Source organism: Streptomyces angustmyceticus, assembly GCF_040701845.1.
GTDB lineage: Bacteria > Actinomycetota > Actinomycetes > Streptomycetales > Streptomycetaceae > Streptomyces > Streptomyces angustmyceticus_A.
Genome location: NZ_JBFBHQ010000008.1, coordinates 1 through 57,671, shown reverse-complemented (window position 1 = coordinate 57,671; position 57,671 = coordinate 1). Strand labels below are relative to the sequence as shown.

At 71.1% G+C, this 57,671-nt stretch carries 45 protein-coding genes (1 of these 45 running past the window's edge); 33 read left to right on the top strand and 12 right to left on the bottom strand.

Features of this window, described 5'->3' with window-relative positions:
• The 4 genes from ispG to AB0411_RS19675 all read left to right on the top strand — a co-directional run.
• Positions 1-655, top strand: the 3' portion of a protein-coding gene (ispG, locus tag AB0411_RS19690; protein WP_366418570.1) for a flavodoxin-dependent (E)-4-hydroxy-3-methylbut-2-enyl-diphosphate synthase. It extends 503 nt beyond the left edge of the window; 655 of the gene's 1,158 nt are visible here — the last part of the coding sequence; its start codon lies off the left edge, out of view; it ends in the stop codon at positions 653-655.
• Between the two features lie 172 nt (positions 656-827).
• Positions 828-1,673: a GNAT family N-acetyltransferase gene (locus AB0411_RS19685; RefSeq protein ID WP_366418569.1), complete on the top strand. Its 846-nt coding sequence runs from the start codon at positions 828-830 to the stop codon at positions 1,671-1,673.
• Between the two features lie 24 nt (positions 1,674-1,697).
• The gene (locus AB0411_RS19680) at positions 1,698-2,234 is read left to right on the top strand and encodes a GNAT family N-acetyltransferase (protein WP_366418568.1); all 537 of its coding nucleotides are present in this window, start codon (positions 1,698-1,700) and stop codon (positions 2,232-2,234) included.
• Positions 2,235-2,446: 212 nt separating this feature from the next.
• Positions 2,447-4,156: a proline--tRNA ligase gene (locus AB0411_RS19675; protein WP_366418567.1), complete on the top strand. Its 1,710-nt coding sequence runs from the start codon at positions 2,447-2,449 to the stop codon at positions 4,154-4,156.
• Between the two features lie 65 nt (positions 4,157-4,221).
• On the opposite strand, the gene AB0411_RS19670 is transcribed toward AB0411_RS19675, so the two are convergent.
• Genes AB0411_RS19670 through AB0411_RS19660 form a run of 3 tightly spaced genes read right to left on the bottom strand, consistent with a single transcriptional unit; the run spans position 4,222 to position 6,302 of the window.
• Positions 4,222-5,133, bottom strand: a complete 912-nt coding sequence (locus tag AB0411_RS19670; protein ID WP_366418566.1) for an aminoglycoside phosphotransferase family protein — start codon at positions 5,131-5,133, stop codon at positions 4,222-4,224.
• Positions 5,134-5,182: 49 nt separating this feature from the next.
• The gene (locus AB0411_RS19665) at positions 5,183-5,704 is read right to left on the bottom strand and encodes a ferritin-like domain-containing protein (protein ID WP_366418565.1); all 522 of its coding nucleotides are present in this window, start codon (positions 5,702-5,704) and stop codon (positions 5,183-5,185) included.
• 49 nt (positions 5,705-5,753) lie between these two features.
• The gene (locus AB0411_RS19660) at positions 5,754-6,302 is read right to left on the bottom strand and encodes a hypothetical protein (protein WP_366418722.1); all 549 of its coding nucleotides are present in this window, start codon (positions 6,300-6,302) and stop codon (positions 5,754-5,756) included.
• A gap of 160 nt (positions 6,303-6,462) precedes the next feature.
• Between AB0411_RS19660 and rimP the strand changes: the two genes are divergently transcribed.
• From rimP to AB0411_RS19615, 9 genes are all read left to right on the top strand, one after another.
• Positions 6,463-7,005, top strand: coding sequence for a ribosome maturation factor RimP (gene rimP / locus AB0411_RS19655; protein WP_366418564.1), 543 nt, complete (start codon positions 6,463-6,465; stop codon positions 7,003-7,005).
• Between the two features lie 2 nt (positions 7,006-7,007).
• Positions 7,008-8,000, top strand: a complete 993-nt coding sequence (nusA, locus tag AB0411_RS19650) for a transcription termination factor NusA (protein WP_086720826.1) — start codon at positions 7,008-7,010, stop codon at positions 7,998-8,000.
• A gap of 135 nt (positions 8,001-8,135) precedes the next feature.
• Entirely contained in the window at positions 8,136-8,432 is a 297-nt protein-coding gene (locus AB0411_RS19645; RefSeq protein ID WP_366418563.1) for a YlxR family protein, read from the top strand.
• Positions 8,433-8,595: 163 nt separating this feature from the next.
• Positions 8,596-11,703: a translation initiation factor IF-2 gene (gene infB, locus AB0411_RS19640; protein ID WP_366418562.1), complete on the top strand. Its 3,108-nt coding sequence runs from the start codon at positions 8,596-8,598 to the stop codon at positions 11,701-11,703.
• A 176-nt stretch (positions 11,704-11,879) separates the two neighbouring features.
• Positions 11,880-12,173: a DUF503 domain-containing protein gene (locus tag AB0411_RS19635; protein ID WP_033269483.1), complete on the top strand. Its 294-nt coding sequence runs from the start codon at positions 11,880-11,882 to the stop codon at positions 12,171-12,173.
• 63 nt (positions 12,174-12,236) lie between these two features.
• Positions 12,237-12,689 carry a 30S ribosome-binding factor RbfA gene (gene rbfA, locus AB0411_RS19630; protein ID WP_366418561.1) on the top strand — a complete coding sequence of 151 codons (453 nt, stop codon included), beginning with the start codon at positions 12,237-12,239 and terminating at the stop codon, positions 12,687-12,689.
• A complete protein-coding gene (gene truB / locus AB0411_RS19625) occupies positions 12,686-13,669 on the top strand; it encodes a tRNA pseudouridine(55) synthase TruB (protein WP_366418560.1) in 984 nt (327 codons plus the stop codon). The genes rbfA and truB overlap by 4 nt, the downstream gene beginning before the upstream one ends.
• A 335-nt stretch (positions 13,670-14,004) precedes the next feature.
• A complete protein-coding gene (locus tag AB0411_RS19620; protein ID WP_366418559.1) occupies positions 14,005-18,126 on the top strand; it encodes a hypothetical protein in 4,122 nt (1,373 codons plus the stop codon).
• Between the two features lie 383 nt (positions 18,127-18,509).
• A complete protein-coding gene (locus AB0411_RS19615; protein ID WP_366418558.1) occupies positions 18,510-19,457 on the top strand; it encodes a bifunctional riboflavin kinase/FAD synthetase in 948 nt (315 codons plus the stop codon).
• A 332-nt stretch (positions 19,458-19,789) separates the two neighbouring features.
• Here the strand turns inward: AB0411_RS19615 and AB0411_RS19610 are convergent, their stop codons facing one another.
• The 3 genes from AB0411_RS19610 to eccE form a co-directional block, all read right to left on the bottom strand.
• Positions 19,790-22,555, bottom strand: a complete 2,766-nt coding sequence (locus AB0411_RS19610; RefSeq protein ID WP_366418557.1) for an SCO5717 family growth-regulating ATPase — start codon at positions 22,553-22,555, stop codon at positions 19,790-19,792.
• Positions 22,556-22,888: 333 nt separating this feature from the next.
• Entirely contained in the window at positions 22,889-23,731 is an 843-nt protein-coding gene (locus AB0411_RS19605) for a hypothetical protein (protein ID WP_366418556.1), read from the bottom strand.
• Positions 23,731-24,957 (bottom strand): type VII secretion protein EccE, encoded by a 1,227-nt coding sequence (gene eccE / locus AB0411_RS19600; RefSeq protein WP_366418555.1) that lies wholly within the window; start codon positions 24,955-24,957, stop codon positions 23,731-23,733. Before eccE ends, AB0411_RS19605 begins: the two co-directional genes overlap by 1 nt.
• 346 nt (positions 24,958-25,303) lie before the next feature.
• Here eccE and eccB point away from each other — a divergent pair, with 346 nt between their 5' ends.
• From eccB to AB0411_RS19555, 9 genes are all read left to right on the top strand, one after another.
• The gene (gene eccB, locus AB0411_RS19595) at positions 25,304-26,941 is read left to right on the top strand and encodes a type VII secretion protein EccB (protein ID WP_366418554.1); all 1,638 of its coding nucleotides are present in this window, start codon (positions 25,304-25,306) and stop codon (positions 26,939-26,941) included.
• A 361-nt stretch (positions 26,942-27,302) separates the two neighbouring features.
• Positions 27,303-27,626, top strand: coding sequence for a WXG100 family type VII secretion target (locus tag AB0411_RS19590; RefSeq protein WP_006602761.1), 324 nt, complete (start codon positions 27,303-27,305; stop codon positions 27,624-27,626).
• Positions 27,627-27,748: 122 nt separating this feature from the next.
• Positions 27,749-28,042 (top strand): WXG100 family type VII secretion target, encoded by a 294-nt coding sequence (locus AB0411_RS19585; RefSeq protein WP_006602760.1) that lies wholly within the window; start codon positions 27,749-27,751, stop codon positions 28,040-28,042.
• A 301-nt stretch (positions 28,043-28,343) separates the two neighbouring features.
• A complete protein-coding gene (gene mycP, locus AB0411_RS19580) occupies positions 28,344-29,483 on the top strand; it encodes a type VII secretion-associated serine protease mycosin (protein ID WP_366418553.1) in 1,140 nt (379 codons plus the stop codon).
• Positions 29,484-29,485: 2 nt separating this feature from the next.
• Complete coding sequence (locus tag AB0411_RS19575) at positions 29,486-29,803, top strand: hypothetical protein (protein WP_260635517.1); 318 nt, start codon at positions 29,486-29,488, stop codon at positions 29,801-29,803.
• A gap of 61 nt (positions 29,804-29,864) precedes the next feature.
• Positions 29,865-31,499 (top strand): WXG100 family type VII secretion target, encoded by a 1,635-nt coding sequence (locus AB0411_RS19570; protein WP_366418552.1) that lies wholly within the window; start codon positions 29,865-29,867, stop codon positions 31,497-31,499.
• A 96-nt stretch (positions 31,500-31,595) separates the two neighbouring features.
• Positions 31,596-32,945, top strand: a complete 1,350-nt coding sequence (locus AB0411_RS19565; protein WP_366418551.1) for a S8 family serine peptidase — start codon at positions 31,596-31,598, stop codon at positions 32,943-32,945.
• A 183-nt stretch (positions 32,946-33,128) separates the two neighbouring features.
• Complete coding sequence (locus AB0411_RS19560; protein WP_366418550.1) at positions 33,129-34,538, top strand: S8 family serine peptidase; 1,410 nt, start codon at positions 33,129-33,131, stop codon at positions 34,536-34,538.
• Between the two features lie 170 nt (positions 34,539-34,708).
• Positions 34,709-35,008, top strand: a complete 300-nt coding sequence (locus tag AB0411_RS19555; RefSeq protein ID WP_366418549.1) for a hypothetical protein — start codon at positions 34,709-34,711, stop codon at positions 35,006-35,008.
• A gap of 442 nt (positions 35,009-35,450) precedes the next feature.
• On the opposite strand, the gene AB0411_RS19550 is transcribed toward AB0411_RS19555, so the two are convergent.
• From AB0411_RS19550 to AB0411_RS19540, 3 genes are all read right to left on the bottom strand, one after another.
• Complete coding sequence (locus tag AB0411_RS19550) at positions 35,451-36,776, bottom strand: SUKH-4 family immunity protein (RefSeq protein ID WP_366418548.1); 1,326 nt, start codon at positions 36,774-36,776, stop codon at positions 35,451-35,453.
• Positions 36,773-39,037 carry an ATP-binding protein gene (locus AB0411_RS19545; RefSeq protein WP_437042612.1) on the bottom strand — a complete coding sequence of 755 codons (2,265 nt, stop codon included), beginning with the start codon at positions 39,035-39,037 and terminating at the stop codon, positions 36,773-36,775. Before AB0411_RS19545 ends, AB0411_RS19550 begins: the two co-directional genes overlap by 4 nt.
• A gap of 323 nt (positions 39,038-39,360) precedes the next feature.
• Complete coding sequence (locus AB0411_RS19540) at positions 39,361-39,768, bottom strand: hypothetical protein (protein ID WP_152104832.1); 408 nt, start codon at positions 39,766-39,768, stop codon at positions 39,361-39,363.
• A gap of 238 nt (positions 39,769-40,006) precedes the next feature.
• On the opposite strand from AB0411_RS19540, the gene AB0411_RS19535 reads away from it, so the two are divergent.
• Both AB0411_RS19535 and AB0411_RS19530 read left to right on the top strand, forming a co-directional pair.
• Complete coding sequence (locus AB0411_RS19535; protein WP_366418546.1) at positions 40,007-40,315, top strand: hypothetical protein; 309 nt, start codon at positions 40,007-40,009, stop codon at positions 40,313-40,315.
• A complete protein-coding gene (locus AB0411_RS19530; protein ID WP_366418545.1) occupies positions 40,312-41,079 on the top strand; it encodes a WXG100 family type VII secretion target in 768 nt (255 codons plus the stop codon). Before AB0411_RS19535 ends, AB0411_RS19530 begins: the two co-directional genes overlap by 4 nt.
• 108 nt (positions 41,080-41,187) lie before the next feature.
• Here AB0411_RS19530 and eccCa read toward each other — a convergent pair whose 3' ends face one another.
• Positions 41,188-45,144, bottom strand: a complete 3,957-nt coding sequence (eccCa, locus tag AB0411_RS19525) for a type VII secretion protein EccCa (protein WP_366418544.1) — start codon at positions 45,142-45,144, stop codon at positions 41,188-41,190.
• Between the two features lie 254 nt (positions 45,145-45,398).
• Here eccCa and eccD point away from each other — a divergent pair, with 254 nt between their 5' ends.
• From eccD to AB0411_RS19495, 6 genes are all read left to right on the top strand, one after another.
• Positions 45,399-46,862 (top strand): type VII secretion integral membrane protein EccD, encoded by a 1,464-nt coding sequence (eccD, locus tag AB0411_RS19520; protein ID WP_366418543.1) that lies wholly within the window; start codon positions 45,399-45,401, stop codon positions 46,860-46,862.
• Positions 46,863-47,018: 156 nt separating this feature from the next.
• Entirely contained in the window at positions 47,019-47,306 is a 288-nt protein-coding gene (gene rpsO, locus AB0411_RS19515) for a 30S ribosomal protein S15 (RefSeq protein ID WP_006602744.1), read from the top strand.
• Positions 47,307-47,599: 293 nt separating this feature from the next.
• Positions 47,600-49,819 carry a polyribonucleotide nucleotidyltransferase gene (locus AB0411_RS19510; protein WP_366418542.1) on the top strand — a complete coding sequence of 740 codons (2,220 nt, stop codon included), beginning with the start codon at positions 47,600-47,602 and terminating at the stop codon, positions 49,817-49,819.
• The gene (locus tag AB0411_RS19505; protein ID WP_366418541.1) at positions 49,816-51,195 is read left to right on the top strand and encodes a M16 family metallopeptidase; all 1,380 of its coding nucleotides are present in this window, start codon (positions 49,816-49,818) and stop codon (positions 51,193-51,195) included. Before AB0411_RS19510 ends, AB0411_RS19505 begins: the two co-directional genes overlap by 4 nt.
• Positions 51,196-51,231: 36 nt before the next feature.
• A complete protein-coding gene (gene dapB / locus AB0411_RS19500) occupies positions 51,232-51,984 on the top strand; it encodes a 4-hydroxy-tetrahydrodipicolinate reductase (protein ID WP_366418540.1) in 753 nt (250 codons plus the stop codon).
• A gap of 11 nt (positions 51,985-51,995) precedes the next feature.
• Positions 51,996-52,457 carry a hypothetical protein gene (locus AB0411_RS19495; RefSeq protein WP_366418539.1) on the top strand — a complete coding sequence of 154 codons (462 nt, stop codon included), beginning with the start codon at positions 51,996-51,998 and terminating at the stop codon, positions 52,455-52,457.
• 79 nt (positions 52,458-52,536) lie between these two features.
• On the opposite strand, the gene AB0411_RS19490 is transcribed toward AB0411_RS19495, so the two are convergent.
• Positions 52,537-53,094, bottom strand: a complete 558-nt coding sequence (locus tag AB0411_RS19490) for a PH domain-containing protein (protein WP_366418538.1) — start codon at positions 53,092-53,094, stop codon at positions 52,537-52,539.
• 101 nt (positions 53,095-53,195) lie between these two features.
• Positions 53,196-53,435: a hypothetical protein gene (locus tag AB0411_RS19485; RefSeq protein WP_086719166.1), complete on the bottom strand. Its 240-nt coding sequence runs from the start codon at positions 53,433-53,435 to the stop codon at positions 53,196-53,198.
• 233 nt (positions 53,436-53,668) lie between these two features.
• Here AB0411_RS19485 and thyX point away from each other — a divergent pair, with 233 nt between their 5' ends.
• From thyX to AB0411_RS19470, 3 genes are all read left to right on the top strand, one after another.
• Entirely contained in the window at positions 53,669-54,427 is a 759-nt protein-coding gene (gene thyX, locus AB0411_RS19480; RefSeq protein ID WP_366418537.1) for an FAD-dependent thymidylate synthase, read from the top strand.
• A gap of 196 nt (positions 54,428-54,623) precedes the next feature.
• A complete protein-coding gene (gene dapA / locus AB0411_RS19475) occupies positions 54,624-55,523 on the top strand; it encodes a 4-hydroxy-tetrahydrodipicolinate synthase (protein ID WP_366418536.1) in 900 nt (299 codons plus the stop codon).
• 114 nt (positions 55,524-55,637) lie between these two features.
• Positions 55,638-57,323 (top strand): ribonuclease J, encoded by a 1,686-nt coding sequence (locus AB0411_RS19470; RefSeq protein ID WP_366418535.1) that lies wholly within the window; start codon positions 55,638-55,640, stop codon positions 57,321-57,323.
• Positions 57,324-57,671: the final 348 nt, after the last annotated feature.

Genomic DNA, 57,671 nt, shown 5'->3' with positions numbered 1-57,671 from the left:
CGAGTCCGCGCTGTGGGAGGCGTCCCTCTTCGAGGAGCACGGCTTCCGCGACATCAAGATCTCGGTCAAGCACAACGACCCGGTCGTGATGGTCAACGCCTACCGCCAGCTCGCCGCCCAGAGCGACTACCCGCTCCACCTCGGCGTCACCGAGGCCGGCCCCGCCTTCCAGGGCACCATCAAGTCCGCGGTCGCCTTCGGCGCCCTGCTCAGCGAGGGCATCGGCGACACCATCCGCGTCTCGCTCTCGGCGCCGCCCGCCGAGGAGGTCAAGGTCGGCATCTCCATCCTGGAGTCGCTCAACCTCCGCCAGCGCCGCCTGGAGATCGTCTCCTGCCCGTCCTGCGGCCGCGCCCAGGTCGACGTCTACAAGCTCGCCGACGAGGTCACCGCGGGCCTGGAGGGCATGGAGGTGCCGCTCCGCGTCGCCGTCATGGGCTGCGTCGTCAACGGCCCCGGCGAGGCCCGCGAGGCCGACCTCGGCGTCGCCTCCGGCAACGGCAAGGGCCAGATCTTCGTCAAGGGCGAGGTCATCAAGACCGTCCCCGAGTCGAAGATCGTCGAGACCCTCATCGAAGAGGCCCTGAAGATCGCCGCGCAGATGGAGGCGGACGGCGTCGCCTCCGGCAGCCCCGTCGTCTCCGCCGCGGGCTGACCGCCGGCCCCGCAGCACCCGAGCCCCGCCGCCCGCACCGGGCCGCGGGGCTCGCCCCTGTCCGAGGCCGGCCGCTCCCGGCCGCGGGGTGCTCGCGCGCGGGGGGAGGTAAAGTGCCAAGACCTGCTCCCGCCTGGCCTCCCAGGCCCGTAACGGTGAGGCATTCCGAGACGTGCTGACGACCCCCACCATCAAGGTCCTCGAGCCCGGGGACCTCGACGATGCGCTCGCGGTCCTCGACCGCGACCCGGTCGCCAACGCCTTCGTCGCCGCCCGCGTCCAGGTCGCCGGCCTCGACCCGTGGCGGCTGGGCGGCGAGATGTGGGGCTGGTACGCCGGCGGCCGCCTGGAGTCGCTCTGTTACGCCGGCGCCAACCTCGTCCCCGTCTGCGCCACCCCCGAGGCCGTCCGCGCCTTCGCCGAGCGCGCCCGCCGCCAGGGCCGCCGCTGCTCGTCCATCGTGGGTCCCGCCGGGTCCACCGCCGAGCTGTGGTCGCTCCTGGAGCCCTCTTGGGGACCGGCCCGCGAGATCCGCGCCCACCAGCCCCTGATGGTCACCACCGCGCCGGCCGCCGAGATCGCCCCCGACCCGTTCGTCCGGCGGATCCGCAAGAACGAGATGGACCTGATCATGCCCGCGTGCGTGGCCATGTTCACCGAAGAGGTCGGCATCTCCCCGATGGCCGGCGACGGCGGGCTCCTCTACCAGGCCCGGGTCGCCGAACTCGTCGGCGCGGGACGCTCGTTCGCCCGGATCGAGAACGGCCAGGTCATCTTCAAGGCCGAGATCGGCGCCGCCACCCAGCGGGCCTGTCAGATCCAGGGTGTGTGGGTCGATCCCGCCTACCGCGGCAAGGGCCTGTCCGAGACCGGTATGGCCGCCGTGCTGCGCTACGCCCTCAACGACGTCGCCCCCGTCGTCAGCCTCTACGTCAACGACTTCAACACCGCCGCCCGCGCCTCCTACCGGCGGGTGGGCTTCGAGGAAGTCGGCGCGTTCATGAGCGTACTTTTCTGACCCGCCGCCTTGTACGCTCCGAGCATGGATCCCGTCGCGGTCGGCCCGCTCGATCTCGCTGCCCGCGTGGACGACGCGCTGGCCGTCCAGGCAGTCGCGTTCGGCCTCAGCGACGAGGAGATCGCCGTCCGCCGGCACATCGTGCTGCGCCACCTCGCCTGCCCCGGCGCCCGCGCCCTCGGCGCCACCACCCCCGCGGGCCGGCTGGTCGGCTTCGTCTACGGCATGCCCAACGACCGCGTCCACTGGTGGTCCACCGTCGTCGAGCCCTACCTGCGCAGCGAGGGCCTCGACCACTGGCTCGACCACTCCTTCACCATCACCGAGCTGCACGTCCACCCCGCCTACCAGCACCGCGGCATCGGCCGGACGCTGATCACCCGGATCACCGACACGGCCGGCGAACCACGCTCCATCCTCTCGGCCATCGACACCGAGAGCCCCGCCCGCCGCCTCTACCGCTCCCTCGGCTACCAGGACCTGGCCCGCCGCGTCCTCTTCCCCAGCGCCCCCACCCCGTATGCCGTCATGGGCGCCCCGCTCCCCCTGATCCGCCCCTGAACAACGAGCCGGGCGAGAACACCAGGGCCCGCAGGCCCGTCACCGCGCCCACAGCCCCGCGCAGCGGGCGGCAAACGGCGAGATGCCCCCGGGGCGGGAAGCCGACCACGCGGGAAGGCCGAACAGACGCGGCAGACGGTATCCATTTCCGTGCGCCACACCCCTACGGCTAACCTCCAGGGAGTCACCTTTCTTACGCAGGAGAAACTCCCATGGCCCACGCCGCACAGGTCCAGCGCATGTCCCGCTTGATGATCAAGACACTGCGCGACGACCCGGCCGACGCCGAGACCGCCAGCCACAAGCTGCTCGTCCGCGCCGGCTACGTCCGCCGCTCCTCCGCCGGCATCTGGACGTGGCTGCCGCTGGGCAAGAAGGTCCTGGAGAACGTCTCCCGCATCGTGCGCGAGGAGATGGACGCCATCGGCGGCCAGGAGGTCCTGCTGCCGGCCCTGCTGCCCAAGGAGCCCTACGAGGCCAGCGGCCGCTGGGAGGAGTACGGCGACCTGCTCTTCCGCCTCAAGGACCGCAAGGGTGCCGACTACCTCCTCGGCCCCACCCACGAGGAGATCTTCACCCTCACGGTCAAGGACCAGTGCACGTCCTACAAGGACCTGCCGGTGATCCTCTACCAGATCCAGACCAAGTACCGCGACGAGGCCCGCCCCCGCTCCGGTGTGCTGCGCGGCCGCGAGTTCCAGATGAAGGACTCGTACAGCTTCGACACCACCGACGAGGGCCTGGAGCAGTCCTACGCCCTGCACCGCGCGGCCTACCAGAAGATCTTCCAGCGGCTCGGCCTGGACTACCGCATCGTCTCCGCCGTCTCCGGCGCGATGGGCGGCTCCGCCTCCGAGGAGTTCCTGGCCCCCGCCGCGGCCGGTGAGGACACCTTCGTCGACTGCCCGAAGTGCGACTACGCCGCCAACACCGAGGCCGTGACCGTCAGGGTCGAGCCGGCCGACGGCTCCGCGCACGGCCCCGTCGAGGAGCTGGACACCCCCGACACCCCGACCATCGAGACCCTCGCCGAGCACCTCGGCGTACCGGCCTCCGCGACCCTGAAGAACCTCCTGGTCAAGGTCGACGGCGAGATCGTCGCGGTGGGCGTCCCGGGCAACCGCGAGGTCGACCTCGGCAAGCTCGGCGAGCACCTCGCGCCGGCCACCGTCGAGCTGGTCACCGCCGAGGACTTCGTCGGCCGCCCCGAGCTGGTCCGCGGCTACGTCGGCCCGCAGGGCCTGGCCGGCAAGGCGTTCCGCTACATCGCCGACCCGCGTATCGCCCCCGGCACCTCCTGGATCACCGGTGCCAACAAGGAGGGCAAGCACGCCAAGAACGTCGTGGCGGGCCGGGACTTCGAGGTCGACGACCACCTCGACGTGGTCGTCGTCGAGCCCGGCGACCCCTGCCCGGAGTGCGGCACCGGCCTGAAGATCGACCGCGCCATCGAGATCGGCCACATCTTCCAGCTCGGCCGCAAGTACGCGGACGCCTTCGAGCTCGATGTGCTCGGCCAGAACGGCAAGCCCTCCCGGGTCACCATGGGTTCGTACGGCATCGGCGTTTCCCGCGCGGTGGCCGCCCTCGCCGAGCAGACCCACGACGAGTCCGGCCTGTGCTGGCCCCGCGAGGTCGCCCCGGCCGATGTGCATGTCGTCGCGGCCGGCAAGGCCAAGCAGACCGAGCTCGCCCTGGAGGTCGGTGAGCAGCTCGGCGCCGCGGGCCTGCGGGTCCTCGTCGACGACCGGGCCGGTGTCTCCCCGGGCGTGAAGTTCACCGACGCCGAGCTGCTGGGCGTGCCGACCATCGTCGTCGCCGGCCGCCGCGCCGCCGAGGGCGTCGTCGAGGTCAAGGACCGCCGCACCGGCGAGCGCGAGGAGCTGACGGTCGAGGAGGCCGTCGCCCGCCTCGGCGCGTAACCCCCGCACGGCCGACGGGCCGGCCACCGGGTGCACACCCGGCGGCCGGCCCGTTCGTCCGTCCCCTACAGCCAGACCGCGAACTCCAGCAGCAGTTCGCCGCGCTGCCGGTCGCCCACCGCCGCCTCCCGCACCCCGAGGTCCACGGCCCGGTACAGCGTCCAGTCGCGCAGCCGGTCCCGGTCCACCTCCAGGGAGTCGGCCAGCTTGGCCACCCGGCGGCGGGCCGCGGCGGCCGCGCCCGACCCGGCCGCCAGGTCCTCGAACCGGTCCAGCACCAGCGCCGCCAGGTCGTACGCCCGCTCGCCCACCACCGGCGCCGGGCCGACCGCCAGCCAGGGCGCCCGCTCACCGGCCAGCACCTTGCCCTGCCGGAACGCGCCGTGCAGCAGGAACCGCTCGTCGGACCCGTCGGGAAGCTCGCGCCGCAGCTCCAGCGCCCGGTCCACCAGCGGCCCGGCCGCCGGCGTCAGCGCCCCCGCCGTCCGCAGCGCCTCCACGGCCTCCTCGGTGCGCCCGGCCAGCGTCTCGAAGGGGTGCTCCGGCTCCGCCGGCACCCACAGCCGCCGCACCGTCCCGGCCGCCTCCAGCAGCGCCTTGGCCTCCGGCAGCGACCGCAGCGACACACCGCCCTGCAGCCGCTCCAGCAGCAGCGCACCGCTGGTGTCGTCGGACCGCAGCAGCCGTACCGCGCCCCAGCCGTCCCACGCCTCCAGCGCCGTCCCCTCGTGCGCGGGCACCCGACCGGGCACCGGGAACTTCAGCGCCGCCGCCGTCCGGTCCTGCTGCCGTACGAGGCAGAGCAGACTGCTGCGACCACCGGGGGCCTGCACCCGCTCCAGCGTCAGATCCCAGGCGTCCAGCTGCTGCTGAACCAGCGTCGGCAGCGCGTCGAGCCACTCCCGTACGGGACTTTCCGGATCGCCGCTCAGCGAACTCACCAACCGCTGCGGCGGTTCGATGGGTGCCGTTGCCATGCTTGAGCTGTCCCCTTCCTGGGGCCGTGACCGCACCGCGGCCGGTCGTTCAGAGCGCGCCCGCGGAGGCGCTCGCGGCGCCGGACGGAGTGGCGGCCGCGGCCCGCTCCACGAGCCCAGGGAAGGCTACGCCGCTGCCGCGCCAGCGCACCGCCCGCACCGCTGCCTCGCGCAGCGCGGCCGCCGCCTCCCTGCGCCGGGCCGTGCCGCCGGCCCGTACGAGATCCGCGTAGACGGCGGCCAGCCGGTCCTCCAGCTCCGCCGCCAGCCGAAGGGCCGCGGCCGCGTCGGGGACGGGGAAGGGCAGTTCGTAGGCGGCGGCCGCGGCATGCGGGGTGCCGCCCAGGTCGCGCACCACGCGGCGCAGCGCATCGCGGCGCGCGCGGTGCCCGTCGTACGCCGCCTGTGCCTCCTTGCGCCGGTCCCCGGCGATCCGTCCGCCGACCACGCCGTAGCCGTAGACCGCCGCATGCTCGGCCGCGAGCGCGGCCTGTACCGCCGTCAGCTCGTCGTGCCCGCCCTCCGCGTCCTCGCGGCGGCTCTTCTTGCCGTGAACTCCCGTGGCCCTCATGCGCACGCCCCTTCGCCGGTCCTTGCCCCGAGTGGTGCCGCCCCGCCCGTCATCCGGCCGGCTCCGCCAGCAGATACGCATGCGCCGCACCGGCCGCCGCGACCGAGGCCAGCAGCCGGGCCAACTCCGGGGGCGCGCCGGTCAGCGCCTTGGCGCGGACGTCGGAGAGCTTGCGCTCCGCGTCGGCCAGGGCCGTGCGGGCGGCCCGTTCGTCCCGGGGGACCCGAGGGTCGGACGGGCGCCGGGAGCCCTGCGGCGCGGGACCGGACGCGGGCGCACCGGCGTCGTGCGCCGGGCCGTCGGAGGCGTCAGCGCCGGGGGAGGGGGCGGCCCGGTCCTTGCCGAATGCCTCGGCGTGCCGGGCGACTTCGGAGCGCAGCGGGTTCAGCCGCGGCTCCAGGGCCGGATGCGCGGCCAGCGTCGCGTCATAGCGCGCCAGCAGGGCCGTGCTGTCGCGGGCGGAGCGCGCGCGCAGCCGCTCGGCGGCGGAGGAGTGTTCGCTCCGGTCGGGGCCGGAGTCCTCGGAGCAGCCCGTCAGCAGCGCCGCGCCCCCGAGGGCGGCGCCGGCCAGCAGGGTCCTTCTGCGTGTGAGCGCCACATTCGGCACGTTGCACTTCCCGGGGTCTTTCGTCGTGATCACCGCAGGCGAGAGTATCCGTGACCACCCACCGAATCGTCAGTACCCCGCCGGAACCGATAGGCTTTGACCCGACACGCGACCCACCCACAACAGCACACGCGGCCGAGGAGTCACCCGGATGAGCACCACCCAGAGCGAGAGGCTGCGCGGATTGCTTGAACCGCTCGTCGCCGCGCGAGACCTGGATCTGGAAGAGATCGAGGTGACACCGGCGGGAAAGCGGCGGGTGCTGAGGATCGTGGTCGATTCCGACGAGGGCGTCCAGCTGGACGAGTGCGCCGCGCTGAGCCGCGAGGCCTCCCAGGTCCTGGACGACTCCGACGCGATGGGCGGCGCCCCGTACACCCTTGAGGTGACCTCTCCCGGCGCCGACCGCCCGCTGACCGAGCTGCGGCACTACCGCCGCGCCGTCGGCCGCCTCATCAAGGCCCAACTGACCGCCGAGGCAGGCTCCGGCGAGCTGGTGGCACGGATCACCGCCGTCGACGAGTCCGGACTGGACCTGGAGGTCCCGGGGGTCAAGGGCCGCAAGCCGACCACCCGTCGGGTCTCCTTCGACGAGATCGCCAAGGCGCGTGTCGAGCTGGAGTTCAACCCCAAGTCCGGCAAGCGTGACGCGCAGGACGACGAGAAGATCGACGAGAACAAGGAGGAGGCGTAGCCGTGGATATCGACATGAGTGCCCTGCGGGGTCTGGTGCGGGAGAAGGAGATCTCGTTCGACCTGCTGGTCGAGGCGATCGAGTCGGCCCTCCTCATCGCATACCACCGCACCGAGGGCAGCCGCCGTCGGGCGCGGGTCGAGCTGGACCGCAACACCGGTCATGTGACGGTGTGGGCGAAGGAGGATCCGGAGGACCTGGAGGAGGGCGCCGAGCCCCGCGACTTCGACGACACCCCCTCCGGTTTCGGGCGGATCGCGGCGACCACCGCCAAGCAGGTCATCCTGCAGCGGCTGCGGGACGCCGAGGAGGAGATCACCTTCGGCGAGTTCGCCGGGCGCGAGGGCGACGTCATCACCGGTGTCGTCCAGCAGGGCAAGGACCCCAAGAACGTGCTGGTGGACGTCGGCCCGATGGAGGCCATGCTGCCGGTGCAGGAGCAGGTCCCCGGTGAGGACTACGCGCACGGCACCCGGCTGCGCTCGTACGTCGTCCGGGTGACCAAGGGCGTCCGCGGCCCGTCGGTGACGCTGTCGCGCACCCACCCCAATCTGGTCAAGAAGCTCTTCGCCATGGAGGTCCCGGAGATCGCGGACGGCTCGGTGGAGATCTCCGCCATCGCCCGCGAGGCCGGCCACCGCACCAAGATCGCCGTACGGTCCACCCGCTCCGGCCTGAACGCGAAGGGCGCCTGCATCGGCCCGATGGGCGGCCGGGTGCGCGCCGTGATGGCCGAGCTGCACGGCGAGAAGATCGACATCGTGGACTGGTCGGACGACCCGGCCGAGCTGGTGGCCAACGCGCTGTCGCCGGCCCGGGTCAGCAAGGTCGAGGTCGTGGACCTGGCGGCCCGCTCCGCGCGGGTCACCGTCCCCGATTACCAGCTGTCACTGGCCATCGGCAAGGAGGGGCAGAACGCCCGGCTCGCCGCCCGTCTCACGGGCTGGCGGATCGACATCCGCCCGGACACCGAGCAGCCCGCACCGCAGGACTGAGGCCGTCCCGCAGGGACGGCGGCGCCGCGGCACCCGAAAATCGGTGGTGCCGCGGCGCTCCGACCGGAATTCTGAGCAGCCGTTCCGCCTTTACCCCATCGGGGTCGGGCCGGCGCGGGGAGGTAGACTTAAGCAGTGTCTGGCCGGACGCATGCCCGCGCATGCCCTGAGCGCACCTGTCTGGGATGCCGGGAGCGAGCGGCCAAGGGCGATTTGCTGCGCATCGTGGAGATCGAGGGTGAGTGTGTCCCCGATCCTCGCGGTACGCTGCCCGGCCGGGGTGCTTACGTGCACCCGACACTGGTCTGCCTCGACCTGGCGGTTCGCCGCCGGGCGTTCAACCGGGCCTACCGGGCCCGGGGACCGTTCGACGCGACGGCGCTGCGCCGGTTCATCGAGCGGACGCCCGTCGAGCAGCCGCCGTTGCAATAACGCACAGCAGCAAGAAACGCACAGCGCACGGAAAACCGTGCGGTCAGGTACCTCGCGAGTCGGAAGTAGGTCGAGATTGCGATGAGCACTCGATGAGTACGCGATGAGTACGCCCATGAAGTAGCGACGGTCCGGTGGACAACCCGGACCTAGAAGGAGCGAAGTGGCTAAGGTCCGGGTATACGAACTCGCCAAGGAGTTCGGCGTTGAGAGCAAGGTCGTCATGGCCAAGCTCCAAGAACTTGGTGAATTCGTCCGTTCGGCGTCCTCGACGATCGAGGCGCCGGTTGTTCGCAAGCTGACCGACGCTTTCCAGGCAGGCAGCGGCAATGGCCGCGCCGCCGGCAAGCCCGCGGCGCCGCGCAAGTCGGCCCCCGCGAAGCCGTCCGCGCCGTCCCCGGCGCAGGCGGCACGTCCTGCTGCCCCGAAGCCGGGCGCCCCCAAGCCGGGCCCCGCGGCTCCGGCAGCCCCCGAGGCACCGAAGGCCCCCGAGGCCCCGGTGGCTCCCAAGAGCACTCCCGCCGCCGGCCCCACCCCGGGCCCGCGCCCCACCCCGGCGCGCCCCGCGGCACCCAAGCCCGCTCCGGCCGCCCCCGCGCAGCCCGAGTTCCAGGCTCCGCCGTCCGCGCCGGCCGCTCCCGCCGCCGGCCAGTCGGCTCCCCGTCCCGGTACTCCCGGTCCGCGTCCGGCCCGTCCGGCATCCGGCCAGGGCGGTCAGGGCGGTCAGGGCGGTCAGGGCCGCGGTAACGCTCCGCGTCCCGGTGGCGAGCGTCCGGCCCCGCGTCCCGGCGGCCGTCCCTCGGGCCCCCGTCCGGGCAACAACCCCTTCACGTCCGGCGGCTCCACGGGCATGGCCCGTCCGCAGGCCCCCCGTCCCGGCGGCGCCCCGCGTCCCGGCGGCCAGGGTGGCCCCGGCGGTCCGCGTCCGCAGGGCGGCGGCCAGGGCGGTCCCCGTCCCCAGGGCCAGGGCGGCGCGCGTCCCACCCCCGGTGGCATGCCCCGTCCGCAGGGTGCCGCTCCCGGTGGCGCCCCGCGTCCCGGCGGTGGCGGCGGTAACCGCCCGAACCCGGGCATGATGCCGCAGCGTCCCGCTGCCGGCCCGCGTCCGGGCCCCGGCGGTGGCGGCGGCCGCGGACCCGGCGGTGCCGGTCGTCCCGGTGGCGGCGGCGGTCGTCCGGGTGGCGGCGGCGGCTTCGCCGGTCGTCCCGGTGGCGGTGGCGGTCGTCCGGGTGGCGGCGGCGGTTTCGCCGGTCGTCCCGGTGGCGGCGGTCCCGGTGGTGGCGGCGGCTTCGGCGGTCGTCCCGGCTTCGGTGGTCGTCCCGGCGGCCCCGGTGGCCGTGGTGGCACGCAGGGTGCGTTCGGCCGTCCCGGCGGTCCGGCGCGTCGTGGCCGCAAGTCGAAGCGGCAGAGGCGTCAGGAGTACGAGGCCATGCAGGCCCCGTCGGTGGGCGGCATCATGCTGCCCCGCGGCAACGGCGCGACGGTTCGCCTGTCGCGCGGTGCCTCGCTGACGGACTTCGCCGAGAAGATCAACGCCAACCCGGCGTCGCTGGTCCAGGTCATGCTGAACCTCGGTGAGATGGTCACGGCGACCCAGTCGGTCTCCGACGAGACGCTGCAGCTGCTCGCCGAAGAGATGAACTACGTCGTCGAGATCGTCAGCCCGGAGGAGGAGGACCGCGAGCTGCTCGAGTCCTTCGACATCGACTTCGGCGAGAACGAGGGCGGCGAGGACATGCTCGTCGCGCGTCCGCCGGTGGTGACCGTCATGGGTCACGTCGACCACGGTAAGACCCGGCTGCTCGACGCGATCCGCAAGACGAACGTCATCGCGGGCGAGGCCGGCGGCATCACCCAGCACATCGGTGCCTACCAGGTCGCGACCGAGGTCAACGACGAAGAGCGGCGCATCACCTTCATCGACACCCCCGGTCACGAGGCGTTCACCGCCATGCGTGCCCGTGGTGCCAAGTCGACCGACATCGCGATCCTCGTGGTGGCGGCCAACGACGGTGTCATGCCGCAGACGATCGAGGCCCTGAACCACGCCAAGGCGGCCGAGGTGCCGATCGTGGTCGCGGTCAACAAGATCGACGTCGAGGGCGCCGACCCGACCAAGGTGCGCGGCCAGCTCACCGAGTTCGGTCTGGTGGCCGAGGAGTACGGCGGCGACACCATGTTCGTCGACATCTCCGCCCGTGAGGGTCTGAACATCGAGCAGCTGCTCGAGGCCGTGGTCCTGACCGCGGACGCCTCGCTCGACCTGCGCGCCAACGCGGAGCAGGACGCGCAGGGCATCGCGATCGAGGCCCACCTCGACCGTGGCCGCGGCGCCGTGGCGACCGTCCTGGTCCAGCGCGGCACGCTGCGCGTCGGCGAGACGATGGTGGTCGGCGACGCGTACGGCCGCGTCCGTGCGATGTTCGACGACAAGGGCAACAACGTCGAGGAAGCGGGTCCGTCGACCCCCGTCCTGGTCCTGGGGCTGACCAACGTCCCGGGCGCCGGCGACAACTTCCTGGTCGTCGACGAGGACCGTACGGCCCGTCAGATCGCCGAGAAGCGCGCGGCGCGCGAGCGCAACGCCGCCTTCGCCAAGCGCACCCGCCGGGTGTCCCTCGAGGACCTGGACAAGGTGCTCAAGGCCGGCGAGGTCCAGCAGCTCAACCTCATCATCAAGGGTGACGCTTCTGGTTCCGTCGAGGCCCTGGAGTCCTCGCTGCTCCAGCTCGACGTCGGCGAAGAGGTCGACATCCGGGTGCTGCACCGCGGCGTCGGTGCGGTCACCGAGACCGACATCAACCTGGCGTCCGGCTCCGACGCGATCGTCATCGGCTTCAACGTGCGCGCCGAAGGCCGCGCGACGCAGATGGCCGAGCGCGAGGGCGTCGACGTCCGGTACTACTCGGTCATCTACCAGGCGATCGAGGAGATCGAGGCGGCCCTCAAGGGCATGCTCAAGCCGGAGTACGAGGAGGTCGAGCTCGGTACCGCGGAGATCCGCGAGATCTTCCGCTCGTCCAAGCTCGGCAACATCGCGGGTGTGCTCATCCGCTCCGGCGAGGTCAAGCGCAACACCAAGGCGCGCCTCATCCGCGACGGCAAGGTGGTCGCGGAGGACCTCAACATCCAGGGTCTGCGCCGGTTCAAGGACGACGTCACCGAGATCCGCGAAGGCTTCGAGGGCGGTATCAACCTCGGAAACTTCAACGACATCAAGATCGACGACGTCATCGCGACGTACGAGATGCGCGAGAAGCCGCGCGGCTGATCGTGCAGCAGCCCGTGCGTAGCGCGGTCCACCCCGGTGGTGGCCGCGCGACGGGCGGGCGGCCGGCCGGGGCCGGTCGGCGGAAGGTATTTCCGTCGATCGGCCCCGGCCGTTCCGTGTACGGTTCGAAATGACACGGACGTCTAAGGCCCCACGGGTGGCTTGACCCGTCTTGCATGTACGTAGGGACGCTGTCCTTCGACCTGCTTCTCGGCGACGTACGGTCGCTGAAGGAGAAGCGCTCCGTCGTCCGCCCGATCGTCGCCGAGCTGCACCGCAAATTCGCGGTGAGCGTCGCGGAGGTCGGGGACCAGGATCTGCACCGCAGGGCCACCATCGGCCTGGCGGTGGTCTCCGGGGACACGGGGCATCTCACCGATGTCATGGACCGCTGCGAGCGCCTGGTCGCCGCACGGCCCGAAGTGGAGCTGCTGTCGGTACGCCGGCGGCTGCACGGCGACGACGACTGACCCGGACCGGGCAGGCCGCCGCCGGTGGAAGCACAATTGTGGAAGAAAGAAGGAGACGGACCAGTGGCCGACAATGCGCGGGCGAAGAAGCTGGCGGACCTCATCCGGGAGGTGGTCGCCCAGAAGCTGCAGCGCGGTATCAAGGACCCGCGGCTCGGTTCACACGTGACCATCACGGACACCCGGGTCACCGGCGACCTGCGGGAGGCTACGGTCTTCTACACGGTCTACGGCGATGACGAGGAGCGGGCCAGTGCCGCCGCCGGGCTGGAGAGCGCCAAGGGCATTCTGCGCTCCGCGGTCGGGGCCGCGGCGGGGACGAAGTTCACGCCGACCCTGACCTTCGTGCCGGACGCCCTGCCGGAGAACGCCAAGACGATCGACGACCTGCTCGACAAGGCCCGGGCGTCGGACGCCAAGGTGCGCGAGGTCTCCTCGGGCGCCCAGTACGCCGGCGAGGCCGACCCCTACCGCAAGCCGGGCGAGGACGACGACGAGGGCACCGCGGCAGAATGAAGCGTGAGAGCAACAAGCCGCACGAGGGGGGCGGGCGCGCAGCGCTCTCCGGCAAGGGCGGTGGTGGGCGACGGGCGGGCCTCGTCATCGTCGACAAGCCGTCCGGCTTCACTTCGCACGACGTGGTGGCGAAGATGCGCGGAATGGCGCGCACCCGCCGGGTCGGGCACGCCGGCACGCTCGACCCGATGGCGACGGGCGTGCTCGTCCTGGGCATCGAGCGGGCCACCAAGCTGCTCGGCCACCTCGCGCTGACGGAGAAGGAGTACGTCGGCACGATCCGGCTCGGCCAGACGACGATCACCGATGACGCCGAGGGCGAGATCACCGCGTCGAAGGCGGCGCACGGCCTCGCCCGCGAGGACATCGACGCGGGCGTCGGCAGGCTGTCCGGCGCGATCATGCAGGTCCCGTCGAAGGTCAGCGCCATCAAGATCAACGGCAAGCGGTCGTACTCGCGGGTCCGCGACGGCGAGGACGTGGAGATCCCGGCCCGGCCGGTCACCGTCTCCTCGTTCGTGGTGCACTCCGCGCACGAGGCCGAGGCCGAGGACGGCACCCCGGTGACCGATCTGCTGGTCTCCGTCGAGTGCTCGTCCGGCACGTACATCCGCGCCCTCGCCCGTGACCTGGGGGAGGGGCTCGGGGTCGGCGGCCATCTGACGGCGCTGCGCCGCACCCGCGTCGGCCCGTACAAGCTGGACCGGGCGCGCACGCTCGACCAGCTCCAGGCCGCCGTGGACGACCCGGAGGGGGAGGGCCTGCCGGTCATGCCGCTCGGGGACGCGGCGGCCGCCGCGTTCACCCGCTGGGACGTGCCCGAGGCACAGGCAAGGCTGCTGCTCAACGGCGCCCGGATCCCGATGCCGTGCTTCGAGGGCAGCGGCCCGGTCGCGGCGTTCGGACCGGACGGCCGGTTCCTCGCGCTGGTGGAGAACCAGGGCGGGAAGGCGAAGAGCCTGGCGGTGTTCGCGGTCTGAGGACCGTTGGCGGTCAACCGCCCCCCCCGCAGGGCCGGGCCCCCAGGCGCGACAGGCGCCCCGGGCCCGGCCCTTTCGCGTGCCCGTACGCGCCGCCGGCGGCCGCCCCGGAGGGCGACCGGACCCTCGACCACCACGACGGACAGGTGATGCGGACCCGTGCCGCCGCCTCCCCGCCCGCCGTCCGTCTCCGCTGCGGTCCGGCCATTCACTCATTCGGTGAGGCGCTCGAAGTGAAGCAAGGCGTGGAGGGGGGCGCGTTGGAAGGCACCCCTGTCGAGACGATCACCGCCTGCTTACCGTTCGGGGGACAAGAGCGGGCGAGAGGACCGGCGATGGCATTGCTGGATGCCGATGCGGACACGGCACTGGTGCGGATCCGAGATCTGGCAGGTCGGACGCGTGGCACGGGGGTTCTCGCGGACCACGACGGCACCGTGATCACCAGCCACGAAGCGGTGGACGGGGCGGCGCAACTGGTGCTGCAACCCATGACGGACGGCGCGACGGGCGGCGCGGCCGGGGGCGGCGGATGGACGTGCGTAGTGGCAGCCGATGCCCTCACGCCCCTCCCGGAGGCCGGGCTCGCCCTCGTACGGACCGGCGGCTTCGGGCCGCACCGGCTCACACCGCTGCCGATCGCCGCGGGCCGGCCGGCCCCGGGCACCGCGGCCCGGCTCTGGGCCGGCGGCTGGCTCGACGGCACGGTCGTCGGGCCGGGCGCCGGAGTGATGTACACCGCCGCCGCGCGCGTCCATCTCCTCGACGAAACCCTGGAGCTCGGGCTGTGCGCCGGGGGCCGGGAGGCGCTGCGGCTGGGCGGCCCCGCGGTCGGCGGGCCGGTGCTCGACGCCCGGACCGGCGCGGTGCTCGGTGTCCTCGGCACCGCACTGCACCCCCAGGCGCCCGGCCGGCCCCGGGCCGGGGAGCCCTTCGGGCGCCGCGCGGGCGGCTTCGCGATTCCTCTGCGCGCGGCCGCCGAGGCCGCACCCCGGGGCGCACTGGCCGCACTGCTGGAGCGCAACGCGGCGACCGTCCCCGCCTACGGCAGCGAAGTGAACCCGGCAGGCGCGCGGCACCTCGCCGAGCTGACCAGGGGCTCCGCCGAGCGGCCGCGGGTGTGGAGGGAACCTGTCGAACGGCCGGAGCCGGCCGCGGAGTTCACCCGCTTCGAGGAGCGCCACGGGGCGGCAGGGGCGTGTGTGCTGGGCCTGGTGGGGGAGCCGGGGTCCGGGCGGAGCACCGAACTGGCCGGTCTCGCGGCACGCCGGGCACAGGGCCCGGACCCCGCCGCGACCGTCTGGCTGCGCGGCGCGGAGTTGCGGCCCGGCGACGAGGGGCTGCACACGGCCGTCGAGCGCGCCCTGCGGTCCGCCGGCCGGACCGTCGCCGGGGCGGGCCGTACGGCCGGTGACCCCGCGGACACCACTCTCCAGGGCGTGGCACGGGCGGCTTCCGCGGCCGGACGTCCGCTGCTGGTGCTCCTCGACGGGCCGGAGGAGATGCCGGCGGCCCTGGCGCAGGGCGAGCGGCTCGCCGAGTGGACCGCGGCGACCGCCGACTGGCTGCGCAGCACCCGGGCGCTGCTGGTGATCGCCTGCCGCCCCGCGTACTGGGAGCGGGCCGGGGCGCTCTTCCCGCCCGGCCTGCTGCACCGGCCGCTGCGCCCGGCCCCCGCCCTGCCCGCCTGCGTGGAGCTCGGCGACCTCCCCGAGGAGGCGGCGGAGCGCGCCCGGGCCCGCTACGGCCTGCCGCCCGGCGCACTGGCCGCGCCCGACGCCCGCCATCCGCTGGCCCTGCGCCTGCTCGCGGAGGTCGCTGCGGCGCTCCCCAAGGGGGACGCGGCCGGCGGACGCGCCGACGAGCCGGCCGGCCTCGCCACCCCCGACCGCCACCAGATCTTCGACGCCTACCTGGACCTGGTGTGCCTGCGCATCGCCGTACGGCTCGCGGGCGCCCAGCGGCCCGCACCGCGCGGCACCGCCGTCCGCCGGCTGGCCGCCCAGGTCGCCGGCCAGGTGCACGAGGCGGCCCGCCGCTGCCTGGGCCCCGGGCCGGGCGCGCTGGACCGCACGACCTTCGAGGAGGTGTTTCCGCGGGAGCCCGGCTGGGCGGCCGCCGTGCTCGCCGAGGGGCTGCTGGTCCCGGCCGGTACCGGATTCCGCTTCGCCCACGAGGAGTTCGCGGAGTGGCTGCAGGGCGCCCACGTCGACCTCGACCTGCTGCACGTCCCCGGACACCGCGTCGGACCGGCCGTCCAGGCGCTGCTGCTGCTCGGCAGGCGCGAGGGCACGGTGCAACTGACCTTCCGGCTCGCGGAGTTGGTGCCGATGGCGACCGCCCCCGCGGCCGGCTCCTTGGCCGGCCCACCCGCCGGGCACGCCCTCGACGGCCGCTGGTGGGCCGCTCATCTGCTGTCCGGAGTGCTGCGCCGGGTCCCCGACGCGAGGCCGTACACGGGCGTACTGCGGCTGCTGGCGGACCGGATCACCGAACGGTCCCTGCGGGCGGGCGGCTTCGCCCACACGGGCCTGGAGGCGTTCGGACCGTGGTTCTGGGAGCGGCTGGCCCTCACCGACGAGGACCGGATGGACCTGCTGCGCCGCCTGCTGCCGGCCGACGGGCCGCCGCCGGGCGGGCTGGTTCGCGGGGCGGGCGGAGTACGGGGGTGTGCGGGGGTGGCGTCGTCCGGTCCTGCGGCGACGCCCGGCCGGTCGTCGTGGTCCGCAGGGGCGGCGGCGTCGGGACCGTCGTCGCCGCCGCCCCGCCGGCCGATGCCGTCCGGTGCGGCCGTGTCGTCCGACCGGCCGACGCCGTACGGTCCCGCCGCGTCCTGCGGTCCCTCGGCGCCGTCCGGTTCAGGCGCGCCGTCCGACCTCTCGGCGCCGCTCGGTCCATCAGCGCCGTCCGACCGCTCGACGCCGTCCGGCCCCGGGCCCGGCGGCCGGTCGTCGGCCGTCGTGCCCGCCGGCGCGCCGCACGCCGGTGGTCGCTTCGCGCCGCCGCCCCGCGTACGCGTCCACCCCGCCGACGACCCGGCGTCCGACGGGGACGGCGACGGCTGGGCGGTCGCCGCGCGGGGGCCCGGCACCTCAGCCGTGGCGGACACCGGTGGCAGCGCGTCCCAGGCGGTCGCCGCATCCGGGCCCGTCGCGGGACACCCGCCACGGTTCCTCGACGCCGCCGCGGAGTTGCTGCGCGCGGATCCGGAACGGATGCAGCCGCTGCTGTGCGCCTGGTTCGACGACACCCGCCCGCTGCAGCGCCCCGGCGCGGAGGACGGCGGCCCGGACGGCCCCGCGGGCGCTGCGCCCGGCGAGATCACCGTGGCCGGCGCCGCGCAGGCGCTGCTGCACACCCATCGCCACCGGGCGCTCGACGCGCTCACGGAAGCGCTGGTCCGGGCCGCGCACCCCAAGGGCGACGAGCTGATGGACGCGCTCGCCGAGGACGAGCCGGCGGCGGTGTGCCGGGCCGTGGACCGCTGGGCGCACGACGAGCGCCCCGAGCGCCGGGCCGCCGCCGTCTCGTACGGCCTGCGGGCCGCCCGGCATGCGACCGCCGGGGCCGACCGGGCCCTGCTGCGCTACGCGGCCCTCTGCCTGCTCGCCCGGAGCGCCGACAGCGCCCACCACGGCTCCGCCCTGGCCCTGCTGATGGGCGACCCGGCCACCCGCTCCCGCTTCCTGGACCGCGCGCTGGCCCGCTTCGTCGCGGGGGATCCGCAGCTGCCGCCCACGGCGTTCACGGCCGCCCTGGCCGAGCAGCCGGGGCCGGTGCTGAACGCCTTCCGGGCCCGGCTGGTCGGCGGCGAGGGCCCGCCGGTGGCGGCCGCACTGCTGCGCATGCTCGCCCGCGCCGATGCGCCGGACCTCGTCGCCCGTGTCGCCGACCTCGTCCGTGACTGTGCGCGGCACAGCCCGGACCGCGCCGCGGCGCCGGTCGCGGAGTTCGTCGTCCGGCGACTGGAGCGCGGCCCCGCCGCCCGCGCCGCGCTCCGCCCGCTCGCCGTGGAGCTGCTGACCGGGTCCCCCGTGGCGGTGCGGTGCGCGCTGGCGGGGGTGGTGGCCGGAACGGGCGGCGGCGATGCGGCACCGCTGCGCCGCGAGCTGCTCGATGTACTGCTGGCGCAAGAGGCCTCGTACGCACCACCGCACGGGGCGTACGAGGAGTGCGGCCGGGACACCCGGGTGCTGGAGGCGCTGCTGCAGGCGGCCGCCGAGGGCGCGGAGCGGCGTCCGGCGGAGCGCACCAGGGAGCTGGTCCACCGCACCGGGATGCTGCTGGCCCGTACGCCGGAGGGCGCGGCCTGCTTCGACCGGCGGCTGGTGGAACTGGGGCGGCGGGTGCCCGGCTTCGCACGACGGGTACAGGACTGGGTCGCGGACGAGCCGGGGGAGTGGGCGGCCGTCATGGGCCCCGGCGCCCGCGCCACGCTGGCCGGGTGCCACGGCTGACGGGGACGGGAGCGGTTCGGAGGCCACCGCCGTGCCCGTTGGCTTCTGCGGGCGTCCTCCTGGCCGTTCGCATGGGTGTCTCCGGTGTCCCCGGTGTCCCCGGTGTCCCCGGTGTCCCCGGGCGTCACGCCGCCCGTCCGTGGCCGGGCGAGATCGTCGTGGCCGTACGGAGACGGTACGGGGCATTCCGAGACCGTCCGAGACCGTCCGAGACCGTCCGGGAGCGTGCGGGACCGCCCTCGGTGCAAGGGCGGGCCCGTGCTCCGGCAAGCGCTCTGCGCCACCCTTCGCGCGGAGCATCACCCGCGGCATGGCAGTCTTAGACCTGCGCCATGCCGAATTGGCGCAAGGGACGGACACGGTTCGGGCGAGGAGCGGGCACTGTGCAGCGCTGGCGTGGCTTGGAGGACATCCCCGAGGGCTGGGGACGCAGCGTCGTCACCATCGGCTCGTACGACGGAGTGCACCGCGGCCACCAATTGATCATCGGCAAGGCCGTCGCGCGCGCCCGTGAGCTGGGGATTCCCGCGGTGGTCGTCACGTTCGACCCGCACCCGAGCGAGGTCGTGCGGCCCGGTACCCACCCGCCGCTGCTGGCGCCGCACCACCGGCGCGCGGAGCTGATGGCGGGACTGGGGGTGGACGCGGTGCTGATCCTCCCGTTCACCAAGGAGTTCTCGAAGCTGGCCCCGGCCGACTTCGTGGTCAAGGTGCTGGTCGACAAGCTGCACGCGCAGGTTGTCGTCGAGGGCCCCAACTTCCGCTTCGGGCACAAGGCGACCGGCAACGTCGAGACCCTCGCCGAGCTCGGGACCACCTACGACTACACCGTGGAGGTCATCGACCTCTACGAGCGCGGGGCGGCGGGCGGCGGCGAGCCGTTCTCCTCCACGCTCACCCGCCGGCTGGTCGCCGAGGGCGATGTGGCCGGTGCCATGGAGGTCCTCGGGCGGCCGCACCGGGTCGAGGGCGTCGTCGTGCGCGGTGCCCAGCGCGGCCGCGAACTGGGCTTCCCGACGGCCAATGTGGAGACCCTGCCGCACACCGCGATCCCGGCCGACGGCGTCTACGCGGGGCTGCTCCAGGTCGAGGGCGAGGCGATGCCGGCGGCCATCTCGGTCGGCACCAACCCGCAGTTCGACGGCAAGGCCCGCACCGTCGAGGCGTACGCCATCGACCGGGTCGGGCTGGACCTGTACGGCCTGCACGTCGGGGTGGACTTCCTCGCCTACATCCGCGGCCAGGAGAAGTTCGACACGCTCGACGCGTTGCTGGAGCGCATGGCGGTCGATGTGAAGCTGGCCCGGGGCCTGATCGCGGACGCGGGCTGAGCCTTCGGGCTTCTCGCGCCTTCTTTCCCCTTGGGCCGCGCGGTCTTTCCTCCAGGTTTTCCCCCAGGTTTCCCCCCAGGTTCCCCCCCCAGGTTTTTCCCCGCCGCCCACCCCCCTTCGGGGGGTGGGCGGGTGTAGAGGTGAGGTATCGCCAACTCGGCTGGTTCCAGGCGGAGTTCGGCCGGGAACGGTTCACTCGTCCGAGGGATTGCGTGATACGGGTCGGGGCCCGGCATCTTACTGATGCCGGGCCCCGACCCGTTGTGTGCGTGGCACCTGCCTCACCGCGGTGCGGTGCGCCCGCGGGGTGAGGCAAGTGCCCTACGCCCGTCTCACTGCGGAGGCGGCTGCTGCTGCCACCCCGGTGCCAGGCCCGGGTGTTCCGGCTGCGGCGCGTCCGGAGCGGGCTGTTGCTGCTGCCAGTGCGCCGGCGGTTGCGCCGGCTGCTGGGTCCAGCCGCCCTGCTGCGGCGGGTAACCGGCCGGCGGCTGGCCCTGCTGCGGCTGCTGCGCCTGGGGCGGTGCCTGCTGGGGCTGCCCTTGCTGGGCGTACTGCTGCTGGGCGTACGGGTCGCCGCCCATCTGCTGCTGCGGATACATCCCCGCCGCCTGCTGCGCCCGCGCGAAGTCCTCGGCCACCAGGGCGGAGAGGTTGAAGTACGCCTCGCGGGTCTTGGGCCGCATCATGTCGAGGTCGACCTCGGCACCGGCGGCGAGATGCTCGTCGAAGGGGACGACCACCACGCCGCGGCAGCGGGTCTCGAAGTGCGACACGATGTCATCGATCTTGATCATCTTGCCGGTCTCGCGGACACCCGAGATGACCGTGATCCCGCGCTGCACCAGGTCGGCGTAGCCGTGCGCGGACAGCCAGTCCAGGGTGGTGCTCGCACTGCTCGCACCGTCCACGGACGGAGTGGAGATGATGATCAACTGGTCGGCGAGGTCGAGGACTCCGCGCATCGCGCTGTAGAGCAGACCCGTACCCGAGTCGGTGAGGATGATCGGGTACTGCTTGCCGAGGATGTCGATCGCCCGGCGGTAGTCCTCGTCGTTGAACGTCGTGGAGACCGCGGGGTCCACGTCGTTGGCGAGGATCTCCAGGCCCGAGGGGGCCTGCGAGGTGAACCGGCGGATGTCCATGTAGCTGTGCAGGTGCGGGATGGCACCCACCAGGTCACGGATGGTCGCACCGGTCTCGCGCCGCACCCGTCGGCCGAGCGTGCCGGCGTCCGGGTTGGCGTCGATCGCCAGGATCTTGTCCTGCCGCTCGGACGCGAGGGTGGAGCCGAGCGCGGTGGTCGTGGTGGTCTTGCCGACACCGCCCTTGAGGCTGATCACCGCGATCCGGTAGCAGGACATCACCGGCGTACGGATCAGCTCCAGCTTGCGCTGGCGCTCCGCCTCCTCCTTCTTCGCGCCCAGCTTGAACTTGGACGGCTGGGCGTTGGCGCCGGGCTTGCGCTTCTTGGGCTGGTTGCGCAGCAGCCGGTCGGAGGTCAGCTCCACCGCGGCGCTGTACCCGAGCGGCGCGCCGGGAGCGGCCCGCTGCTGCGGCTGCTGCTGACCCGGCTGCGAGTACGACGCGTAGTTCGCCGCGGCGTTCGGGTCGGCGGCCTGCTGGCCGGGGAGCGGCTGGTACTGCGCCTGCTGCTGGGCCTGTTGAGCCTGCTGGTGGGCCTGAGCCTGCTGGGCCTGCTGCGCCTGGGCCTGCTGAGCCTGCTGCGCCTGGGCCTGCTGAGCCTGCTGGGCCTGAGCCGCTTGGGCCTGGGCTGCCTGGGCCTGTGCCGCCTGCTGTGCGGCGGCCTGCTGCTGGCCGTAAGCGGCCGCCTGTGCCTGCTGGGGGTACTGGCCCTGCTGCGGGTAGCCCTGCGCACCGGTCTGCGGATAGCCGTAACCGGACTGCTGCGCCGCCGCGTGCTGCTGCGGCTGCTGGCCCTGCTGGGGGTAGCCGTAGCCGGACTGCGGATAGCCGTAACCGGACTGCTGCTGGCCGGGGACGCCCTGCTGCTGTTGCGGGTAGCCGCCCTGTTGGGCGGGCTGTCCCTGCGGATAGCCGGCCTGCGGCTGGTGCGCCTGCTGTTGCTGCTGGGCCGGAGCCTGCTGCTGGCCCTGCTGAGCGGCCTGGGCCTGCGCCTGTGCCATCCGCGGGTCCGCCGGCTGGAACTCCGCCGGTAGCGGCGGCAGGTTCCCCTGCCCGGGCACACCCTGCTGCTGGCCTTCGGCCGCAGCGCCCCACGGAGCACCCTGCTGCGGTGCTCCCTGCTGGGGGACGCCCGGCTGGGGCATGCCTTGTTGGGGCATGCCCTGCGGAGGCGTCTGCTGGGGCACTCCCTGCTGCGGTACGCCTTGCTGAGGCATGCCCTGCTGGGGCACGGCCTGTTGCGGCTGCGGCTGCGGCTGCGGCTGCGGCTGCGGCTGGGCCGGGGCGGGCTGTGCGCCCTGTGCCGTGGCCTCGGGGGCCGGCTGGACGGGGGCAGCGGCCTCGGGGGCCGGAGCTCCGCCCTCGGCGGCCTGCGGCGCCACGGGGGCATCCGGCTGCGGCGCCTCCGCGGCCTGCGGCTGCGGCGTCACGGCGGGTGCGGCCTCGGGCTCGGACGCGCTCGTGGTCTCCGCTTCGGTGTCCTCGTCGTCGTCCCACAGGGAAGCCGACGGGTCGTCCGTGCCCGAGCGCCGATTACCGGCGCCCGCGTCGTCGTTCGCGCCCGGCGCGGCCTCCGCGGCCGCCTCGGGCCCGGGAGCCGGTGCGTCATGACCGGCGTCCTGCGGGCGCAGCGTCGGGAAGCCCGGGGGTGCGGCGTCCACGGGCGGCGGAGCCGTCGGCGCACCCTGCTGGGGAATCCCGGGCGCACCCTGCTGCGGCGGCATTCCGGGCGCACTCTGGGCGGGCCCGGCCGGCGGCTGACCGGTGGGCGGAGGGGTGGGCGAAGACGCAGGAGGGGTCGCGGGGGAGGCGGCACTGCCCCCACCACTGGTGTCGTTGCTCGCGTACCAGGCCGGTGCGGCGAAATCGATCTTGAACTCACCGGTCAGGTCGAACTCGGACTGGTCGTCGTCAGGATCGTTTCCGTCCGGACGGAAAGCCTCCTGCTCGTTCACTGTGCCTCCTGGTGTACTGCAACGCACCTGAACGGCAGGACCGGATACAGGCGGATCGATCGGATGTAGCGGAAGTCGGAACACACCACCCGGGGTTGCGCCAACACTAACTGTCTTCGTCCCCGTTTCGACTGCCGTCGTGCTGTGCTCCTGCGGCTCTCCCACACAGCCTAATCAAGAGTCGGCCCCCAGCGGCAGTCGGTGCCCTGTCGTCTTCGAGCCCCTCGGCACGCTGACGGGCGCACCCGTGGGTGCGCCCGTGGAGCGGTGCCTGCGGCCGGTTGCGTACGTGCTGCGCGAAGCGCCCGCGGGGCAACCGGCCCGCGGTGGTGGTCAGTCCATACGGCGCGGCCCGCCGAGCAGGTTGGTCTCCGCCTCCGTGGGCTGGGTCATGACGAACTGGTGGCCGTCGCGCGAGCACCACAGCATGGCGTTGTCGCTGAGCGTCGGCAGCACCGCGCCGACCTGCTCCGGCAGCCGCATGATTCGCGTCACAACCTCCGCCTCCTCGGGCGAAAGCCGCTGCAGACCGACCAGGTCGGCACGGCTGAGCATCTGCGGCGACCGCGGCCCGAGGAACGGCAGCACGGTCAGCACCGACTGCCAGGGGCTCGGGGCGAGCTGATTGCGCGGGGGGCGCGCACCCATGTCCCGCACGACCAGCACGGGGCTGGAAACCGACGGTCCCTGGGGAGCGATCTGCCGCACGTCGTGGACGGAGACGCACTGCTGTCCGCCGCCCGCGGCCTGCGCCATCTGCCCCCAGGCCGGCGGCCGTGCCGTCTCGACCGCGACCCGGGCACCGGTGGCGACCGTGCGCAGCGCCAGCACCTGTGCCATCCACATGCTGCCGACCAGCGCGATCTCCATCGGCGACGGACGCAGCAGGCTCAGCACGGCGGGCTGGTTCTGCGGGTCGATGCCGATGATCACGCCGTCGTCGCCGACCGGCAGGGTCAGCGAGGCGAGCGACTCGGCGGTCAGGACGTGCGGGCTGCGCCGCGGGCCCCGCAGGCCGAAACCGGGCCGGGGCTTCGGGCCGGTCGGGCCCGACTGCTCCTCGTCCGGGCGCGGCTGGTGCGAGAGCCGGCCGCCGCTGACGGCGCCCCCGATGGGGGGATTGCGCCAGCCGTTGCCGCTGGTGTTGACGCGGGGCTGATAGGTGGGAGAGGCCATCAGCGGGTACCTCCGAGGGGGAGCGTGGCCAGCAGGCCGGGCAGCTGTTCCCGGTCGAGCCGTACGAGCCCGACCTTCACGGAACCGGAACGGCGCTCCAACTCGCTCTGGGCGGCCGAGAGTTCGTTCTCGCTGCGGGTGGAAAGACGGACGTAGCCCGAGATGGCCGGGGCGCGGCCGCCGCCGTGCGTGGCGGTCAGCGTGAAGGTGCTCGCCATCGCCCTGGTACTGGTCAGCAGCTGGGTGACGGCCGCCAACGGGGCACCGCCCTCGCCGAGTTGGGGCCAGCGGCCGATCCAGTAGGTGGTGTGCCAGCGGTCGTCGCAGCGCATGGCCCGGGTCGTCTCCTGGGTGCGGCGGGCCGCCCGGCCGTCGCGTCCCATCGCCCCGTTGGCGGCCCGGGGGCTGACGCACACCGCGGTGCCGATGGCGGCCACGACCTCGCGCTCGGCGAGCACCTTGGCGCGTACGCCGTGTGCGGTCAGCCGGCTGACGAGCTGGTCGGCGGCGCGCAGCAGCGACCGCTTGGCGCCCTCCATCCCGCCGCCGCGGGCCTCGATCGCCTCCGCGCACAGCTCGGGGTCGAGCTTGAGCGCGATCCACGTCAGCTGCAGCGCCGGCGTCTGCGACTGGGCCTGCAGCGGCGCGTACGAGCGGGCCGCGACGGCCTGTTCGGGCAGGTGCGGCGCCGGTGCCGGCTGGGTGTACTGGACGAACTGCACCGATTCGAGGTGGATGTCCTCGATGTCGAGCGCGGTGTGCAGCACCTCGAGCGGCAGCATGTGGCTGCCGCGCTGCGGCCGCAGCGGTTCGTCACGGGCGTCCACCTGCACGAGGGCCGTCAGGAACGTCCCGTCGCCGACGAACCCGATGGCGCGCTGGTCCGCCTCGGTGGTGAACTCGTAGGTCTGCAGCGCCGGTTCGCACTCCACCACCGGTGCGAACGCGGGGTCCACGCCCTGCGTGGCGGCGAGCGCGGCCACGCTCTCCTTGCCGCGGCGCTTCATGGCGCGCACGGTCGTGATCCATTCCGGCAGCGGAATCTTCCGCCGCCGGCCGAGCGCGAAGACGACCAGAAGGGCCGCGATCACGATGGCCGCGGTCAGCGCGGCCGGGTGGATCGTCCATCCCACCAGCACCAGCGCGGCGGCGAGTTCGATGATGGCCAGCTGCTGGACGCGCACCCCGCCGATGGTTCCGGCCTGTTGGCGCAGCCGCGGTGCCACCGGACCGGCCGGACGGGCTGCGGAATCCCGGTCACCATTTCCTCTGTTGCCCGAAGCTGTACCGTTTTGGCCAGCATTTCCCGCGTATTGCGGGGCAGCGGAAGGCTGTTGCTGCTGTTGCCGCCCATTGCGGCGTCGAGCCCTGGTGGCGCTGGACATCCCCCGGCCTGCTCCTCTACTGGTGGTGTGGCCCTCTAGGCGTATCGGTCGCCCGTTGAGACTGGTGCGTTGGAAGGTGGCACCCGTACCGTACGGGTCGATCGACACACGGCATAGTAGAGGGCGCTACGGCGTGAGTGCCGGGGGCGGTCGCTGTGGATCCAACAGGCGGGGAGAGAAAGCAACAATGGCATCACGTCGGGACGAGCTGAATGCGTATTCGTTCGCTCGAAAGCGTACGAATGCGGCATTTCTGAAGCCGCTGCCGAACGGTTCGATCGAGAGCGCCCCCAAGCCGCTCAAGGCGGTGGTGCCGAGCATCGTCGTGGGTGTCCTGATGCTCGTGGGATTCGGCGCGTGCGGCATTCTCAAGCCGGTTGCTCCGCAGGGGTGGGACGAGGTCGGCAAGAATGTCATCGTCGGGGACGAATCCACCACGCGTTATGTCGTGCTGAAAGGCAAGGGCGGCAAAGGTCAGAAACTGCTGCACCCCATCCTGAACCTCGCCTCCGCCCGCCTTCTTATCGACCCGAAGTTCCAAGTCGTCAAGGTCAAGGAATCCGAGCTGGACGGAAAGATTCCGCACGGCCCCGCCCTCGGCATTCCGTACGCCCCCGACCGGCTGCCCAGCCCCGAGGACGCCGACAAGCCGAAGACCTGGGCGGTGTGCAACCGCCCCGGCGCCAGCGACAACGCCAAGCCCCAGCAGGCCGTCTTCGTCCTGGCCGGCAAGGACAAGAAGCTCGTCGAGGGCAAGGGCAAGCTCGACCTCCACCAGGCGCTGTACGTCGAGGACCCGCAGGGCAAGAGGTGGCTGGTCGATCACAACGGCATGGCCTTCGGCTTCGACTCCACCCGTATGGGATGGAGCCCCACCGGGGGCAAGCAGGAGGGCGACGCCGCACTGCGCCGCATCGTCTTCGGCTCCAGCGCCATCCCGCAGAAGGTGTCGAAGCAGTTCATGGCGACCCTGCTGCCCGTCCCCGAGCAGCTCTCCATCAGCATGCCCAAGGTCGAGGGCGCGGGCAGCGAGACCAGCGACCCGAAGGTCCCGCAGAAGGCCCGGAGGGTCGGCTCGATCCTCCAGGACAGCTCCGGCCAGAAGTACGTCGTGGAGCGGGACGGCATCGAGAAGGTGTCGAAGTTCGTCGCGAACCTCCTGGAGGAGGGCGCGAACGCGAAGATCCTGCACCCCGACGGCTCCCGGCTCACCCCGGTGCCCATCGCGGCCGGAAGCATCGACCCCAAGACGGACGACGCGGGGAACCCGACGACCTTCCTGGGCAAGGTGTTCGGCGACATCGACTCCCCGTGGCCGACCGAAACCCAGTCCGCGGCCAACGACTTCACCCACGGTTCCCAGACCGGCGGCCTGGTCTCCCCCACGGACAACGGCGTGTCCTGCAGCGTCTACAACGGCACCAACCGCAAGTACCCGGGCGGCGAGGAGAAGCAGCTCGGCTACCCGAACGGTGTGCCGGACATGCAGACCTGGATCGGCACGGACTACCCGGCCAAGATGGCCAGCGGCTCCAGCTCGTACGTCACCCCCGGCAGCGGCCTGCTGTACACCGAGGTGCCCACTCCGCAGGCGAAGAGCGGCAGCCTCTTCCTGGCGACCGACACCGGGCTGCGCTACTCCATTCCGCGGAACAACGACAGCGCGAGCAAGGCCGGCAGCGACAAGGAGGAACTGGACAAGTCCAGGCTCCACCTCGGCTACGGCGGCACGCATCCCCCGCTGATTCTGAAGGCCTGGTCCAGCCTGCTCTCCGAGGGCCCTTCGCTGGACATCCACAGTGCTCTGAAGCCGCAGTCGTCCTGATATGAGCGAAGTCCGCGCCGACGCCCGGGAGGGGCTATCGGCGCGGACTTCGCCGTCACCCGGATTCCTGCACCATAAATTCACCACTGCCATCCCGGATGTTCCCGGTGCGATCTTCGTCGCACTCCGGCGCGCCCGTTCGTGACCGATAGCAACGCTTCTGTCCGTTTGCCTTGAACGGCGTTTCCAAGGCGGGCAGTTGACGATGTTGTGATCCCGTCACAAGAACGCTCCCCCTGTTGGGGAGAGGCATATGGAGTGGTTAAAGTAGCCAAAGGCGTCAGCAGGAGATGCCTACCGCGCGAGCGCCTGTGTCGGCATGCCGCGGTACGACGTACAAGTCTCATGGGGGACGTTGACTATGGCTGGTCAGCAGTACACAACCACCGAGGAGGAGATGGTCGCGTTCAGCGGCAAGATCTCCTCGGTCAACCAGTCGATCCAGGGCGAGATCTCGCGCCTGAACACGGTCGTCGACACCATCACGTCTGGTTGGAAGGGTGCTGCGGCCTCCTCGTACAACCAGCTCCAGTCCCAGGTGAACGAGGACGCCAACCGTCTCAACCAGCTGCTGGGTGAGATCAAGGAAGCGATCGACGAGACCACGAAGAACTACTCCGCCTCCGAGGAGGAGCAGGCCCAGTCGATTTCGCACGTCTCCGCCTCGGCTTCCCCGTTCGGATGATGGGGCCGCGCCGCTGACCGCGGCGCACGCCCAGCTGCCGCAGCCCGGGCCCGTCGGACAACTCCGCCGGCCCGCTGCGGCATGTGAATCGACCAGGCATCATCTACTCCTGAGGAGACACCATGTCAGGCCAGATCCTCGTTAATTTCGCGACGATCTCGCAGGCCAGTTCCGACGTGCGCGGTACTGCCAACAACATCCGCCAGCAGCTGGACGACCTCGAGGCCGGCGTCAAGAAGATCGCCGCCAGCTGGGAAGGTGCGGCGCAGGAGGGCTACCAGGCCCGCCAGCGCGAGTGGGACCAGCGCGCCGCCTCCCTGCACTCGACGCTCGAGGCCATCGCCAAGGCGCTGGACCAGGCCGCGCAGAACTACCAGGCCACCGAGCACAAGAACTCCGGCATCTGGGCGGGCTGACCCAAGGTCGGCACATCACGGATGGCGATCGGCTGAGCAGCCCCGACGGCTCGCACAGTGGTCAATGAGGGCGAGCGCGCTGCACCGGTGCGCTCGCCCTTCTGCCGTCCACCTGCACCTTCGTTTTCTCCCTCCCGCCCCGCCCCTTCCGCCACACATGGAGAGCAGACAACCCGTGGGATCTCGCGCCATTGGTCACCGAGCCGGGCACCGCCGACGAGCGGCAGGTGCACTGGTCACGGCGGCGTGCATTGCCGGCCTGTCGTGCGGCACGGCCGCACCGGCCGTCGCGGACCCGAACGTGCCGCTCAACAGTGGCGAGTGCAAGTTCGGCGCCGACGACATCCCGGAGACCCCCTGGTCGCTCCAGCGGCTGCTGACCAAGCAGATGTGGGCCCAGTCCACGGGCAAGGGCGTCCGGGTCGCCGTGATCGACACCGGCATCGACGCGGGCAACCAGCAGATCAAACCCGCCATCGGAAGCGGCGCGAAGACCTTCGTGAAGGGCAAGCCGACCGACGACCGGGTCGGGCACGGCACCAAGGTCGCGGGCATCATCGCCGCCCGCAGCAAGCCCGGCTCGGGCTTCGTCGGCATCGCGCCGGGCGCGACCGTCATCCCGCTGCAGCAGACGAGCGACGAGAAGGCCGGAAACTCCGACAGCCTGGCCGACGCCATCAACTACGCGGTCCGCCTCAAGGTCGATGTCATCAACATCTCCCAGGGCACGGACGCCAGCCCGGACAAACTGGGCCCCCTCCAGGCGGCGATCCGGAACGCCGCGGCCCAGAACATCCTCATCGTCGCCTCCGCCGGCAACGACGGCGCGAGCGGCAAAGAGAAGAACATGTACCCCGCCTCGTTCCAGCAGTACGACAACGTGCTGTCCGTCGCGGCCTCGGACCGCAACAACGAGCGGGCCCCCTTCTCCCAGCCGGGCGAGCGGGTCGACATCGCCGCACCGGGCGTCGACATGGTCTCCACCGTCCCCGACGGCGGCAACTGCGTCGACCAGGGCACCAGCTTCGCCGCACCCTACGCCGCGGGAGCCGCGGCCCTCCTCATCGCGAAGCACAAGCACGACCCCAGGCCCTGGACCCCCCGCGAGGTCATCTGGCACCTGGAGCAGACCGCGGAGCGCGTGCGCAGGGAGGCGGACCACAACATCGGCTGGGGCGTCGTCGACCCGGTGGCCGCCCTCAACGACGACACCAGGCCCACCGCCTCACCCAAGCCGGACAAGCCCACCAACGCGGCTGCCGGCTCCAACATCCAGCCGGCCGCCGTGACTTTCGGTGAATCACCCGAGGAACGACGTGCCCGCATTTCCATCTACATCGTCGGCGGCGGACTTCTTGCCGTCGCCGCGGTCGTCGGCTCCTCGATCGCCATCCGCGACTGGCGCCGGAAGACCGGTTTGAACAATCACGGGGAGGCTTAATCATGGCGCATGGGCAGTACGGCGTTGATCTGGACGCCTTGGACCAGGTCATCAAGGAACTCAACCATGTCCTCAAGGAGATGGGCGACTCGACGAGCACGGCCGAGAACAGCACCTATCTTCCGAATGGATCCCTGGGTGAGGGATTCAAGGAGGAGAAGGAGCTCTACGGGGCTCACGAGAAGATGAAGGGCGACATCCACAAGATGATGCGCATGGTTGAGGGCCTTGTCGACACGTTCGGAAAGAAGTCGAACAAGGTCAGGGGCGCCTACCAGGACGCCGAGGCAGACAACTCAATCAGCATGAGCGGACAGTGACTTCCGTCGGCGGATCGCAGTGACAGGAAGACTTATTCGATGACGGAGTGGGGGACAGTAGATGGCATCGAAGGACAGTGATTTCAAGCCGGCGAAGGTCCAGGTGCCGGAACCGCGCAAGAAGCCCGCGAAGGGGTCGGGTGAGTCCCAAGAGGTGGGCCACGACGTCATCGCGAGCCGTCCTCAGTTCACGGAGAAGGGACTGAACGACCTCAAGCAGATGGTGGCGGGAGCCAACCCTGGAGAGGTCGCCAATGTCGCCAAGGGCTGGCGGGATGTCCGAGTCGCCCTTGTCGGCGAGGGTTGGCAAGAAGGAATCAAGAAGCACTTCGATGATGCCGTGACCAAGGTCCTGCAGACCTGGCACGGTTCCTCTGCTGACCAGTTCGCCGCGTCGGCACAAAAGATCAGCGACAACTTCGCCAACCTCGCGCTGTATCCGCACAACACGGGCGAGGTTCTCCACCAGATCAGCGAGAACCTGAAGGACGTCCAGAAGTTCGTCGACGACGTTCAGGAACCGAGCGGCTGGGAGAGCAAGGCGGACTGGCTCTCCGACAAGGCGAGTTCCGGAGTCGGCAAGGGCGCAGCGATCGGCAACACTCTCGCCCCGGGCGCGGGTGCCCTGGTCGGAGGCCTGGTGGGCGGAATGGTCGGCGGCGACGGACGCGATGACTCGCAGCTGAAGGCCGACCTGCAGAACCCGAACATGAGCATCTGGGATGCCATGAACAAGAACCGCACCCAGCTGTCGCTGGGGAAGGAGCGTCAGCTCCAGGCTGCTCATTACATGGAGCAGTTGGGGACGACGTACCGGAGCGGGGTGAAGGCCCTGGGCTCCACCCGTATTGATGACGATCGCATCCAGCCGCCAGCTCATGACGGCGACGGTGGTGGGGGCGCCATCCCGGGTATCGGGGCATTTGGCCCCATGCCGTCGACCCCGAAAACAGGCGCACCGTCGGGGAAGATGCCGGGGATGAAGGGCGGCGGTTACACAACCCCGACGCCCATGGAACCGCCGCGGCCGCACGGCATCGACGGTGGAGTCGGCAGCGTGCCGAAGCCGGCCCCTGCGCCCCACGTCGGGACCGGACTTGACGGCCTCTCTGGAGGCAGTGGCATCGGGACGGGCGGCGGCGGACTCGGCGGCGGCGGCGTCGGCGGCGGCGCGGGCACCGGGGGATTGGGCGCAGGCTCGGGCAGTGTCGGCGGAGGCTCCGGACCGGGCATCGGAGGTGCTGGCGCGCCGGGCATGATCGGCGGCATGGGCGGTGCCGGTGGTGCTCGTGCCGGCGGCACCGGGACCGGAGCAGGTGCTCGCGGCGCTGGTCGTGCCGGTATGCCGGGCATGGGTGGTGCCGCGGGCGCTGCCAAGGGCGCCGGTGGTGCCAAGGGCGCTGGCGCCAAGGGCGGTGCTATGGCACGGCAAAAGGGCGGTCTTGCCGGAGGCAAGGGCGGCAAGCTCGGCGCCGGGTCCCAAGGAGGATCGGGCCTGCACCGCAGCCGTGGCGGCACACAATCGGGTGGCGCAGCAGGCGGTCGGCGTCCAGCCGGCATGGCCGGTGCGCATGGTGCTCATGGGGCAAAGGGCAAGGACAAGAACGGAGAGAACGGACAGCGTCCGGACTACCTGGTAGAAGATGAGGAGACCTGGACGCCGGAGCGTAATGTGGCGCCCAAGGTCATCGAGTAGGGCCTGCTCGGTCCAGGTCAAGTGCTCGGCGGAATCGAGGTGAGGCCCGCAGTCCTTGGGCTGCGGGCCTCACCTCGCTAGGGAGAGGTGTACGGCATGAGCTTCACGCGGACGCTGCGTGCGGTGGGCGGCGCGGTGGTGGCGGGAGCACTGCTCTTCGGCACCGCTCCGACCGCTTTGGCTGATCAGAACAGGAAAGATCAATGGCCACTCAAAGCGTTTGATGCTGCGAGTATCTGGAAGGAATCGACGGGCAAGGGCGTCACGGTCGCAGTAATCGATGATCCCGTGAACGGCAGTCACCCTGATCTGAAGGGTAATGTGCTGCCAGGGAAGAGTTTCATCGATGGTGGACGCGGTGACCGCAAGGGAACAGGTAACCACGGAACCGGCATGGCGTCACTCATTGCTGGCCACGGGCATGGTGCCGGAAATGCCGATGGCGTTATGGGACTTGCGCCGGATGCGAAGATCCTTCCCGTTGCCACTCCCGAGGTAGGAACGGGAGTGGACGATACAGGGCTCAGTAACTGGATCAAGTACGCTGTCGATCACGGTGCTTCTGTCATCAACCTGTCGATTGACCCTGCAGGCATCACCGAATCCGATGAACTCGCCGTTTCTTACGCCATCAAGAAGGACGTCCTAGTCGTCGCTGGAGCAGGAAACGACGGTGCGAGCAAGATCAGCGACCTTGCCTCTGTTCCGGGGGTCCTGTCCGTAGGGGCGGTGGACAAGACCGGACAGGTTTGGGGGAAGTCCAATTCTGGCAACCAGCTGTTGCTCTCAGCCCCAGGCGTAGAGATCACGTCTGCATCGGCTACCCCTGGGCAGTACCGGCTTGCCGATGGCACGTCTGACGCCACCGCGTACGTCTCGGCCGCCGCGGCTCTCCTGCGCTCGAAGTACCCCGACCTCTCTGCAGGCCAGATCGCCAACCGGCTCGTGAAGTCGGCCGGCCTGCCGCCGGGGCAGAAGGGGCTTTCGCTTCCTGATGCGCATTACGGATACGGCTTCATCCAGCCGCTGAAGGCTCTGACCGCCGATATCCCGGACGGCTCCAAGAATGGCCCGCTGAAGGCGCCCAAGGCGGATCCGTCCGCGGCTACCGGAGGTACGACGGCTGGTAGTGATCAGCAGGCGAGCGGTCAGAAGGAAGACGGCCTTGGTATGGGTGCCATTGTGGGTATCGCCGTTGGTGTCCTCGTTGTGGTGGCGATCATCGTCGTTGTTGTTGTCATCCGGCAGAAGAAGAACGGCCGCAATGGTCCGCCCCCCGGCGGTCCTGGAGGCTTCGGTGGTCCTGGCGGTCCTGGGTTCGCGCCGCAGCAGCCGGGTCCCTATCAGCAGACGGGACCGTACCAGCAGCCCGGGCCGTATCAGCAGCAGCCCAATGGCCCTGGGGCCTACCCGCCGGCGCCGCCCACCCAGCCTCCGGGGCGTTGAGGTCGAGGCAAGCAGTGTGTCTGAACTCGCGTTGAGCTTGTGAGACTGAAGGTCTCCAGTTGGAGTGCTTGTCGGCGTCACCAGGATGACGCGGAGGGCGCAGCAAGCCATGGGGAGAAGTGACTTGGGGCCCGCAGCCTGACGGTTGCGGGCCCCAAGTTTGTCAGGGAGGGGAATTACGGAGTGAGCTTCACGCGGACGCTGCGTGCAGTGGGTGGTGCGGTGGTGGCGGGAGCATTGCTCTTCGGCGCCGCTCCGACTGCTTCTGCGGACCAGATCAGAAATGATCAGTGGCCGTTGAAGGCATTTGATGCCGAGAGTGTGTGGAAGGTTTCCACAGGAAAGGGCGTCACTGTCGCAGTGATCGATGATCCTGTCAACAGTGATCACCCTGACTTGAGGGGTAATGTACTTCGGGGAAAGGATGTCGAAAACGGCGGGCCTGCCAACCATGAGGAGCAACGGGACCACGGCACGGCCATGGCTTCTATTATTGCTGGTCATGGGCACGGTGCGGGCAACTCCGAAGGGGTCAAGGGGCTAGCTCCCGACGCGAAAATTCTGCCAGTGGGCATCCCGTCTGATGACTCAATTTCGGACCTGAATTCGGGCGGCTTGGCGGAGGCTGTGAATTACGCTGTTGACAATGGCGCGTCTGTTATCAACATGTCGTTCGGTCAGTCCACCCTGACCACAGAGGATAAGCAGGCCCTGTCCAAGGCGGTCAAGGAGGATGTCTTCCTCGTCGTTGCAACAGGTAACGACGGAGTCGGCGGGCTTGACCAATTGACCTCCTTCCCGGGGGTAGTTGCCGTTGGTGCTGTCGACAACTCTGGTCAGGTATGGGAAGAGTCCAATTATGGACGCCAGACAATGCTGACGGCGCCAGGTACGCGAATCCGGTCTGCGGCCGCATCGAAGCCGTACCGGCTGGCCAATGGCACCTCTGACTCAGCGGCCTACGTCTCGGGCGCTGCAGCCCTCCTCCGCGCTAAGTTCCCCGACCTTTCTGCCGGTCAGATTGCCAACCGAATGGTGAAGACGGCTGGTCTGCCGCCGGGCGAGGCCGGAATGAAGCTCCCGGATCCGCACTACGGTTATGGATTCATCAAGCCCTTCAGCGCACTGACGAAGGATCTCCCGCCTGGTTCCAAGAACGGTCCGCTGAAGACCCCTAAGGAGGAGTCCGCTCCCAGGGCCGGCGGAGAGACGGCTCCCGGCGCACCGAGTGCTGCCGGCGACCAGGAAAGCGAGCAGGCGGACAGCGGGCTCAGCCCCGTTGTCATCGTGAGCATTGCGGTTGGCGTCCTCGTAGTTGTCGCGATCATCGTCATCGTGGTGGTCCGTCAGAAGAAGAACGACCGCAATGGCCCGCCCCCTGGCGGCTTCGGTAGTCCTGGTGGTCCTGGGTTCGCACCGCAGCAGCCGGGTCCCTACCAGCAACCGGGCCCGTACCAGCAGCCTGCGCCGTATCACCAGGCCGGGCCGTATCCGCAGCAAGGGGCATACCAGCAGCCCGGGGCCTATCAGCAGTACGGGGCTTCTGGGGCGTACCCGTCGGCGCCGCCTGTGCAGCCGCCGCCAGGGCAGTAGTAGCGGACGAGGTGCGGCTGATGGGATGGGGCCCGGGGCATTCGTGCTCCGGGCCCCGTGGGTGCGGGGCTTTGGTGTAGCCGGGACGAACCGGCTCTGATCTGAGTGCGGTTGGCTTTTCGGGGGAGTGGGGGGTCTTGGCGATCACTCGTCCCGTAGCATTCCCGCTCATGGACGTAGTCGGCGATGAAGAGCCCCTGGTCGAGAGTCGAGTGGGGCTGACGCCTCGTCAGGCCAGGCGAATACGCATCGTGCTGGCCTCGGTGTTGATGGCCGCGATGGCGGGGGTGCTCGTGGTGCGCCTGGCGTCGCGTACGTCGGTGCTGGTGGTCGGGGTGTACGGGGCCGCGCTGGTGCTCTGTGGTGTGGTGATCGAACTCAGCCGGCACGGGCGAACCCGGCTCGGCACCTGGTTGCTGGCCATTGGCCTGGCGGCCGCACTGGCCGCGGACTGGTTGTTGTTGCCCTGAAGGGGAGGGGCACTGACCTCGGAGCCGACAGCCCCTGGCCTCCTGGTTCCCGGCTTCCTGATTCGTGAGTTCCCCTGTTCCTCGGTTCCCTCGTTTCAGCGCACTCCCCAGCGAGGAGCGCGCTCTCCAGAGCCCCCGAAGGCCCGGAGACCCCCAAGCACCGAAAGACCTCAGGCGCCCACACCTCCGAAGCCCGCGAGGGCTCTGAGGACCCTCGATCACGAAGACCCTCAAGGCCCTCAAGTCCCCAAGACGCCGAAGGAACCTTCAAGTTCCCTCGAGGTGCTGAACCCCCAAGGCCCCAAGACACCGATGGGGCCCTCAAGTTCCGTCAAGGCGCTGAGAGCCCCAGGACCGCGAGACCTCAAGTTCCCAGGTGTCAAGCACCTAAAGCCCCCAAGCCCCCAAAGAACCCTCAGCCCCCTCAGCAGCCCCCCGCCCCTCAGAACAGCCCATGCCACATCTGCTCGACGACCAGGGACCACCAGTTGCTGTCGTCGTCCAGTGACCAGGAGTCGATGGCCGCGAGCTGTTCCTGGAAGGTGGCGACCGCCGTGCCGGCCGCGTACGGGTCCATGCCCCGCATCCGGGCGCGGGTGGTGACCAGCAGGGCGAGGGAGCGCAGGTAGGCGGAGACGGAGCGGTTGACGAAGCGGCCGCCGCCCGAGGACGGCTGGACGGCCCAGACGGTGCCGATGAGGTTCTGGTTCTGTTCCGCCGCGGTGCACTGGACGGCGAGCGTGTAGAGGCCGTCGGTGCCGAGCCGGACGTAGCCGGCGAGGGTCGTCAGCGTCTCCTCGCCCGCCTGGGTGCCGGTTTCCCGCAGGTGGGTCGCCACGTCCGTGAACAGGCCGCCGGCCGGCAGGGCGTCGGGGCGGTCGGCGGTGAAGAAGTACGGGACCTGGGCGGGCAGTCCGGCCCAGACCAGGGTGTTCCTCGTGGCCTCGGGGAGCTGGGTGGTGGCGAGGTCGTCGGCGTCCGGACGGCATACGCCCTGGGGGCCGAAGACCTCCACGAGGTGCTTGCCGAGGGCCACGTCCCGCATCTGCGGCGCGGCCTCGACGTGGTGCGGCACCGGCAGCCGGTGCGGCCGCGGCGGTGCCTGCCGGCCCGCCAGCTGGTGCATCATCTCGACCTGCCGCACCAGCCCGGCGACGCCCTCGGCGCGCTCCTCGGGGCGCATGCCGTAGCCCTCGGTGCAGGAGAACGTGGCGTTGGTGAACGTGCGGAGGATGAAGTCGCCGGGGTAGCCGCCGGGCAGCAGGGCGGAGCGCAGGTCGGTGTGGACGGCACGGACGTCCGCGGGGTCCACGCCCAGCCGCCGCAGCTCGTCGAGGAGCTGGTACTCGGCGGGCGGGGCTCCGGGCGCCGAGACCCGGGCGAGGCTGGTCTCCTCGCCGGTCGACGGGTCAGGGTAGGTCGCGACGGCGGTGTTGCCGGGGCCGGTGACCGGGCGCTCCTCGGGCGTCGAGGGGGCCGCTGCGGCGCCGTGCTTCTGGCGGTACATCCGGACGACCTCGTCGACCGGTACCGACGGCCACACCGTCAGCTCGCCGGACGCCCGGTCGACGACTCCGCAGGCGGCGCCGACCTCGGCGGGCGGGCGCCGCTGCCCCGTCCGCGGGTCGGCCTCCGGGGGCGGCGGTACGGCCCACACCACCCAGCCGAGGTCGAACTCCTGCATGGCCACGTCCCGCGGCGGGCCCTGATGGCCCTCGGGGTTGAGCCAGCGGGCGGCGGTGGCCTGGGCCTGCGCCTGGGTGATCACGAGGGGTCTCCTTCGAGGCCGTCGGACGAAGCGGAGTCGGCGGTGCCGGTGCGCTGGGCCGGCACGGTGGGGGCCGGCACGGCGGGGGCGGGAGCCGCGGCGAGGATCTGCCGGGCGGTCACACCGCGCGCGGTGGCGACGACCAGCACACCGTCCGGGGAGAGGTCGGCGCCGGTGAACGGGGTGTCGGAGACCAGCGCGGCCACCACTTCCTCGCTCGCGCGGGCCCAGACCCGCAGGTAGTCGGCGCCGCGGCTGAGCCCGAACGGCGCGGCCTCCTGGGCCTGTGCGGAGGGCAGTTGCACCTGCGCCGGATCGGCGTCGAGGTACCCGGGGCGCAGCAGATCGTGGACCAGCAGGGCCCGTCCGCCCGCCTCGGGTGCGGCGCCGTCCTGGCCGGGCACCGTACGGGAACCGGGGGTTCCCTCGGGGACGACGAAGGCGGCCACGGGGCGGGGCGCGGCAGTGCCGGAAGCCGGTGCCGGGGCGGCGGAGCCGGCCGGTGTCGCGCCCGGGTTTCCGTCTTCCTGTGCCGACGTCCCGCCCGGGCTCCCGGCCGCGTCCGCCGTGGGGCCGCCCGGGCCCCCGGCCGCCTCCGCCGCAGCGCCGTCCCCGCTCTCCCCGTCCTGCGGCGGCAGGGTCCCCGTCGTCACCGCACGGACGCCGACCAGCGGCACGCTCCACAGCGTGCGCCACGGCAGGCGGAGGCCGAGCGTGTGCAGCGCCTCCGCGTAGGGCACCAGGCCGTCCTCGACGAACGCGGACTCCAAGAACGCCGCCCGCAGTTCGGCGGGAGCCTCGGAGCGGGTGAGCAGCGGGGCGGTGCGCAGGTACGTACGGGCCGGTGCGCCCAGCTGCTCCAGCGGTACGGCCTCGATGGCGGCCCGCATCGTCACCGGGTCCGCGTGGGCGAACAGGCCGGGGTCGGTGAGGAGCTGGGGGAGCAGGCCGGCGTCGAGGGTGTGCGCCGCCAGATGGTCGCGGACGTACGGATCGGCCCGGGACCAGTCCTGCTGGGGCACTGCTTCCAGCAGCGCCATGGCGATCCTGGTCTGGGCGTCGCGGACGTCCGGCAGGCCGGAGCGGATCTCCTCGGCGAGCCCGGGGTGCATCAGGCGCAGCAGCGTACGGTCACTGCCGGCACCGGCACCGGCACCGGGACCGTTCCTGTCCCCATCCCCGTCGCCGTCCCCGTCCCGCGACGGCTCGACCGGCTGGAGGAACGGCGCGGCCAGCAGCATGCCGTCGGCGAGGTCCTGGCTCATGTCCCGGCCGGCGACCGCGCTCGCCAGCGCGCCCCACAGCTGGACCGGCAGCCCCTCGCCCTCCGCCAGCGCCAGCGGCGCCAGCATCAGCCGCAGGGTCCGCGGATCGGCGCCCAGCCGGCGGGCGTGCAGGTCGAGCGCCTCGCCGACGCTGCCGGGCAGCAGGGACGCGTCCGCCGGATCGAAGCCCTCGGGCTGCAGGAGCAGCGACTGCACGGCGAGCTGGACGGTGAGCCGGTTGCCGTCCGCGCGGGCCGCGAGGGCCTCGGCGAGCGCCCGGCGCGCCGACGGGTCGGTGGTGAACGGGAGCTCCGGCGCCCCCGCCTCGGGGGTGAGCGCGGTCTCGGCGTGCAGCACCAGGCCCTTGGGGTCGGCCCACTCGGCCGCGTCCAGGTCGATGATCTGCACCTGGCCGGACGGCAGTGCCTCGGCCAGCTCCGCGGCCAGTTCGCGCGGCACCTCGGCGAGCAGCTGAACCGTTTCGGTGGCGGCGAGCGGCCTGAGCACGTCCCGGACGACGCGGGTCGGCTCGTCCGCGGTGCGTACCGGACCGGCCCGGTCCACATCCGGCACCACGAGAGTCACCGGCTCTTCACGAGCGGCGAGTTCGGTGAAGATGTCATCGCCGCGCCCGGCGTCCAGTCCGAAATGATCGGAGATCATCCACAACAGCTGTGCCGCGGTGCGCCCCGCGGGGCTCGGTACGGCGGGTGCGGGGAGGTCCGGGGGCACCGTCGCCGGGTCCAGGTCGTCCAGCGGCAACTGCTTGCGGTAGCCGGGGTCGCACATCATCAAGAAGCCCGTGACCAGGCGCGATCGCCCGCTGCCCGGGTTGCCGGTGAGCACGATGACGCGCGGTGCGCCGGGCCAGCGCATGCGCCAGGCCGCGAGTGCGCGGAGCACGGCGGTGCGACCGCCGATGTACGGATGTGGTGCGTATCCGGCTGCCACGGCTTTTCCTTCGCCTGAGGCGCTCATGGCTTCCTCGTCCCCCATCAATCCCGCCTCCACCTTTGTGGATTCCTGCGTGTCCGGCTCGATCCTATGATCCGTACCGCGTGCGCAGGGCTGCGCGGGGTGGGCTGTGCCGGAACTGGAACACGCAGGCCGGGACCGGTCTGCGGGGGGTCCTGCCGGAAGGCGGGCGGGGCGGGCGTGAACCGAGTTGCCCCCGGGCCCGATGTGGAGAAAACGAGATCACCGTGTGCGGAAAGAAAGCAGGTTCGTCCGCATGATCCGGCGGTCGATCTGCTTTCTTCCGTAACCGCTTTCCGTCGTGTTTGAACGGATTTCGGCGAGAGGGGAAAAGGGAGACCCGGTCAGCCCCGGTGTCCGCCGCCCCGGCCGCCGCGCCGCGGGCCGGTCACGATGCTGCCGGAGGGGCCGTCGCGCTCGGCGCGCTCCTCGTCCTCCTTCGCCTCCTGCTCCTTCTGCCAGGCGGCGAACTTCTCGCGGGACTCCTCGCGCTCGGCCATGGTCTGGTTCTCCGCGGCCCGCCGGATCTCGTTCATCCGGTCGCCCAGCGCGTCCATGTACCGCGGCGTCTCGATCGCGTCCTTCATGCCGATCCGCCCGGAGAGCACCTCCTGGGCCATCTCCTGCAGCTTGCCGCCGACGTTGGGGTTGTCCGCCAGGACCTTCAGCGCCTTGCGCAGCCGGTGCGCCTGCTCGGGATCCTGGGCGACGTCCATCAGGTCCTCGTCCTGGATCTGCCGCTCATTGTTCATGTCTGCCCCCTGGAACGTGATGGCACAGGGCCGCTTGTGCGGCACCGGCGTCATGAGTCTAATGACGGGTGTGAACGGGGCGTCAAGGCGGGGGTTGTCGGTATTGCCGGATATTGCGCCATGGCGAATTCCGCGGTGCGCCCCGCGCCCGCTCCGCAGAGGGCTTCGGGCCTATTGCGGGTGTGCTAGACCTGAAGTGATGTCGGCAGGTAGCTGTCATGCAATTCGGGGAGAAATGATGTCCGATGAAGTCCGGCTCAGTACCGAGGAGTTGCACAAGCTCGGTGCGACCTTCGAGATACGTGCGGAAGAACTGAGCCGGCAGCTCGCGGCATTCCGGCGGCGGGCGGACGCCGAGGCCCTCCGGGACGGATTCGGCAGCGACGCGGCGGCCCGGCCCTACCGCGAGCTGTACGAGCAGGCCGAGCAGGCCCTCGTCCAGCTGCAGCAGCGTCTCGCCGAGGTCGGCGGAGGGATCAAGGAGACCGTCGCCCATACGGAGGCGGCCGAGGAAGAGCTGACCGAGATGATGCGGAGCGTCAAGTGAGCGAGCGAGGCAATCCGCAGGCCCTGCACGAGGCGGCGGCCGGCTGGCGGGAGATGGGCAGGCACCTCGACGGCCTCGTCCGTGATCTGGACCGGCACGTCGGCACCGCCGCCGCGGCCAACTGGCAGGGCCCGGCCGGTGAGGCGTTCGCGGGGGAGTGGCACCGCCTCAAGCGGTCCGTCGACGACTCGCTGCCGGTCTTCGAACTCGCCGCCGCCGACCTGGAGACCGCCGCCGCACGGCCCGCCGGCGACACGGACGACACCGACCACGACACCCCGCCGGCGGACCGCTCCGGCGACGGCGCGCAGTCGTCGTCCGGACCCGAGATCGCTTACGGCTTCATGGCACTCGGCCAGCTCGCCGGCGGCCTCGGCGGCGCCTTCGGCAAGCGCGGCGGCGGGGGCGGCCAGGGCGGGCGGCCGCCCGTACGGCACGAGTGGGACACCTCCACGGCGGTGCAGGGGCCCGACCCGTTCGGCCCGGCGCAGGACGGCGGGGCCAGGACCCGGGGCGGCGAGGGCATCGCCAAGGGCGTACGGAGCCGGCCGCCCGGCACGGAGCCGGACCCGGGCCCCGAGCGCGAACCGACGTCGGGGCCGCGGAAGAAGACAGCGGCCGCCCCGCCCCACGGGTCTGCCGCCGCGCCCACGGCCCCGGCCCGCGCGGCCGACGCTCCCGGGGGCAAGGACACCGCGCCCGCCGGCGGCGAGGCTCCCGGCCGGTCCGGCCCCGACGCCACCCAGCACGGGGCCTTCGGCTGACGCACGGCCCGGCACCGCGCACGGACGCGCCGGGCCCGCGCACGAAACGGCGGTGGGGCGCCCCTCCGAAGAGGGACGCCCCACCGCCGTTGCCGTGGTGCGGTCCGGTCAGCCGCTGTTCGCCGGCAGCCAGCCCGTCTGGACCAGCTGCGCACCGCGCTTGCGCGTGATGAACGTGGCCCGTCCCGGCGTCAGGCTCTGGCCCTTGATGTTGCCCATCAGCGGGCCCTCGGCCGGGTCGGCGGACAGGATCAGACCCTGCGCACCGAGCTCCTTGGTCCGCTGCATCACCGGCTCGAACGAGGAACGTCCGGCGCCCGAGGAGCTGCGCGCGATGATCAGGCGCAGACCCAGGTCACGGGCGAACGGCAGGTACTCCAGCAGCGGCTGCAGCGGGTTGCCGCTGCTGGTCGCCACCAGGTCGTAGTCGTCCACGATCACGAACGCGTCCGGCAGGTCGTACCAGCTGCGGTTGCGCAGCTGCTCCGGCGTGACGTCCGGGCCCGGCATCCGGCGGCCCAGCGAACCGGCCAGACCGGTGATGACCTCCTGCAACTGCGGCCCCGCTGCACAGTACTTGTACATGTGGCTCTCGGGGATCTCGCCGAGCAGGGCACGACGGTAGTCGGAGACCACCATGAGCGCCTTGTCGGACGGGTACCGCTCGGCGATCTGCTTGGCCAGCAGACGCAGCAGCGACGACTTGCCCGACTCGCTCTCGCCGTAGATGACCAGCAGCGGGTCGGTCTCGAAGTCGATGAACGCCGGGGACAGCGTGGTCTCGTCGACGCCGATCGCGATGCCGTGCTCGGGGTAGTCGTTGCCCTTGGGCAGCTCGTTGACGTGCAGCATCGTCGGCAGCATCCGCACCGCGGGGGCGGGCTCGCCCTGCCAGTGCTCGCTGACCGTCGACACCAGGTTCGCGATGCCGTCGCTGAGCGTCTCCGGGTCGCTCATCCCGTCCAGCCGCGGCAGCGCCGCCAGGAAGTCGAGCTTCTCGGGGGACATACCGCGACCGGGCTTGCCCATCGGCACGTTCTCCGCGCGCTTGCGGTCGAACTCCGACTCCATCGGGTCGCCCAGGCGCAGCTCGACGCGGTTGAGGAGCTGGTCGCGCAGCGCGGGCCGCACCTCGGTGTAGCGCGCACCGGCGATGATCAGGTGGACACCGAAACCGAGACCACGGGCGGCGATGTCCAGGATCACCGGGTCCATCTGCTCGTAGTCGGTCTTGAACGTCGCCCAGCCGTCGATGACCAGGAAGACGTCGCCCCACTTCTGGTCGGGGTAGGCGCCCGAGGCCCGCCGCTGGCGGTAGGTGCCGATCGAGTCGATGTTGTTCGCCCGGAAGAACTCCTCGCGTTCGTTGAGGATGCCGACGACCTCGGAGACCGTACGGCGCACCTTCTCCGCGTCCAGACGCGAGGCGACGCCGCCGACGTGCGGCAGGCCCTCCATGGTCAGCATGCCGCCGCCGCCGAAGTCGAGGCAGTAGAACTGCACCTCGGACGGGGTGTGGGTGAGCGCGAACGAGGCGATGGCGGCCCGGATCAGCGTGGACTTGCCGGACTGCGGACCACCCACGACCAGGCCGTGACCGGCGCCGGCGGAGAAGTCCAGGTACATCACGTCACGCCGCTGCTCGAACGGCTTGTCCACCAGCGCCACCGGCACCACGAGCTTGCCGAGCGCGGTGTACTCCGGTGCGTGCACACCCCGTTCGGGCGTGACCGCGAGCGTCGGCAGCAGCTGGTTGACCGTGGGGGGCTCGTCCAGCGGCGGCAGCCACACCTGGTGCGCCGGCGGGCCCTGGCCCTGCATGCGCTGGACGATGACATCGAGCACGGTGTCGGCCAGCGCGTCGTCCTGCTCCGGCTCGACCGGCTCGACCGGCGTGGGGTCCTCGATGATCTGCTCGACGACCGGGGCCGCCGTGAACGGCACCGGCAGCCGGTTCGTCCGGCTGCCGCCGGGGCCGCCGCCGGCACCGGGTCCGCGGTACGGGCCCGAGACGTACGCGGCCTTGAACTGGACCATCGTCTCGGTGTCGTACTTGAGGATGCCGGAACCGGGGACGTTCGGCAGGTGGTAGGCGTCCGGCACACCGATCGCGGTCCGCGACTCGGCCGCGGAGAAGGTCCGCAGGCCCAGCCGGTAGGAGAGGAAGGTGTCCAGACCGCGCAGCTTGCCCTCTTCCAGGCGCTGCGAGGCGAGCAGCATGTGCACACCCATCGACCGGCCGATACGGCCGATCTGGATGAACATGTCGATGAAGTCGGGCTTGGCGGTCAGCAGCTCGGAGAACTCGTCGAGCACCATCACCAGCGAGGGCAGCGGGTCCAGCGGGGCGCCCGCGGCACGCGCCTTCTCGTAGTCGGTGATGTTGGCGTAGTTGCCCGCGGAGCGCAGCAGCTCCTGACGGCGCTGGAGTTCACCGGTGATCGAGTCGCGCATGCGGTCGATCAGGGTGACGTCCTCACCGAGGTTGGTGATGACGGCCGCGACGTGCGGCATCTCCGACATACCGGTGAAGGTGGCGCCGCCCTTGAAGTCCGCGAGGATGAAGTTCAGGGTCTCCGAGGAGTGGGTGACCGCGAGCGCGAGCACCAGGGTGCGCAGCACCTCGGACTTACCGGAACCGGTCGCACCGACACACAGGCCGTGCGGGCCCATGCCCTCCTGCGAGGCCTCCTTGATGTCGAGCATGACGGGCTGGCCGTCCTTGTCGACACCGATCGGCACCCGCAGCCGCTCGTGCAGCGTGCGCGGCCGCCAGGTGCGCGACACATCGACGGAACCGGCGTCACCGATGTTCATCAGGTCGGTGAAGTCCAGGTTCGACAGCAGTGGCTCCTCGCCGTCCGCGCCGGACCCCGCCCGCAGCGGGGCCAGCTGACGTGCCAGCGCCTCCGCCTCGGGGATCGACAGGGTGTCGCAGACACCGTGGTAGACCGCGCCGCTGGCCGACTCCAGCACCAGCTTGCCCGGCCACACCTGCACGGCCAGACCGCCGCGGATCTCGTCCAGATCGCCCGGCACGACCTCCAGGATGGTGACGCCCTGGAGGCCCTCGGCCCCGGCGATCACCGAGTCCATCGGCACCTCGCCGCCGTCCAGCACGAGCACCACATGCGGGGTGTCGGTCACCGGAGTGCCCTGCGGGTTGAACCGCCCGCGGCCCTCCAGCTCGTCCGCCAGCAGCTCCTCGATCTCACCGAGGTCGCCGACCACCAGCCGGCGCGACCCGGCGCCGTCCGTGGACTTGTCCTGCACCTGCGGCAGCCACTTGGTCCACTCCCACTCGGCCTGCGCACCGGGCGCGGCGACGACGGCCACCACCAGGTCCTCGGGCGAGTGCAGGGTGCACAGCTGCGCGACGATGGCGCGCGAGGCGCCGTAGACCGTGTCCGGGTCACCGGAGACGGTCAGGTGGTAGAAGGCGCGCAGCGACACGGCCAGCGGCAGGTTGTCCAATTGGCCGTGCTTGTCGAGGAATTCCTTCATCGCATGCGCGGTCAGCGGCTCCAGCTCGTCGACCGGAGCCGTCTCCGGGGCCCGCAGGGGAGTGGCCAACTGCTGCGGCCCCAGTCCCAGTCGTACCTGCCCGAAGTCCGGATCGGTCGCCCGGCGCTCCCACACGCGTTTGCCCTCGGCCACGATCGACCACAACTGGCTCGGGTCGGGGTGGGTGAACAACTGCGCGTCGCGCTGCTTGCGCGCGGTACGCCGTACTTCTTTCCGCTTCTGCGTCAGGTACTTGAGGTAATCCTGGCGCTCTTGGAGCATTTGCCCGGAAGGCCCTTGCCGGGCTTTGACGATCTGCACGATCGCCATTGCCAGGGTGGACGCCACCATAAAGCCGCCCATGATTTTCATGAACGGCTGGTTGCCCATGAACAAGAATCCCGCCGAAGACGCCATACCCATCATGGGCATAAGGGTCATCAGCATGTTCTCTGATTCGCCCTCACGCGGAAGCTCCGGAGGCGCCTCGAGTGTCACCTCCTCCGAGGGGACTTCAGGTGGCAGCGCGCGGGGCGGGCGCTTGACAATGACAACGCTCACCGAGGCATCAGTCCTTCATGCATCTCGCAGTCTCGGACCGCCCCCGTTGGATTCGACGGTCCCCCGAGCCAAGTACGTGGCCCGACGCAGGCGTTGATCCTACTGTCAACCGTCAAGTCTCGGGGTGGGTGGGGCAGCCGCTGAATTGGACGGTACGCTGACGCCTCGCGAGCGTGCCGCAGCCCCGTAGTGACGGCTCTATATATACGGCGCGTGAAGCGACAAAACGCCCAACGGATAGGGGGAACCGCCAGGTGAGCACGAGTACTGGCACCGGCTTTTGCCGGGTCACAGTCGCCGCGCCGGATGCACGGATTGACGTGGCTCTGCCGGAGGACGTCGCACTCGTCGACATTTACCCGGAGATCCTGCGGCTCTCCGGTCAGTCGCAGGCGGAGGGCGCACCGACCGGCTATCACCTAGTACGCCGCGACGGCACGGTTCTCGACGCCGGACAGTCGCTCGCCCAGCAGCAGATCCTCGACGGGGACCTCCTTCTTCTGAAGCCGTTCGCCGAATCGCTGCCGCTCCCGGTCTTCGACGACGTCTCCGACGCCGTCGCCTCCGCCGTCAAGCGCAACCGCAGCCGCTGGAGCGACGACCTCATGCGGGTCGTCGGCCTCACCGCGGGTGTGCTGCTGCTCGTGATGATGGCGTTCGCCCTGTGGTTCTCGAACCCCGCCGACCGCGACATGCACCGCCTGCCCGGCATCATCGCTGGTGTCGTCGGCATCGTGCTGGTCGCGCTGGCCGGCGTCCGCGCCCGCGTCTACGACGACCACGGTTCCTCCATCGCGCTGGGCCTGGCCTCGCTCCCGCACCTGCTGCTCGCCGGCTCCGGCATCTTCCCCGTCGAGGCGGGCTCCGGCCCCGGCCGGCTGCACCTCCTCGTCGGCTGTGTGACCGTACTCATCGCCGCCGTCCTGCTGGTGGTCCTGCTGCCGCGCGGTGACGCCCCCTTCGTCGCGGCCGCGTTCCTGGCCGCCATGGGGACCCTCGCGGTGTTCGCCGCGATCCTCACCGACGCCGCGCCCCGCGAGGTCGCCGCCGTCACCGCCGTCGTCTCCATCGCCCTGGTCGCCTGGCTGCCCGGCCTCTCCGCCCGCTTCGCCCGGCTGCCCATCGGCTACAAGTCGCCCGACCAGATCGCCAAGGGCTCCTACGACAGCGGCAGCGAGACCGAGTCCGTCGACTTCGTCAAGATCGGCAACCAGGCCAAGCGCGGGCACGAGCTGCTGCTCGGCCTCGTCGCCGGCTGCGCCGCCCTGACCGTCGGCTCGGCCGGTGTGGTCCTGGGCTTCTCGGACAACATGTGGGCCCAGCTGCTGGCGCTGGCCGCCGGCATCACGATCATGCTCCGCGCCCGGCTGTTCGACTACACCGCGCAGGTCGCCTGCCTGACCATCGCGGGCATCCTCACGATCGTCCTGCTCATCCTGGGCATCGCGCTGAACCCGCCGACGGAGATCTTCGTCGATCTGCTCCGCTTCCAGGACTCCGGCCCGCTGAACATCCGTACCGTCTGGTTCTCCGGCAGCATCGCCGCGGGCGCCGCCCTCCTGGTCGGCGTCGGCCTGGTCGTCCCGCAGAAGGGCGTCACCCCCTTCTGGGGCCGGATCTTCGACATCTTCGACGGACTGATCCTGCTGTCCCTGGTGCCGCTGTGCCTGGCGGTCCTGGAGGTGTACGGCAAGGTGCGCGGCCTCACCGGCAACTGAGGCACCCGCCCACCCGCCTGTTCCGCGGCCCCCCGACCACCCGGTCGGGGGGCCGTTTTCAGCTGGTACGCTGTGTGACGGCCCGGACGAGTCATCCAAGATTCCCTGTGATGTCAACCAGGGACGCTCACCGGCCGGAACCCTGAGGAGTACCGCGTGTCGCTCGACGCCGCTACGAAGAAGCAGATCATGGCCGAGTTCGCCACCAAGGAGGGTGACACCGGCTCCCCCGAGGTCCAGGTCGCGATGCTCTCCCGCCGCATCTCGGACCTGACCGAGCACCTCAAGACCCACAAGCACGACCACCACTCCCGCCGTGGTCTGCTGCTGCTCGTCGGCCAGCGCCGCCGCCTGCTGCAGTACCTGGCGAAGAAGGACATCACGCGCTTCCGTGCGCTGGTCGAGCGCCTGGGCATCCGCCGCGGCGCGGCGGGCGCCAAGTAAGACGCCGTAGAGGGAGCGGTTCCTACCGGGAGCCGCTCCCTTTGCCATACGCACCGGACACTCGTGCCGTCTCATGGTGGACGGAAGCTTTGTAGTCTGGTGCCATATCGCAAAAGTGAACGCGGTAGGAGCGCCTCCTGGCCGCCGGTCCTCGGTAGTGGCCCCCGGACGATCCGTGCACACCACGTGTCATCACTCCGGGTGCTTCGATCGAAGACCGGCCCGCACCGGCGCTCCACCGAAGACGGTCTGCGGCCATACGGGCCGCAGACGCAGACGAGGAGATATTCCTGGTGGAGAACGAGACCCACTACGCCGAGGCCGTGATCGACAACGGTTCCTTCGGCACCCGCACCATCCGCTTCGAGACGGGCCGCCTGGCCAAGCAGGCCGCCGGTTCCGCCGTGGCGTACCTGGACGACGACACCATGGTGCTGTCGGCCACCTCCGCTTCCAAGACGCCGAAGGACCAGCTGGACTTCTTCCCGCTGACCGTCGACGTCGAGGAGCGGATGTACGCGGCCGGGAAGATCCCCGGCTCCTTCTTCCGTCGTGAGGGCCGTCCCTCCGAGGACGCGATCCTCACCTGCCGGCTGATCGACCGGCCGCTGCGCCCCTCCTTCAAGAAGGGCCTGCGCAACGAGATCCAGATCGTCGAGACGGTCATGGCGCTCAACCCCGACCACCTCTACGACGTGGTCGCCATCAACGCCGCCTCCTGCTCCACGCAGCTCGCCGGCCTGCCCTTCTCCGGCCCGGTCGGCGGCACCCGTGTCGCCCTGATCAACGGCCAGTGGGTGGCGTTCCCGACCCACACCGAGCTCGAGGACGCCGTCTTCGACATGGTCGTGGCCGGCCGCGTCCTCCCGGACGGCGACGTCGCGATCATGATGGTCGAGGCCGAGGCCACCGAGAAGACCATCCAGCTGGTCAAGGACGGCGCCGAGGCCCCGACCGAAGAGGTCGTCGCCGCCGGTCTCGAGGCCGCCAAGCCCTTCATCAAGGTCCTGTGCAAGGCCCAGTCGGACCTCGCCGCCAAGGCCGCCAAGCCCGTCGGCGAGTTCCCGGTCTTCCTCGACTACCAGGACGACGTCCTGGAGGCGCTCACCGCCGCGGTCAAGGACGAGCTCTCCCAGGCGCTGACCATCGCCGGCAAGCAGGAGCGCGAGGCCGAGCTGGACCGCGTCAAGGCCGTCGCCGCCGAGAAGCTGCTCCCGCAGTTCGAGGGCCGCGAGAAGGAGATCTCCGCCGCGTACCGTTCGCTGACCAAGAGCCTGGTCCGCGAGCGCGTCATCAAGGAGAAGAAGCGCATCGACGGCCGCGGCGTCACGGACATCCGTACGCTCGCCGCCGAGGTCGAGGCCATCCCGCGGGTGCACGGTTCCGCCCTGTTCGAGCGTGGCGAGACCCAGATCCTGGGCGTCACCACCCTCAACATGCTCCGCATGGAGCAGCAGCTGGACACCCTCTCCCCGGTGACCCGCAAGCGCTACATGCACAACTACAACTTCCCGCCGTACTCCGTCGGTGAGACCGGCCGCGTGGGCGCCCCCAAGCGCCGCGAGATCGGCCACGGCGCGCTCGCCGAGCGCGCCATCGTGCCGGTGCTGCCGACCCGCGAGGAGTTCCCCTACGCGATCCGCCAGGTCTCCGAGGCGCTGGGCTCCAACGGCTCGACGTCCATGGGCTCGGTCTGCGCCTCGACCATGTCGCTGCTGAACGCCGGTGTGCCCCTCAAGGCCCCGGTCGCCGGTATCGCCATGGGCCTGATCTCCCAGGAGATCGACGGCCAGACCCACTACGTCGCCCTCACCGACATCCTCGGTGCGGAGGACGCCTTCGGTGACATGGACTTCAAGGTCGCCGGCACCAAGCAGTTCGTGACCGCGCTGCAGCTCGACACCAAGCTCGACGGCATCCCCGCCTCGGTCCTGGCCGCCGCGCTGAAGCAGGCCCGTGACGCGCGTCTGCACATCCTGGACGTCATGAACGAGGCCATCGACGTCCCGGACGAGATGTCCCCGAACGCCCCGCGGATCATCACCGTCAAGATCCCCGTGGACAAGATCGGCGAGGTCATCGGCCCCAAGGGCAAGATGATCAACCAGATCCAGGAGGACACCGGCGCCGACATCACGATCGAGGACGACGGCACCATCTACATCGGTGCCGCCGACGGCCCGGCCGCCGAGGCCGCCCGCGCCACGATCAACGGCATCGCCAACCCGACCATGCCGGAGGTCGGCGAGCGCTACCTGGGCACGGTCGTCAAGACCACCACCTTCGGTGCGTTCGTCTCCCTGCTCCCGGGCAAGGACGGCCTGCTGCACATCTCGCAGATCCGCAAGCTCGCCGGTGGCAAGCGCGTGGAGAACGTCGAGGACGTGCTCGCGGTGGGCGCCAAGGTCCAGGTCGAGATCGCCGAGATCGACCAGCGCGGCAAGCTCTCCCTCATCCCCGTGATCGAGGACGAGGACAAGGCCGCGGACGAGAAGGACGACGCCGCCAAGTGACGTCCCGTACGCACACGACGACGGCCCGCACCTCTTCGGAGGGGCGGGCCGTCGCCCGTACCCAAACGCTTCTCAAGGGCACCGCGGGCGCCGGCACGGTCCGCCGGACCACCCTCCCCGGGGGGCTGCGGGTCGTCACCGAGACGCTGCCGGCGGTCCGCTCCGTCACCTTCGGCATCTGGGCGCACGTCGGCTCCCGCGACGAGACCCCGTCGCTCAACGGCGCCACCCACTACCTGGAGCACCTGCTCTTCAAGGGCACCGAGCGGCGCAGCGCGCTGGACATCTCCGCGGCCGTCGACGAGGTCGGCGGCGAGATGAACGCCTTCACCGCGAAGGAGTACACCTGCTACTACGCGCGGGTGCTGGACACCGATCTGCCGCTCGCCATCGACGTGGTGTGCGACATGCTGACCGGCTCGCTGGTCGAGGCCGAGGACGTGGACGCCGAGCGCGGGGTCATCCTCGAAGAGATCGCGATGACCGAGGACGACCCGGGCGACTGCGTGCACGACCTGTTCGCGCACACCATGCTCGGCGACACCCCGCTGGGCCGCCCGGTCCTGGGCACCGTCGACACCGTCAACGCCCTCACCCCCGAGCGCATCCGCCGCTTCTACAAGAAGCACTACGACCCCACCCACCTCGTCGTCACGGCCGCGGGCAACATCGACCACGCCAAGGTCGTCCGCCTGGTCCGCCGTGCCTTCGAGCAGGCCGGGGCCCTGGAGCGGACGGACGCCGTCCCGGTCGCGCCGCGCTCCGGCTCCCGCACCGTCCGCACCGCCGGACGCGTCGAACTGCTCAACCGCAAGACCGAGCAGGCCCATGTGATCCTCGGGATGCCGGGCATGTCGCGCAACGACGACCGGCGCTGGGCGATGGGTGTGCTGAACACCGCCCTGGGCGGCGGCATGAGCTCGCGCCTCTTCCAGGAGGTCCGCGAGAAGCGCGGGCTGGCCTACAGCGTGTACTCGTACACCTCGGGCTTCGCCGACTGCGGGCTGTTCGGCGTCTACGCCGGCTGCCGCCCGAGCCAGGTGCAGGACGTCCTCAAGATCTGCCGCGACGAACTCGACCAGGTGGCGTCCCACGGCCTCACCGACGACGAGATCCGCCGCGCGATCGGACAGCTGCGCGGATCCACCGTCCTCGGCCTGGAGGACACCGGCGCGCTGATGCACCGCCTCGGCAAGAGCGAGCTGTGCTGGGGCGAGCAGATGTCGGTCGACGAGATGCTCGCGCGGATCGCGGCCGTCACCCCGGACGAGGTGCGCGAGGTGGCCCGCGACGTGCTGGGCACCCGCCCCTCGCTGTCCGTCATCGGCCCCCTGAAGGACCGGCAGGCGGCCCGGCTGGACGACATCGTCGCCTAGGCCCCCGCGACACCACCAAGAGAAGGACGGGAAACGATGAGCAAGCTGCGCGTGGCCGTACTGGGAGCCCAGGGACGCATCGGCTCCGAGGCCGTACGGGCCGTCGAGGCCGCCGAGGACCTGGAGCTGGTGGCCGGACTCGGCCGGGGCGACAAGCTGGAGACGCTGGTCGAGGCGGGCGCCGAGGTGGTGGTCGAGCTGACCAACCCCGGTGCCGTGATGGGCAACCTCGACTTCTGTGTGCGGCACGGCATCCACGCGGTGGTCGGGACCACCGGGTGGACCGACGAGCGCCTGGCGCAGCTGCGCACCTCGCTCGCCGCCTCGCCCGGGGCGGGCGTGCTCATCGCCCCGAACTTCTCCATCGGCGCGGTGCTGACCATGCGGTTCGCCCAGCAGGCGGCCCGCTTCTTCGAGTCGGCCGAGGTCGTCGAGCTGCACCACCCGAAGAAGGCGGACGCCCCGTCCGGCACCGCCGCCCGCACTGCCCAGCTGATCGCCAAGGCCCGGGAGGAGGCCGGCTGCGCCCCGCAGCCGGATGCCACCACCACCGCGCTGGACGGCGCCCGCGGCGCGGACGTGGACGGCATCCCCGTGCACTCCGTACGGCTGCGCGGTCTGCTGGCGCACCAGGAGGTGCTCCTCGGCGGGGAGGGCGAGACGCTCACCATCCGCCACGACTCCCTGCACCACAGCAGCTTCATGCCGGGCATCCTGCTCGGCGTGCGCCGGGTGGTGAACACCCCGGGCCTGACGGTGGGCCTGGAAAACTTCCTCGATCTGGGCTGAGGCCGGACGTCATGGGCGGAAAGTTCACGTACTTCTTCCTCGCCACCGTGCTGGTCGTCGTCTTCGGCGTGGTGGCGCTGGAGGGCGTACTCCTCCTGCTGACCGGCGAGCCGGCGGCCATGGGCATGGGCGCGGTGGCCTTCCTGCTGCCGGGCATCGGCGCCTGGTTCCTGTGGCACAACACCCGCTTCGCACGGGACGCCCACCGGCTGGCGCACACCCTGGAGGCCGAGGGCGGCCTGCCGGCCGACGCCGACGAGCCGGCGCGGACCCCCGGCGGCCGGATCGACCGGGACGCCGCCGACGCGGTCTTCGCCCGGCGGCAGGCCGAGACGGAGGAGGCGCCCGGCGACTGGCGCACCTGGTTCCGGCTCGCGGTCGCCTACCACGACGCCCGGGACACCCCGCGCGCCCGCAAGGCGATGCAGCGCGCCATCGCCCTGCACGACGGCAAGCCCGTACCGGCCGCGTAGCGCCGCCGGTCCGGCCGGGTCCGTACGGTCCCGGTGCTGCTGCTGAGCCCGCCGGGGCGGATCCCCGGGCGGCCGGGCCTCAGGCGCGGTACTCCGCCGCCCAGGCCTCCAGGACGTCCGCGGCCCGCTCGAACGCCTCCGGGCGGGACAGGAAGTCGCCGTTGTGGTCCGTGAGCAGGGACCGCAGCGGCTCGCCCTGCGTCCGCTCGATGATCAGCGCCTGCCCCTGCACCGTCCGCGGCAGGCCCAGCCAGCGCACCGGCTGCTGGCGGGTGCGCACGGCGGCGACGGCGCTCCACGGCTCGGTCGTCGTACGCAGCAGATTCACCTGCCGCAGACCGTGCGCGCTCACCCACACCCCGACCCGCAGCAGCCGCAGGGCGCCCGCGATCATCACCGTCCCGATCAGGGCACAGGCCGCGGCGCCGGGCAGCGAGCCGGCCATCGCGATGATCATTGCCGAGATCAGCACGAACGAGGCGAGCAGCAAAAACACCGCCGCCGCCCCCACGCGCCACGGTCCGGGGCGGTAGGGACGGCGCCAGTGGTCGGGCTCGTCATGCGGAAGTGCGACCGAATCCGCGGCACGGGTGTCGAGATCGAGGTCGCGGTCGGCCGTCAGGAAGGGCAGGGGCACGGCTGGTCCTCACTCATGGGCACGCTGACGGAAGCTGTGACCGGTGAGGCTATCGGGACCGGCGGGGCGGAACCACTTCACGGCACGCCCCGCCCGCCCGATCAGCGGTGGGCGGCCTCGGACTGATGCACCCGGCTGGAGCCGGAGCTGTCCTGCTGCAGTGCGGGAACGCCGAACAGCAGGGCCCCGGCCAGGCCGCCCACGACTGTCAGCGTGATGAGAGACTGGCCGAGGAGCTGCGTGCGCGAGGCGCGCTGCCGCGGCGGGGGAGTGACATTGCTGCGGAACCGGTCTGCCTCGGCAACGAAGGCGAACGGGACGGGCTCTCGCCGGCGGAACATGAGCGGGCTCTCCTAGGAACCTCGAAGTGGGCACTGTCACAGGGTTAGACGTCTGCGGCGTCCGGTTGGTGCCCGTTTTCAGGGACTTCTGTGAAAAATATCAACGGCCGCTCCGTGCGCTGCTATGACGCGCCCGTTTTGCGGGCTAACGCGGCATCACGCGCTGTTTCCCTGACTGTCGGCGGCGGCCCGTAGGGTGGTCGCGCACGAGGAACGAACGGAAGGAACCGCCGGTGTCCCACACCCCCGCCGAGAGCACTGAGAGCCCCGACAGCGCAGCCGTCAGCTTCCGGAACGAGGTGACGGTCGAGCTGGTCAAGCACAGCGCCGCGGACAGCGACGTGCTGTGGGCGGCCCGGGTCTCCACCGCCGGCGAGCAGTCCCTGGAGGAGCTGCAGAAGGACCCCGAGCGCTCCAAGGGCCTGATCAACTACCTGATGCGGGACCGCCACGGCAGCCCCTTCGAGCACAACTCCATGACGTTCTTCATCAGCGCCCCGATCTTCGTCTTCCGCGAGTTCATGCGGCACCGCGTCGGCTGGTCCTACAACGAGGAGTCGGGCCGCTACCGCCAGCTGGAGCCGGTCTTCTACGTCCCCGGTGAGTCCCGCAAGCTCGTCCAGCAGGGCCGCCCCGGGAAGTACGAATTCGTTTCGGGCACCCCCGAGCAGCACGAGCTGACCAGCCGCGTCATGGAGGACTCCTACCGCCGGGCCTACGAGGCCTACCAGGAGATGCTCGCTGCCGGCGTCGCCCGCGAGGTCGCCCGTGCCGTGCTCCCCGTCGGCCTGTTCTCGTCGATGTACGCGACCTGCAATGCCCGCTCCCTGATGCACTTCCTCGGTCTGCGCACCCAGCACGAGCAGGCGAAGGTGCCGTCCTTCCCCCAGCGGGAGATCGAAATGGTCGGCGAGCAGATGGAAGCGCACTGGGCGAAGCTCATGCCGCTCACGTACGGCGCATTCAATGCGAACGGCCGGATCGCTCCGTAAGGCCCAGGTTGCGGGCCTGATACGGAGCCCGCGGGACAGACGTGCGAAGTGTCCGGATTGCGGCATTTTGAGAAGTTCATCTACGCTGAACAGACGGACCCGGCACTGCTTGAACCCCCGAGCAGGCAGTGCCGGAGTCCACATCCCTGCTCCCCAGAGGCGCATCCCGTGGTGAGCTACGAGTAGCGTGGGACCCATGGCTCCGACTTCCACACCGCAGACCCCCTTCGGGCGGGTGCTGACCGCCATGGTCACGCCGTTCACGCCGGATGGCGCCCTCGATCTCGACGGCGCACAGCGGCTGGCTGCCCACCTGGTGGACGCCGGCAACGACGGTCTCGTCGTCAACGGCACCACCGGAGAGTCCCCGACCACCAGCGATGCGGAGAAAGCCCAGCTGGTGCGCGCGGTGGTCGATGCGGTCGGCGACCGCGCGTTCGTCGTCGCCGGAGCCGGTACCAACGACACCCGTCACAGCCTGGAGCTGGCCCGCGCGGCCCAGGACGCCGGCGCCCACGGCCTGCTCGCGGTGACGCCGTACTACAGCAAGCCCCCGCAGGAGGGCCTGCTGCGCCACTTCACGGCCATCGCGGACGCCACCGACCTGCCGGTGATGCTCTACGACATCCCCGGCCGCAGTGGTGTCCCGATCAACACCGAGACCATCGTCCGGCTGGCCGAGCACCCCCGGATCGTCGCCAACAAGGACGCCAAGGGCGACCTCGGCCGCGCCAGCTGGGCCATCGCCCGCTCCAGCCTCGCCTGGTACAGCGGTGACGACATGCTCAACCTCCCGCTGCTCTCGGTCGGTGCCGTCGGCTTCGTCTCCGTGGTCGGCCACATCGTCACCCCCGAGCTGCGCGCCCTCCTGGACGCCCACCTCAACGGCGACGTCACCAAGGCCACCGAGATCCACCAGAAGCTGCTGCCCGTCTTCACCGGCATGTTCCGCACCCAGGGCGTCATCACGACCAAGGCCGCCCTCGGCCTCTCGGGCCTGCCCGCCGGTCCGCTGCGGCTGCCGCTCGTGGAGCTCTCCCCCGAGGAGACCGAACAGCTCACGCGCGACCTCGCCGCCGGCGGGGTACAGCTCTGATCACAGACTTCACAACTGAATACGGACCAACAACCGCCTCATAGCAAGTGCACGAATGTCATGCGCGCCACGTGCCCTCGACGGCAACGTGGCGTGTGTGGTGAGGAGAGTCTTTTGAGTCATCCGCATCCTGAGCTCGGCGCCCCGCCGAAGCTCCCCAAGGGCGGCCTGCGCGTCACCCCCCTCGGCGGTCTGGGTGAGATCGGCCGCAACATGACGGTCTTCGAGTACGGCGGCCGGCTGCTGATCGTCGACTGCGGAGTGCTCTTCCCCGAGGAGGAGCAGCCCGGAATCGACCTGATCCTGCCGGACTTCACGTCCATCCGGGATCGCCTCGACGACATCGACGGCATCGTGCTGACGCACGGCCACGAGGACCACATCGGTGGTGTCCCCTACCTCCTGCGGGAGAAGCCGGACATCCCCCTGATCGGTTCGAAGCTGACCCTCGCCCTCATCGAGGCCAAGCTTCAGGAGCACCGCATCCGCCCCTACACCCTCGAGGTGCAGGAGGGGCACACGGAGCGGATCGGCTCCTTCGACTGCGAGTTCGTCGCCGTCAACCACTCCATCCCGGACGCGCTGGCCGTCGCCATCCGCACCCCCGCGGGCATGGTCGTCCACACCGGCGACTTCAAGATGGACCAGCTCCCGCTGGACCGCCGGCTCACCGACCTCCCCGCCTTCGCGCGGCTCGGCGAGGAAGGCATCGACCTTCTCCTCTCCGACTCCACGAACGCCGAGGTCCCGGGCTTCGTCCCGCCCGAGCGGGACATCTCCAACGTCCTGCGCACGGTGTTCGCGAACGCCCAGAAGCGCATCATCGTGGCCAGCTTCGCCAGCCATGTGCACCGCATCCAGCAGATCCTCGACGCCGCCCACGAGTACGGCCGCCGGGTCGCCTTCGTCGGCCGGTCGATGGTCCGCAACATGGGCATCGCCCGCGAGCTCGGCTACCTGAAGGTCCCCGCCGGCCTGGTCGTGGACGTCAAGACGCTCGACGACCTCCCCGACGACGAGGTCGTGCTGGTCTGCACGGGCTCCCAGGGCGAGCCGATGGCCGCCCTGTCCCGGATGGCCAACCGCGATCACCAGATCCGGATCGTCCAGGGTGACACCGTGATCCTGGCGTCCTCCCTCATCCCGGGCAACGAGAACGCGGTCTACCGCGTGATCAACGGCCTCACCCGATGGGGCGCGGACGTCGTCCACAAGGGCAACGCCAAGGTCCACGTCTCGGGCCACGCCTCGGCCGGCGAGCTGCTGTACTTCTACAACATCTGCAAGCCGAAGAACCTGATGCCGGTCCACGGCGAATGGCGCCATCTGCGCGCCAACGCCGAGCTGGGCGCTCTGACCGGGGTGCCGAAGGACCGGATCGTCATCGCCGAGGACGGTGTCGCGGTCGACCTGGTCGACGGCGTCGCCAAGATCGTCGGCAAGGTCCAGGCGGGCTATGTCTACGTCGACGGCCTCTCGGTCGGCGATGTCACGGAAACCCATCTCAAGGACCGCCGCATCCTGGGCGACGAAGGCATCATCTCGGTCTTCGTGGTCGTGGACAGCAGCACCGGCAAGATCGTCGGAGGCCCGGACCTGCATGCCCGCGGCTCCGGCATCGAGGACGCCGCCCTCGCGGGCGTGGCCCCCAAGATCGATGAGGCCCTGACCAAGGCGGCCCAGGACGGTGTCTCGGAAGCGCACCAGCTCCAGCAGCTGATCCGCCGCTCGGTCGGCAAGTGGGTGTCGGACAACTACCGCCGGCGCCCGATGATCCTCCCCGTGGTCGTCGAGGTCTGACGGCCGGGCTCGTACGGACGTACTCAAGTAGGAGCGGGGCGCGCGGATTTGCATCCGGGCGCCCCGCTCCAGTACGTTTACGGCTCCTCCTGAACGGGAAGCACCGCGCGCCTGTGCGCACGGAGCCCCTGCCGAGCAGGTGGAATTCCGACCCAGAGCAATCTGATAGCGTCGGATCAGCCGAAAGGCGAACCCCCTCCGACGGAAAATCGGATCGAATTCGAACCGGAATACGGAACGAAATTCGACCTGGTAGAGTCGGAAAGGCCGGAAAGCGAAAGCCGAACGGCCGGGCCCGCTCCAACAGGGCGCCGGAGACGGAAACGGATCTGGTACGGTTGGAACCGC

What these genes read in the sequence shown, in the direction of transcription:
- AB0411_RS19680 (WP_366418568.1), top strand. Translation starts at nt 1,698, where the DNA reads ATGGATCCCGTCGCGGTCGGCCCGCTCGATCTCGCTGCCCGCGTGGAC.
- AB0411_RS19675 (WP_366418567.1), top strand. Translation starts at nt 2,447, where the DNA reads ATGGCCCACGCCGCACAGGTCCAGCGCATGTCCCGCTTGATGATCAAG.
- AB0411_RS19670 (WP_366418566.1), bottom strand. Translation starts at nt 5,133, where the DNA reads ATGGCAACGGCACCCATCGAACCGCCGCAGCGGTTGGTGAGTTCGCTG.
- AB0411_RS19665 (WP_366418565.1), bottom strand. Translation starts at nt 5,704, where the DNA reads ATGAGGGCCACGGGAGTTCACGGCAAGAAGAGCCGCCGCGAGGACGCG.
- rimP (WP_366418564.1), top strand. Translation starts at nt 6,463, where the DNA reads ATGAGCACCACCCAGAGCGAGAGGCTGCGCGGATTGCTTGAACCGCTC.
- AB0411_RS19635 (WP_033269483.1), top strand. Translation starts at nt 11,880, where the DNA reads ATGTACGTAGGGACGCTGTCCTTCGACCTGCTTCTCGGCGACGTACGG.
- truB (WP_366418560.1), top strand. Translation starts at nt 12,686, where the DNA reads ATGAAGCGTGAGAGCAACAAGCCGCACGAGGGGGGCGGGCGCGCAGCG.
- AB0411_RS19620 (WP_366418559.1), top strand. Translation starts at nt 14,005, where the DNA reads ATGGCATTGCTGGATGCCGATGCGGACACGGCACTGGTGCGGATCCGA.
- AB0411_RS19605 (WP_366418556.1), bottom strand. Translation starts at nt 23,731, where the DNA reads ATGGCCTCTCCCACCTATCAGCCCCGCGTCAACACCAGCGGCAACGGC.
- eccB (WP_366418554.1), top strand. Translation starts at nt 25,304, where the DNA reads ATGGCATCACGTCGGGACGAGCTGAATGCGTATTCGTTCGCTCGAAAG.
- AB0411_RS19590 (WP_006602761.1), top strand. Translation starts at nt 27,303, where the DNA reads ATGGCTGGTCAGCAGTACACAACCACCGAGGAGGAGATGGTCGCGTTC.
- AB0411_RS19585 (WP_006602760.1), top strand. Translation starts at nt 27,749, where the DNA reads ATGTCAGGCCAGATCCTCGTTAATTTCGCGACGATCTCGCAGGCCAGT.
- AB0411_RS19575 (WP_260635517.1), top strand. Translation starts at nt 29,486, where the DNA reads ATGGCGCATGGGCAGTACGGCGTTGATCTGGACGCCTTGGACCAGGTC.
- AB0411_RS19570 (WP_366418552.1), top strand. Translation starts at nt 29,865, where the DNA reads ATGGCATCGAAGGACAGTGATTTCAAGCCGGCGAAGGTCCAGGTGCCG.
- AB0411_RS19565 (WP_366418551.1), top strand. Translation starts at nt 31,596, where the DNA reads ATGAGCTTCACGCGGACGCTGCGTGCGGTGGGCGGCGCGGTGGTGGCG.
- AB0411_RS19555 (WP_366418549.1), top strand. Translation starts at nt 34,709, where the DNA reads ATGGACGTAGTCGGCGATGAAGAGCCCCTGGTCGAGAGTCGAGTGGGG.
- AB0411_RS19545 (WP_437042612.1), bottom strand. Translation starts at nt 39,037, where the DNA reads ATGGGGGACGAGGAAGCCATGAGCGCCTCAGGCGAAGGAAAAGCCGTG.
- AB0411_RS19540 (WP_152104832.1), bottom strand. Translation starts at nt 39,768, where the DNA reads ATGAACAATGAGCGGCAGATCCAGGACGAGGACCTGATGGACGTCGCC.
- AB0411_RS19535 (WP_366418546.1), top strand. Translation starts at nt 40,007, where the DNA reads ATGTCCGATGAAGTCCGGCTCAGTACCGAGGAGTTGCACAAGCTCGGT.
- dapB (WP_366418540.1), top strand. Translation starts at nt 51,232, where the DNA reads ATGAGCAAGCTGCGCGTGGCCGTACTGGGAGCCCAGGGACGCATCGGC.
- AB0411_RS19495 (WP_366418539.1), top strand. Translation starts at nt 51,996, where the DNA reads ATGGGCGGAAAGTTCACGTACTTCTTCCTCGCCACCGTGCTGGTCGTC.
- AB0411_RS19485 (WP_086719166.1), bottom strand. Translation starts at nt 53,435, where the DNA reads ATGTTCCGCCGGCGAGAGCCCGTCCCGTTCGCCTTCGTTGCCGAGGCA.
- dapA (WP_366418536.1), top strand. Translation starts at nt 54,624, where the DNA reads ATGGCTCCGACTTCCACACCGCAGACCCCCTTCGGGCGGGTGCTGACC.